Origin of the sequence: Schumannella soli (genome assembly GCF_006517435.1) — a bacterium.
Lineage (GTDB): Bacteria > Actinomycetota > Actinomycetes > Actinomycetales > Microbacteriaceae > Schumannella > Schumannella soli.
Genome location: NZ_VHQG01000002.1, coordinates 471632 through 529096, shown reverse-complemented (window position 1 = coordinate 529096; position 57465 = coordinate 471632). Strand labels below are relative to the sequence as shown.

General features: G+C 70.3%; 52 protein-coding genes and 2 riboswitches (1 of these 54 running past the window's edge). Of the genes, 16 read left to right on the top strand and 36 right to left on the bottom strand.

Features of this window, described 5'->3' with window-relative positions; all coding sequences use genetic code 11:
• The 3 genes from FJ657_RS08165 to FJ657_RS08155 all read right to left on the bottom strand — a co-directional run.
• Positions 1-142, bottom strand: partial view of an ABC transporter substrate-binding protein gene (locus FJ657_RS08165; RefSeq protein WP_181408914.1) — the start only. It extends 1679 nt beyond the left edge of the window; only the first 142 of its 1821 coding nucleotides appear in the window; its start codon is at positions 140-142; its stop codon lies off the left edge, out of view.
• Complete coding sequence (locus FJ657_RS08160) at positions 139-1944, bottom strand: ABC transporter substrate-binding protein (protein ID WP_141163186.1); 1806 nt, start codon at positions 1942-1944, stop codon at positions 139-141. The genes FJ657_RS08165 and FJ657_RS08160 overlap by 4 nt, the downstream gene beginning before the upstream one ends.
• Before the next feature lie 144 nt (positions 1945-2088).
• Positions 2089-3804 (bottom strand): ABC transporter family substrate-binding protein, encoded by a 1716-nt coding sequence (locus FJ657_RS08155; RefSeq protein WP_181408913.1) that lies wholly within the window; start codon positions 3802-3804, stop codon positions 2089-2091.
• Between the two features lie 285 nt (positions 3805-4089).
• Between FJ657_RS08155 and FJ657_RS08150 the strand changes: the two genes are divergently transcribed.
• From FJ657_RS08150 to FJ657_RS08135, 4 genes are read left to right on the top strand one after another with little or no spacing between them, the layout of a single operon-like run.
• On the top strand, positions 4090-5073 hold the full coding sequence (locus FJ657_RS08150) for an ABC transporter permease (RefSeq protein WP_141163184.1): 984 nt from the start codon (positions 4090-4092) through the stop codon (positions 5071-5073).
• Positions 5073-5987: an ABC transporter permease gene (locus tag FJ657_RS08145; RefSeq protein ID WP_141163183.1), complete on the top strand. Its 915-nt coding sequence runs from the start codon at positions 5073-5075 to the stop codon at positions 5985-5987. Before FJ657_RS08150 ends, FJ657_RS08145 begins: the two co-directional genes overlap by 1 nt.
• A complete protein-coding gene (locus FJ657_RS08140) occupies positions 5980-8049 on the top strand; it encodes an ABC transporter ATP-binding protein (RefSeq protein WP_141163182.1) in 2070 nt (689 codons plus the stop codon). Before FJ657_RS08145 ends, FJ657_RS08140 begins: the two co-directional genes overlap by 8 nt.
• 48 nt (positions 8050-8097) lie before the next feature.
• A complete protein-coding gene (locus tag FJ657_RS08135) occupies positions 8098-8745 on the top strand; it encodes a PH domain-containing protein (RefSeq protein ID WP_141163181.1) in 648 nt (215 codons plus the stop codon).
• Positions 8746-8862: 117 nt separating this feature from the next.
• On the opposite strand, the gene FJ657_RS08130 is transcribed toward FJ657_RS08135, so the two are convergent.
• The 4 genes from FJ657_RS08130 to FJ657_RS08115 all read right to left on the bottom strand — a co-directional run bounded on the left by FJ657_RS08130 (position 8863) and on the right by FJ657_RS08115 (position 14217).
• Positions 8863-10587, bottom strand: a complete 1725-nt coding sequence (locus FJ657_RS08130) for a dipeptide ABC transporter ATP-binding protein (RefSeq protein WP_141163180.1) — start codon at positions 10585-10587, stop codon at positions 8863-8865.
• Positions 10584-11543 (bottom strand): ABC transporter permease, encoded by a 960-nt coding sequence (locus FJ657_RS08125; RefSeq protein ID WP_141163179.1) that lies wholly within the window; start codon positions 11541-11543, stop codon positions 10584-10586. Before FJ657_RS08125 ends, FJ657_RS08130 begins: the two co-directional genes overlap by 4 nt.
• Positions 11533-12462, bottom strand: a complete 930-nt coding sequence (locus FJ657_RS08120) for an ABC transporter permease (protein WP_141163178.1) — start codon at positions 12460-12462, stop codon at positions 11533-11535. The genes FJ657_RS08125 and FJ657_RS08120 overlap by 11 nt, the downstream gene beginning before the upstream one ends.
• Positions 12463-12570: 108 nt before the next feature.
• On the bottom strand, positions 12571-14217 hold the full coding sequence (locus FJ657_RS08115; RefSeq protein WP_141163177.1) for a peptide ABC transporter substrate-binding protein: 1647 nt from the start codon (positions 14215-14217) through the stop codon (positions 12571-12573).
• A 423-nt stretch (positions 14218-14640) separates the two neighbouring features.
• Between FJ657_RS08115 and FJ657_RS08110 the strand changes: the two genes are divergently transcribed.
• Positions 14641-15396: a CPBP family intramembrane glutamic endopeptidase gene (locus FJ657_RS08110; protein ID WP_255447216.1), complete on the top strand. Its 756-nt coding sequence runs from the start codon at positions 14641-14643 to the stop codon at positions 15394-15396.
• Between the two features lie 177 nt (positions 15397-15573).
• Here FJ657_RS08110 and gcvP read toward each other — a convergent pair whose 3' ends face one another.
• The 6 genes from gcvP to FJ657_RS08080 all read right to left on the bottom strand — a co-directional run bounded on the left by gcvP (position 15574) and on the right by FJ657_RS08080 (position 22266).
• Positions 15574-18417: an aminomethyl-transferring glycine dehydrogenase gene (gene gcvP / locus FJ657_RS08105; protein ID WP_219995912.1), complete on the bottom strand. Its 2844-nt coding sequence runs from the start codon at positions 18415-18417 to the stop codon at positions 15574-15576.
• 98 nt (positions 18418-18515) lie between these two features.
• The gene (gene gcvH, locus FJ657_RS08100) at positions 18516-18878 is read right to left on the bottom strand and encodes a glycine cleavage system protein GcvH (protein ID WP_141163175.1); all 363 of its coding nucleotides are present in this window, start codon (positions 18876-18878) and stop codon (positions 18516-18518) included.
• Between the two features lie 2 nt (positions 18879-18880).
• Positions 18881-20056, bottom strand: a complete 1176-nt coding sequence (gene gcvT / locus FJ657_RS08095; RefSeq protein ID WP_141163174.1) for a glycine cleavage system aminomethyltransferase GcvT — start codon at positions 20054-20056, stop codon at positions 18881-18883.
• A 40-nt stretch (positions 20057-20096) separates the two neighbouring features.
• A riboswitch (glycine riboswitch) is annotated at positions 20097-20184 on the bottom strand.
• A riboswitch (glycine riboswitch) is annotated at positions 20185-20274 on the bottom strand.
• A 43-nt stretch (positions 20275-20317) separates the two neighbouring features.
• Positions 20318-20929 (bottom strand): hypothetical protein, encoded by a 612-nt coding sequence (locus FJ657_RS08090; RefSeq protein ID WP_141163173.1) that lies wholly within the window; start codon positions 20927-20929, stop codon positions 20318-20320.
• Between the two features lie 143 nt (positions 20930-21072).
• Positions 21073-21600 carry a hypothetical protein gene (locus FJ657_RS08085; RefSeq protein WP_141163172.1) on the bottom strand — a complete coding sequence of 176 codons (528 nt, stop codon included), beginning with the start codon at positions 21598-21600 and terminating at the stop codon, positions 21073-21075.
• Between the two features lie 30 nt (positions 21601-21630).
• Entirely contained in the window at positions 21631-22266 is a 636-nt protein-coding gene (locus FJ657_RS08080; protein ID WP_141163936.1) for a TetR/AcrR family transcriptional regulator, read from the bottom strand.
• 115 nt (positions 22267-22381) lie between these two features.
• Between FJ657_RS08080 and FJ657_RS08075 the strand changes: the two genes are divergently transcribed.
• Positions 22382-23323, top strand: a complete 942-nt coding sequence (locus FJ657_RS08075) for an aldo/keto reductase (RefSeq protein WP_141163171.1) — start codon at positions 22382-22384, stop codon at positions 23321-23323.
• Positions 23324-23353: 30 nt separating this feature from the next.
• Here the strand turns inward: FJ657_RS08075 and FJ657_RS08070 are convergent, their stop codons facing one another.
• From FJ657_RS08070 to FJ657_RS08055, 4 genes are all read right to left on the bottom strand, one after another.
• Positions 23354-24607, bottom strand: a complete 1254-nt coding sequence (locus FJ657_RS08070; RefSeq protein ID WP_141163170.1) for a heparan-alpha-glucosaminide N-acetyltransferase domain-containing protein — start codon at positions 24605-24607, stop codon at positions 23354-23356.
• 98 nt (positions 24608-24705) lie between these two features.
• Positions 24706-25128, bottom strand: a complete 423-nt coding sequence (locus tag FJ657_RS08065) for a hypothetical protein (RefSeq protein WP_141163169.1) — start codon at positions 25126-25128, stop codon at positions 24706-24708.
• Positions 25129-25227: 99 nt separating this feature from the next.
• Entirely contained in the window at positions 25228-25581 is a 354-nt protein-coding gene (locus FJ657_RS08060) for a DUF4190 domain-containing protein (RefSeq protein WP_141163168.1), read from the bottom strand.
• A gap of 51 nt (positions 25582-25632) precedes the next feature.
• On the bottom strand, positions 25633-26196 hold the full coding sequence (locus FJ657_RS08055) for a hypothetical protein (RefSeq protein ID WP_141163167.1): 564 nt from the start codon (positions 26194-26196) through the stop codon (positions 25633-25635).
• 70 nt (positions 26197-26266) lie between these two features.
• Between FJ657_RS08055 and FJ657_RS08050 the strand changes: the two genes are divergently transcribed.
• Both FJ657_RS08050 and FJ657_RS08045 read left to right on the top strand, forming a co-directional pair.
• On the top strand, positions 26267-26593 hold the full coding sequence (locus FJ657_RS08050; RefSeq protein WP_141163166.1) for a hypothetical protein: 327 nt from the start codon (positions 26267-26269) through the stop codon (positions 26591-26593).
• Positions 26594-27161: 568 nt separating this feature from the next.
• Positions 27162-27704, top strand: coding sequence for a dihydrofolate reductase family protein (locus FJ657_RS08045; RefSeq protein ID WP_141163165.1), 543 nt, complete (start codon positions 27162-27164; stop codon positions 27702-27704).
• 17 nt (positions 27705-27721) lie between these two features.
• On the opposite strand, the gene FJ657_RS08040 is transcribed toward FJ657_RS08045, so the two are convergent.
• The 6 genes from FJ657_RS08040 to FJ657_RS08015 all read right to left on the bottom strand — a co-directional run bounded on the left by FJ657_RS08040 (position 27722) and on the right by FJ657_RS08015 (position 32447).
• Complete coding sequence (locus tag FJ657_RS08040; protein ID WP_141163164.1) at positions 27722-28174, bottom strand: DUF1877 family protein; 453 nt, start codon at positions 28172-28174, stop codon at positions 27722-27724.
• Positions 28175-28374: 200 nt separating this feature from the next.
• On the bottom strand, positions 28375-28917 hold the full coding sequence (locus FJ657_RS08035; RefSeq protein WP_141163163.1) for a hypothetical protein: 543 nt from the start codon (positions 28915-28917) through the stop codon (positions 28375-28377).
• Positions 28914-29363, bottom strand: coding sequence for a hypothetical protein (locus tag FJ657_RS08030; protein WP_141163162.1), 450 nt, complete (start codon positions 29361-29363; stop codon positions 28914-28916). Before FJ657_RS08030 ends, FJ657_RS08035 begins: the two co-directional genes overlap by 4 nt.
• Position 29364: 1 nt before the next feature.
• Positions 29365-30459 (bottom strand): hypothetical protein, encoded by a 1095-nt coding sequence (locus tag FJ657_RS08025; protein ID WP_141163161.1) that lies wholly within the window; start codon positions 30457-30459, stop codon positions 29365-29367.
• 91 nt (positions 30460-30550) lie between these two features.
• Entirely contained in the window at positions 30551-31627 is a 1077-nt protein-coding gene (gene ychF / locus FJ657_RS08020; RefSeq protein ID WP_141163160.1) for a redox-regulated ATPase YchF, read from the bottom strand.
• A 70-nt stretch (positions 31628-31697) separates the two neighbouring features.
• On the bottom strand, positions 31698-32447 hold the full coding sequence (locus tag FJ657_RS08015; protein ID WP_141163159.1) for a class I SAM-dependent methyltransferase: 750 nt from the start codon (positions 32445-32447) through the stop codon (positions 31698-31700).
• 125 nt (positions 32448-32572) lie between these two features.
• Between FJ657_RS08015 and FJ657_RS08010 the strand changes: the two genes are divergently transcribed.
• Both FJ657_RS08010 and rmuC read left to right on the top strand, forming a co-directional pair.
• Positions 32573-33259: an exonuclease domain-containing protein gene (locus FJ657_RS08010; RefSeq protein WP_141163158.1), complete on the top strand. Its 687-nt coding sequence runs from the start codon at positions 32573-32575 to the stop codon at positions 33257-33259.
• A 133-nt stretch (positions 33260-33392) separates the two neighbouring features.
• The gene (gene rmuC / locus FJ657_RS08005) at positions 33393-34931 is read left to right on the top strand and encodes a DNA recombination protein RmuC (RefSeq protein ID WP_141163157.1); all 1539 of its coding nucleotides are present in this window, start codon (positions 33393-33395) and stop codon (positions 34929-34931) included.
• Positions 34932-34949: 18 nt separating this feature from the next.
• On the opposite strand, the gene FJ657_RS08000 is transcribed toward rmuC, so the two are convergent.
• The 8 genes from FJ657_RS08000 to FJ657_RS07965 form a co-directional block, all read right to left on the bottom strand.
• The gene (locus tag FJ657_RS08000; RefSeq protein ID WP_181408912.1) at positions 34950-37190 is read right to left on the bottom strand and encodes an ABC transporter ATP-binding protein; all 2241 of its coding nucleotides are present in this window, start codon (positions 37188-37190) and stop codon (positions 34950-34952) included.
• On the bottom strand, positions 37187-38920 hold the full coding sequence (locus tag FJ657_RS07995; RefSeq protein ID WP_141163156.1) for an ABC transporter ATP-binding protein: 1734 nt from the start codon (positions 38918-38920) through the stop codon (positions 37187-37189). Before FJ657_RS07995 ends, FJ657_RS08000 begins: the two co-directional genes overlap by 4 nt.
• 8 nt (positions 38921-38928) lie before the next feature.
• Positions 38929-39561: a TetR/AcrR family transcriptional regulator gene (locus tag FJ657_RS17205; RefSeq protein ID WP_255447215.1), complete on the bottom strand. Its 633-nt coding sequence runs from the start codon at positions 39559-39561 to the stop codon at positions 38929-38931.
• A gap of 135 nt (positions 39562-39696) precedes the next feature.
• Complete coding sequence (gene glpX, locus FJ657_RS07985) at positions 39697-40704, bottom strand: class II fructose-bisphosphatase (RefSeq protein ID WP_141163935.1); 1008 nt, start codon at positions 40702-40704, stop codon at positions 39697-39699.
• 109 nt (positions 40705-40813) lie between these two features.
• On the bottom strand, positions 40814-42076 hold the full coding sequence (locus tag FJ657_RS07980; RefSeq protein ID WP_141163155.1) for a four-carbon acid sugar kinase family protein: 1263 nt from the start codon (positions 42074-42076) through the stop codon (positions 40814-40816).
• Positions 42077-42090: 14 nt separating this feature from the next.
• Complete coding sequence (locus FJ657_RS07975) at positions 42091-43425, bottom strand: MFS transporter (protein WP_141163154.1); 1335 nt, start codon at positions 43423-43425, stop codon at positions 42091-42093.
• 69 nt (positions 43426-43494) lie between these two features.
• A complete protein-coding gene (locus FJ657_RS07970; RefSeq protein ID WP_141163153.1) occupies positions 43495-44238 on the bottom strand; it encodes a FadR/GntR family transcriptional regulator in 744 nt (247 codons plus the stop codon).
• A gap of 105 nt (positions 44239-44343) precedes the next feature.
• Positions 44344-45687, bottom strand: a complete 1344-nt coding sequence (locus tag FJ657_RS07965) for an NAD(P)H-dependent oxidoreductase (RefSeq protein WP_255447213.1) — start codon at positions 45685-45687, stop codon at positions 44344-44346.
• 202 nt (positions 45688-45889) lie between these two features.
• Here FJ657_RS07965 and fbaA point away from each other — a divergent pair, with 202 nt between their 5' ends.
• Positions 45890-46921 (top strand): class II fructose-bisphosphate aldolase, encoded by a 1032-nt coding sequence (gene fbaA, locus FJ657_RS07960; protein WP_141163151.1) that lies wholly within the window; start codon positions 45890-45892, stop codon positions 46919-46921.
• A 90-nt stretch (positions 46922-47011) separates the two neighbouring features.
• Here the strand turns inward: fbaA and FJ657_RS07955 are convergent, their stop codons facing one another.
• Genes FJ657_RS07955 through FJ657_RS07940 form a run of 4 tightly spaced genes read right to left on the bottom strand, consistent with a single transcriptional unit; the run spans position 47012 to position 51268 of the window.
• Complete coding sequence (locus tag FJ657_RS07955; protein WP_141163150.1) at positions 47012-48157, bottom strand: hypothetical protein; 1146 nt, start codon at positions 48155-48157, stop codon at positions 47012-47014.
• Positions 48147-49511, bottom strand: coding sequence for a sensor histidine kinase (locus tag FJ657_RS07950; RefSeq protein WP_141163149.1), 1365 nt, complete (start codon positions 49509-49511; stop codon positions 48147-48149). Before FJ657_RS07950 ends, FJ657_RS07955 begins: the two co-directional genes overlap by 11 nt.
• 60 nt (positions 49512-49571) lie before the next feature.
• The gene (locus FJ657_RS07945) at positions 49572-50204 is read right to left on the bottom strand and encodes a DUF6264 family protein (RefSeq protein ID WP_141163148.1); all 633 of its coding nucleotides are present in this window, start codon (positions 50202-50204) and stop codon (positions 49572-49574) included.
• On the bottom strand, positions 50201-51268 hold the full coding sequence (locus tag FJ657_RS07940; protein ID WP_439653943.1) for a 4-hydroxy-3-methylbut-2-enyl diphosphate reductase: 1068 nt from the start codon (positions 51266-51268) through the stop codon (positions 50201-50203). Before FJ657_RS07940 ends, FJ657_RS07945 begins: the two co-directional genes overlap by 4 nt.
• Before the next feature lie 126 nt (positions 51269-51394).
• Between FJ657_RS07940 and xseA the strand changes: the two genes are divergently transcribed.
• Genes xseA through FJ657_RS07915 form a run of 5 tightly spaced genes read left to right on the top strand, consistent with a single transcriptional unit; the run spans position 51395 to position 55661 of the window.
• Positions 51395-52669, top strand: coding sequence for an exodeoxyribonuclease VII large subunit (gene xseA, locus FJ657_RS07935; RefSeq protein WP_141163146.1), 1275 nt, complete (start codon positions 51395-51397; stop codon positions 52667-52669).
• A 10-nt stretch (positions 52670-52679) separates the two neighbouring features.
• Positions 52680-52922 carry an exodeoxyribonuclease VII small subunit gene (locus FJ657_RS07930; RefSeq protein ID WP_255447212.1) on the top strand — a complete coding sequence of 81 codons (243 nt, stop codon included), beginning with the start codon at positions 52680-52682 and terminating at the stop codon, positions 52920-52922.
• Positions 52919-53587 (top strand): DUF4245 domain-containing protein, encoded by a 669-nt coding sequence (locus FJ657_RS07925; RefSeq protein WP_141163144.1) that lies wholly within the window; start codon positions 52919-52921, stop codon positions 53585-53587. The genes FJ657_RS07930 and FJ657_RS07925 overlap by 4 nt, the downstream gene beginning before the upstream one ends.
• Positions 53584-54213, top strand: coding sequence for a carbonic anhydrase (locus FJ657_RS07920; RefSeq protein ID WP_141163143.1), 630 nt, complete (start codon positions 53584-53586; stop codon positions 54211-54213). The genes FJ657_RS07925 and FJ657_RS07920 overlap by 4 nt, the downstream gene beginning before the upstream one ends.
• A gap of 56 nt (positions 54214-54269) precedes the next feature.
• Positions 54270-55661: a class II fumarate hydratase gene (locus tag FJ657_RS07915; protein WP_141163142.1), complete on the top strand. Its 1392-nt coding sequence runs from the start codon at positions 54270-54272 to the stop codon at positions 55659-55661.
• Between the two features lie 89 nt (positions 55662-55750).
• On the opposite strand, the gene FJ657_RS07910 is transcribed toward FJ657_RS07915, so the two are convergent.
• Positions 55751-57280: an MFS transporter gene (locus FJ657_RS07910; protein WP_369407403.1), complete on the bottom strand. Its 1530-nt coding sequence runs from the start codon at positions 57278-57280 to the stop codon at positions 55751-55753.
• Positions 57281-57465 lie beyond the last annotated feature (185 nt).

Sequence of the window (57465 nt, the reverse complement as noted above, 5' to 3'; positions counted from 1 at the left end):
GGTTCAGCGCGTCGAGCGGCTGATCGACCGCGACGCGCACCACGCTGCCATCGACGAGCTTCGGCTGCGGTCCCGTGCACGCCGACAGCACGAGCGCCGCGCCGACCGCGACCGCGACGGCGAGACGGATGCGGCGGGTCACGACGAGGGGCTGGAGCTCGGAGTCGGGCGGTCGGCCGCGCGCCACGTCCAGGCGTTCCACAGCACCGAACGCGCCGAGGGGCCCGGCTTGATCCCGCCGACGCCCTGACCGTGCGAGATGACCGACGGCAGCCGGTACAGCGGGAGCAGGTGGTCATCGGCCCAGAGCGCATGATCGAGATCGGCCAGCGCCGCCGCCCGGGCAGGATCGGTCGTCGCCCGCTGCAGCGCGGTCAGGGCATCCTCGGCGTCCTGCGTCGGCTTGCGCAGCGGCGACGCGGCGAGCTCGTCGCTCTGCAGCACCTCGAGTGCGCCCGGTCGCGTCGCGCTCGCCGAGTCCCAGGAGAGCAGGGCGACATCCCACGACTGGGGCTCGGCTAGCCGGTTGCGCCAGTCGGCGGTGCCGCAGTCGGTCACCTCGAAGTCGAACTTCTCCGCGGCGGCCTTGATGATCTCGAACGTCGCCGTGCGGCGGGGGTTCGTCGAGTCGTAGAGCACGCACACCGAACGATCGGAGACGCGGGCGCCGTCGAGCACGTCCTGCAGGGTCTTCTTCGCGTCGGCCGAGTACGCGGCCGATCCGTTCGACGTCGCCGCCGTCGCGTAGTCGGCGTCGCCCGGAGCCGCGACCCACGACTGCAGCGGCGAGGCGTCGGTTCCGACGCCGTCGAAGAGCTGATCGACGATCTCCTGACGCGGGATCGAGAGCAGCAGCGCGCGGCGGAACGAGCCGTCGAGCATCGCCCCGTTGCGTGGCGACGTCGTGTTCGCCTCGACGAGGTCGATGCGCGAACTCGCCTCGACCGCGCTCGACGCGGAGGTCACGTCGGAGACGGCCGAGAAGTCGGCGCCGATGCGCAGCCGCGCCACGTCGAGGTCGCCCTTCGCGAGCGCGGCGATCGTGGCGGAGGAATCGGCGCGGTAGTCGAGGCGCAGCGCCGGCACGCGCGCCGCACGGTCCCCGCGGTACTCGGCGTTGCGCACCAGCTCGACGCCCGACTCCCCCGCGGCCTTGATGCGGTAGGGGCCCGAGGAGACCAGAAGCGACGTGTCCTTCGGGGTCGTCGTGAAGTCCCAGCCGCCGTTCCACGCCCGCGCGACCGCCGCGAGGTCGTCGCCCGAGCCGGCTCGGATCGCCGCCGCGACAGCCTTCTTGCCGGCCGTGGCCGACGATGACTTCAGGGCCAGCGCCCCGACGACGTGGGCGGGCAGGCTCGGCTCGAGCGCGAGCTGCCAGCCGGCCACGGGATGCGCGAACTCCACCAGGATCGAACGCCCGGCGTCGGAGATCTTCGGGGTCTTCTGCGCTGCGGTGAGCAGACCGCCCGGAGCGCCGAACCAGACGCTGTCGGCCGGCGCATCCGCTTTCAGCTTCCCGGTCGCCGGGTCGAGCTGCGCCGCGGCGTCGGCGGAGTCGAGACGCTGCGACTCCGCGGCCCAGGTCAGCAGCAGGTCGGTCGCGTCGATCGGCGTCCCGTCGCTCCACTGCACCTGGTCGGCGAGCGTGTAGCGCACGCGGAAGGGCGAGTTCGACACGATCTCGGCCTTGCCGAACGAGGTGTCGAGCACGAGCTGGCCGCTCGGGTCGTAGTAGCCGAAGCCCGACGAGGTGAGGTAGCCGACATCGGCGTTCGCCGCCGCGCGGCCGTGCGCCGTGCGGGCGTTGGCGGAGGTGAACGGCGCCGCGATGCTGACGCTCAGCGACGCGCCCTTCTGCACTTCGGGGGCCGGGGATGTGCACGCGGCGAGCACGAGCGCGGCGGCCACGGCGGCGACGGCGAGAGCGGGGCGGGGGAACCTCATCCCGGTCAGCCTACAAGGGGTCGACCGGGCGTCCTGCTGGGAGACGGCACGCCGCCGCAGCGCGTCATCCGCGGCCCCGCGACGACGATGGCGGCACCCTCTCGACGAGGATGCCGCCATCGCGGATTCAGCCGATCAGTCGGTTCAGCTGGTGTAGCCGACCCGGTTCCACGGCACGTTCTGCACCTCGAACTGCGAGGGACCGTAGTTCACGAGGCCCTTGGTCACTCCGTAGGCGTAGGGCTCCGGGAACAGCGGGACCGTCGTGACGAGCTTCACGAGCTTCTTGTCGATCGCCTGCGCATCGGTGATGCGCTTGTCGGCGTCGAGCTCGCTGTTCGCCTTGTCGAAGGCGGCGCCGAGGCTCTTGTCGGTGACGCCCGGGAAGTTCTGCCCGGCGTTGGCCGGGTAGTAGATCGACTTCACGCTCGACACCGGGAAGGGCGTGCCCTGCCAGGCGAAGTAGGTCGCGTCGAAGTCGCGTCCGTCGGTGGTGATGTACTTCGTGAAGAAGTCGTCAGAGGGCACGACGTCGATGTTCACCTTGAAGCCGGCGGCCTTCGCCTGCTGCTGCACGAGCTGCGCGATGTTGGCCGAGTTCTGGTTCTCCGAAGGGATGACGAAGCGCACGGTGAGCGTCTTGCCGTCCTTCTTCATGTAGGTGCCGTCGAGCTTCCAGCCCTCGCCCTCGAGCAGCTTCTTGGCCGCGTCGACGTCGTAGCCGATGACGCTCGACGCGTCGTCCTCGTAGCCCTTCTGACCGGGCAGGTAGACGAGGTTGCCGAGCACCGTCACGGGGCTGCCGACCGGCTTCAGGATGGCCTGGGCCAGCACGTCGCGCTTGAGCGACTTCGCGAAGGCCTGACGCACCTTGACGTCCTTGAACACCGAGGAGGTGCCGTTGAGCGTCACGTGGCGGAAGGTGGTTCCGAGCGAACGCTGGATCTCAGCGTCCGACCGGCTCTCGGCGGTCTTCAGGTTGTCGGCCGAGCCGTACAGGTTGAAGGCGTCGATCTCCTTGTTGGCGAAGGCCTGCGCGAGACCGTTGCGCGACACCGACTTGAAGATCAGGCTGTCGAGCTTGGCCGGCTGACCCCACCAGGCGGGGTTCTTGGCGAAGGTGACGACCTGCGCGTTCGCGTCGATCGACTTCACGATGAACGGTCCGCCCGAGACGAAGGTGGTGCCGTCGGCGGCGACGGGGCCGTTCTTCCAGAGGTTGTTGAAGTGGTCGGGCGTGTCGACGGCCCACTTCGGGTAGATGCCACCGAGCACCGACGCCCAGTCGGCGTTGGTCTTGGCGAAGGTGATCTTGACGTCCTGCGGGCTCGAGCCGGCCTCGACCGACTTCACGTCCTCCCACACGTTGCTCGACGTCGGTGCGAAGTCCGAGTCGGGGCTCTTCAGGGCGTTCCAGTTCGCGGCGACGTCGTCTGCCGAGATAGCGGTGCCGTCCGACCACTTCGCGGCCGGGTTGATCTTGATCTCGACGACCTGCGGGGAGTCGCTCGTGAGCTCGACCGATTCGGCGTAGTCCTTGTTGACCTCCCAGGTGCCGTCTTCCTTGATCGTGATGAAGCCGGGGAGGTAGACCGTGGAGAGCAGGGCGTCGTCGACGGTGCCCGAGTCGAGGTTGTAGAGCTGCCAGTTCGCCGGGATGGCGTCGACCGGCAGCGTCACCGTGCCGCCGTCCTTGACCTGGTCGTAATCCGCCTTCTGCCAGCCGGTGCTGGGCAGCTTGACGTCGTCGCTGGGCGACGTGCTCGAGGAGGTGCCGCCGCCGGCCGTGCAGCCGGTGAGCGCCACGGCGGCGATCGCGAGCGACGCGATCACCAGCCCCGGCTTGCGCATGGAGACCATGGAAGATCCTTTCGTGAGGGATGCCCCGACCCGGCACTCGGGCGCACGCGATCGGCGCGGCTCCGACGGGTCGTTCCGAACACTATGCACCCCGAGCGGGGGTGGACCCATTCCCGATGACGTTTTGTTATCTTGCTGAACCATCGGGGAAACGGCCTGGAAACACGGGCCGCTGAGACTCGACGATGTCGCGGCCGACCACGCTGTGCCTTCGTTCCCCGAGCAGACGGTAGGTTTTTCCGTGTCGCGACGAAGCGACCGACGTACCGTGCAGGAAGGCGTGACGTGGCGGGATTCCTCCTCAAGAGGCTGCTGAACTATCTGGCGCTCACCTCCGTGGCGACCGTGCTCGGATACCTGCTCGTCAGCAGCACCCTCGACCCCATCGCCCGGTTCCTGGGGCGCAACCCCCCGATCCCTCAGGCGTCGATCGACACGACCCTCAGTCGGCTGGGGGTGAACCCGGACACTCCGCTGCTCGCTCGCCTCGGCAACTGGATCGTGAATCTGGTGACGACGGGATCGCTCGGCACCAGCACGCGGGGCACGGAGGTCACCGCCGACATCTTCGCTCGCTCCGGCACGAGCCTGAGGCTCCTCATCATCGGTACGATCCTCGGCGCGATCATCGGCATCGCGATCGGGGTGTGGGGCGCCGTGCGCCAGTACAAGGCGCCCGACCAGATCACGACATACGCCTCCTTCGTCGTCCTCGCGACACCGGTGTTCGTTCTCGCGGTGCTGCTCATGATCACGGCGACCGCGATCAACCGCACGACCGACTCCCAGATCTTCAACTTCACCGGCGAGTACACACCAGGGCTGTCGGGCGGATTCTTCACCCTGCTGGGCGACCGGATCGTGCACCTGCTCCTTCCGACGATCAGCCTGACGGTCTTCGCCGTGGCGTCGTACTCGCGCTACCAGCGCTCGGCGATGCTCGACGTGATGAGCGCCGACTACATCCGCACCGCGCGCTCGAAGGGCCGCACGCGCGGCTCGGCGATGATCCGCCACGGCGTGCGCGTCGCGCTGATCCCGATGTCGACCTTCTTCGCCTACTCCTTCGGCCTCGTGCTGACGGGCGCCAGCGTGACGGAGCTGGCCTTCAGCTGGCACGGCATGGGCGAGTACCTGATCACCAGCATCCGCAACAACGACATCAACGCGGCAGCCGGCACGATCCTGTTCACCTCGATCCTCGTGCTCATCTCGGGCACGCTCGCCGACTTCCTCTATGCCGCCCTCGATCCGAGAGTGAGGGTCTGATGTCCTCGATCGATCCGACGACGACGACCATCGAGACCGAAGCGGACTCCGCATCCGCTCCGCCCGATGTGCGTCACGGCGTGCTGCGCCGGACCTTCCGCGCCAAGCGGGCATGGATCGGGGCGATCGCGCTCGCGCTGATCACCCTGTGGGCCTTCGTCGGCCCGCTGCTCGCGCCGTACAACGCCACGGACTCCGACGTTCTCGCGTTCGGGGCGGCCCCTGGCGGCGGGCACTGGTTCGGCACCAACGACATCGGTCAGGACGTGTACGCGCAGACCCTGGTCGGACTGCAGAAGTCGATCATCATCGGCCTGATCGCGGGACCCCTCGCGACGCTGATCGCCGGATTCGTCGGCGCGATCGCCGGGTACTTCGGCGGAGTCGCCGACCGCGTGATCGTCTGGGTCATCGATCTGCTGCTGGTGATCCCGTCGTTCTTCATCCTCGTGCTCGTCAGCCCGATCTTCAAACAGCTCAGCTGGGTTGCGCTCGTCGTCCTGATCTCGGTGTTCAGCTGGATGATCATGGCGCGCGTCGTGCGGGGCCAGACCATGTCGCTGCGCGAGCGCGACTTCGTCAAGGCCGCCCGCTACATGGGCGTGAAGCCGCTCACGATCATCCGCCGCCACATCATCCCGAACGTGGCCTCGCTGCTCATCATCGACGCCACCTTGGGCGTCGGCGCGGCGATCATCTTCGAATCGACGCTGAGCTACTTCGGTTTCGGCATCCAGGTGCCCGACGTCTCGCTCGGCTCGCTTCTGGCGAGCTACAGCAACGCCGCCGTCACCCGCCCGTGGCTGTTCGCTCTCCCTGCCGCCACTCTGATCGCGACCGTGCTCGCGACCAGCCTGCTCGGCGACGCCTTCCGCGACGCCATCGACCCGACCTCGGGAGCCAACCGTGACTGAGCCCCTTCTCCGCGTCGACGACCTGCACGTCACCTTCGGCGGTCAGAGCCAGCAGGTGCACGCCGTGCGCGGCGTGAGCTACGAGGTGAACCGCGGCGAGTTCCTCGGCATCGTCGGCGAATCCGGATCCGGCAAGTCGGTGTCGTCGACGGCCGTCATGGGTCTGCTGCCCTCGAGCGCGAAGGTGACCGGCAGCATCCGCTACGACGGACGCGAGCTGCTCGACCTCGACGACAAGCAGCTCTCGCGCATCCGCGGCAGCGAGATCGCGATGATCTTCCAGGACCCGCTGTCGGCGCTGACGCCCGTGTACACGATCGGGCAGCAGATCATCGAGGGTCTCAAGCTGCACGACCGCTCGATCTCGAACCAGGCCGCTCGCGCCCGCGCGGTCGAGCTGCTCGGCGTCGTCGGCATCCCGAACCCGCAGCGGCGCGTCGACAGCTTCCCGCACGAGTTCTCGGGCGGCATGCGTCAGCGCGCGATGATCGCGATCGCCATCGCGAACGACCCGAAGCTGATCATCGCCGACGAGCCGACGACGGCGCTCGACGTGACCATCCAGGCGCAGATCCTCGAGGTGCTGCAGAAGGCCAAGGAGATCACCGGCGCCGCCGTCGTGCTGATCACGCATGACCTCGGCGTCGTCGCCGGCAACGCCGACCGTGTCGCGGTCATGTACGCCGGCCGGATCGTCGAGCAGGCGCCCGTCGACCAGCTGTTCGCGGCGCCGGCCATGCCCTACACGATCGGCCTGCTGCGCTCGATGCCGAACATGGCGGCGCCGCGCGAAGAGCGGCTCGTGCCGCTCGAGGGCCGACCTCCGCTGCTCACCCAGCTGCCGAAGGGATGCCCCTTCGCGGATCGCTGCCCCGCCGCCTTCGCCGCCTGCCGCGGCGAGGAGCCCGCGCTGCTGCCCGTGGCGGGCGACGACGGTCACGTCGCGGCGTGCATCCGCGCCGAGGAGATCGCGGCCGGTCGTCTGCGCCGACCCGACATCTTCCCGCGGCCGGAGGAGGTCGAGGCCGTGCCGGTGGCGCGCGTCGACTCCGCCCCCGTCGTCGAGCTGCGCGATGTCAAGCGCACCTTCCCGGTGATGAAGGGCACGGTCTTCCGTCGTCGCATCGGCACGGTCAAGGCCGTCGACGGCGTGAGCTTCTCGATCGGCCGCGGCACGACCCTCGGGCTCGTCGGCGAGTCGGGCTCGGGCAAGACGACGACGATCCTCGAGCTCATGGAGCTCGCGAAGGCGCAGCACGGCTCGATCTCGATCAACGGGGTCGACACCGCGACGCTCAGCCAGGCCGACCGGCGCAAGCTGCGCAGCGAGATCCAGATCGTCTTCCAGGACCCGATGGCGTCGCTCGACCCGCGCATGTCGATCCAGGACATCATCGCCGAGCCGCTGACCGTGACCGGGGCGCCGAAAGACGAGCAGGTGCGCAAGGTCGCCCGCATGCTCGAGCTCGTCGGCCTCGAGCCGAGCTTCGCGAACCGCTACCCGCACCAGTTCTCGGGCGGTCAGCGCCAGCGGATCGGCATCGCCCGCGCGCTCATCGTCGAGCCGAAGATCCTCGTGCTCGACGAGCCGGTATCGGCGCTGGACGTGTCGGTGCAGGCGGGAGTGCTCAACCTGCTCGAAGACCTCAAGGCGCGGTTGGGGCTGTCGTATCTCTTCGTGGCCCACGACCTCGCGGTCGTGCGCCACATCGCCGACGACGTCGCCGTCATGTACCTCGGCCGCATCGTCGAGTACGGACCCGCCGACCTGATCTTCAGCGACCCGCGGCATCCGTACACGCAGGCCCTGTTCTCGGCCGTGCCCGTGCCCGACCCGCAGGTCGAGCGCACGCGCAGCCGGGTGCTGCTGCAGGGCGACCTGCCGTCGCCGCTCGACGAGATCACGGGATGCCCGTTCCGCAGCCGCTGCCCGCTCTACAAGCTGCTGCCCGAAGATCGTCAGCGGCGCTGCGCCGAAGAGGATCCGGCAGCCCGCACGGTGCACGACCGCGAGGTGCGCTGCCACTGGGCCGAGGAGGAGCGCTTCGACGTCGCCGTCTGATCCCGGGGCGCACCGCTCGCGCAGTCACGGCATGCCAGGGTGGATGCCATGACCGACTCCGCCGCCGTCCGCCGCTCGCGAGAGCGGCTGGTGCTGCGCTCCCCCAGCTCGATCTGGCTCGTCGCCGTCGTCGTCGCCGTCGGAATCTTCCTGCTCGGCGACGCGATCGTGCGCGGGCAGTGGATCGTCGCACTGCGCGCCCTGCCGTGGATCGCGCTCGTCGCGTGGCTGTTCTTCGCGGTGCTCGTGCGGCCGAGCGTCGTCGTCACGCGCGAGCGGCTCGAGATCGTCAACGTGTGGCGTCGCTTCGAGCTGCCGTGGGCGGCGATCGATCACCTCGAGAGCCGCTACCAGCTGCGGGCGCACCTCGTCGACGGCCGTCTCGTGCGCTCGTGGGGCGCTCCGGCGGCCGGACTCGACCGAGCACCCCGGGCGGTCGCCGACGATCAGCGCCTGCGCGCATCCGGCAGCCGGGCGGGCCGCGCGGCGCTGCCCCCGACCCATCTGGTCATCGATCGCTGGCTCGCCGCCGCCGCCGAACGGGATGAGCGCGCCGGGGTGGTCGCGGGCGCTCCGCCCGGCCCGAGCGCCGGCGGCGCCGGCGCGGTCGAGGGCGTCATCGTGCGCATCGACTGGTGGGTTCCGGCGGTCACCGCCGCGCTGCTGCTCTCACTGATCCCGGCGACCCTGGCCTGAGCCGGCGCTGACGCCCGCGTCGGCGTGCACATCCGCGCCCGCACCGTACCCGCACGACGAAGGCCCCGCATCCTCACCGGATGCGGGGCCTTCGCACGATCGGACGTGCCGAGCCGATCAGACGCCGAGCTTGATGCCGGCGCCCGGGATCGCCTCGAGCAGGTCGCGCGTGTACTGCTGCTGCGGCGACTGGAAGACCTCGTCGGTGGACGCCTGCTCGACGATGCGCCCCTTCTGCATGACCGCGACGTTGTCGGCGATCACGCGCACGACGGCGAGGTCGTGCGTGATGAAGAGGTACGTCAGTCCGAGCTCGCTCTGCAGCTCGGCGAGCAGCTGCAGGATCTGCGCCTGCACGAGCACGTCGAGGGCCGAGACGGCCTCGTCGAGCACGATGATCTCCGGTTTGAGCGCCAGGGCACGCGCCACGGCGACGCGCTGCCGCTGGCCGCCCGAGAGCTCGTTCGGGTAGCGGTCGGCCAGCGCCGTGGGCAGCGCGACCTGCTCGAGCAGCTCGGTCACCCGCGCGCGCCGCGAGTCGCGGTCGCCCACCTTGTGGATCTTGAGCGGCTCGGCGATCGTGTTGCCGATGTTGACGAGCGGGTCGAGGGTTCCGTACGGATCCTGGAACACGGGCTGCATCGTGCGGCGCAGGCCGAAGAGCTCACGGCCGCTCAGCGTCGTGATGTCGCGGCCCTTGACCGAGATCGACCCGGAGGTCGCCTTCTCGAGGCCGAGCAGCAGCTTCGCGACGGTCGACTTGCCCGATCCCGACTCCCCCACGAGGGCCGTGGTAGTGCCCTTGGGGATCTCGAGGCTGACCTTGTCGACGGCGGTGAAGTCGACGCTGCGGAAGCCGCCGGTGCGGATCTTGAAGACCTTCGTCAGGTCCCTGATCTCGATGACCGACTCACGCGGGGTGCTCGCGAGGTGCTCCGCGCGCTCCTCGGCCGCCGAGATCAGGTCGACGCTGTCGCCGAGGGACTGATCGGCGTGCGAGAGCTCGCCCAGCTTCTTGTCGCTGGCCTGGATGCGACGCGAGGCGAGACTCGGCGCCGCCGCGATGAGCCGCTGTGTGTAGGGGTGCAGCGGGTTCTGCAGCACCTCGATCGACGGGCCGGCCTCGACGATGTCGCCCTTGTACATGACGATGAGCTTCTCGGCGCGCTCGGCCGCGAGGCCCAGATCGTGAGTGATGAAGAGCACCGCGGTGCCGGCATCGCCCGTGAGGGTGTCCAGGTGGTCGAGGATGCGGCGCTGCACGGTCACGTCAAGCGCCGAGGTGGGCTCGTCGGCGATGAGCAGCTTCGGGTCGCCCGACAGGCCGATGCCGATCAGCACGCGCTGGCGCATCCCGCCCGAGAACTGGTGCGGGAACTGCCGCATGCGCTTGTCGGCGTCGTCGAGACCCGCCTGCTTGAGCACCTCGACGGCCTTCTTCTTGACCTCGCGCGCGCTCGTGGCGACGCCGTTGGCGCGGATCGTCTCCTCGACCTGGAAGCCGACCGACCACACCGGGTTGAGGTTCGACATCGGGTCCTGCGGGACGAAGCCGATCTCCTTGCCGCGCACGTCCTCGAGGTCGGTGCGCGAGGCCTGTGCGAGATCCCTGCCCTCGAACAGCACCTGACCGGCGCTGATCTTGCCGGTGCCCGGCAGCAGATTGATGATCGCGGCCGCGGTCGTCGACTTGCCCGATCCGGACTCGCCGACGATCGCGACGGTCTCGCCGTGCTCGATCGTGAAGTTGACGCCGTTGAGCGCCCGCACCTCACCGCGCTGCGTGCGGAAGGTGACCTCGAGGTCCTTGACCTCGAGCAGAGGGGTTCGCTGGTCGATCATCGCTGTGCACGCGCCTTCGGGTCGAGGGACTCGCGCAGCATCTCTCCGAAGATCACGAAGCTGAGCACGGTGATGGTCAGCGCGATCGACGGGTAGATGAGCGTCGCCGGGTTGGAGCGCAGATCGGTCTGCGCGTCGGAGATGTCGTTGCCCCACGACATGACGCCCGCGGGCAGGCCGACGCCGAGGAACGACAGCGTCGCCTCGGCGGTGATCGCCGCCGCGAGAGACAGGGTGGTGACGACGATGACCGGCGCGATCGCGTTCGGCAGCACGTGCTTGAACATCAGTGCGATGCGGCTCTGGCCGAGGGCGGTGCCGGCCATGACGAAGTCGGAGTTCTTCACGCGCAGCACCTCCGACCTCATGACGCGGGCGGTGGACGGCCACGTGAATGCGCCGATCGCCAAGGCGATCACGAAGACGTTCACGTAGGCGGCGAAGACCGACATGATCACGACGGCGGCGAGGATGTAGGGGATCGAGAAGAAGATGTCGCCGAGGCGCATGAGCACGCTGTCGACCCACCCGCCGAAGAAGCCGGCGATCGATCCGAGCAGCGCGCCGGTGATCCCCGACATCGCGATCACGAGGAAGCCGACCGACAGCGACGCTCCCGCGCCGTGCACGATGCGGGAGAAGACGTCGCATCCCTGCTTCGTGTAGCCGAGGATGTGCTCGGCCGTCGGAGCTCCGTTGCTGTTGCCCAGCACGCACTGGGAGTTGGGCGGCACCTGGGTGAAGAGACCGGGCGCGATGGCGACGACGATGAACAGCAGGATGAACGCGACCGACACCCAGAACAGCGGGCGATGACGCAGGTCGCGCCAGGCGTCCGTCCACAGGTTGCTGCGCTTGTCATCGAGCTTGACCTGATCGATCGCCGCGACCGGGGTCTCGCTGACGGGCGCGACGAAATGCTCCGCGCTGCGGCGCGGCACGGTGTTACTTGACATAGCGGATCCTCGGGTCGAGAACGGCGTAGACCAGGTCGATGACGATGTTCACCACGAGGTAGAACAGCACCATCACGGTGACGAACGACACGACGGTGGGTCGTTCTCCGCGGATGATCGCCTGATACAGGGTCTGACCGACGCCGGGCACGTTGAAGATGCCCTCGGTCACGGTCGCGCCGACCAGCAGGATGCCGAAGTCGGCTCCGAGCTGGGTGGTGACGGGGATGAGCGAGTTGCGCAGCACGTGCACGCGGATGACGCGGCCGCGCGAGAGCCCCTTCGAGAAGGCGGTGCGCACGAAGTCGTTGCCGAGCGTCTCGATCACCGATCCGCGCGTGAGGCGGATGTTGACGGCGACGAGGCTCGCGGCGAGGACGATCGCTGGAAGCAGCAGCCGCGGGATCGACGCGTCGGCGCCGACCGTGGTCGGGAAGAGCCCGAGCTTGAATCCGAGGCCGAACTGGCCGATGAAGGCGATCACGAAGATCGGCACCGAGAGGAAGAGAAGGCTGACCACGAGCGAGCTGAGGTCGAAGAGCTTGCCCTTGCGCAGGCCGGCGACGAGGCCGATGGCGACGCCGACGATCATCTCGATGATGACGGCCATGAGCGCGAGTCGCGCGGTCACCGGGATCGTGTCGGCGAGCACGGCGTTGACGGACTGCCCCGAGAAGGAGGTGCCGAAGTTTCCGGTGACGACATCGCGCAGGTAGTAGAGGTATTGCACGATGAACGGCTCGTTGAGGTGGTACTGCTCCCGCAGCGCCTTGAGCAATTCGGCGTTCGGCTGCTTGTCGCCGAACAGCGCGGCGACCGGGTCGCCGGGCATCGCGAAGACGAGGAAGTAGATGAGGAACGTGGTGCCGATGAGTACAGGGATCGCCTGCAGGATTCGGCGGATGACGTAGAAGACCATGGGATCAACCGGCCAGACGTCGGGTCATGAGGAAGGTTTCTTTCGTGGTGGTGTCACGGGTGTGGGGCGGCAGCTGACGCTGCCGCCCCACAGGTGAAGCAAGAGTGCTTACTTCTTGGTGATCTGGTAGTAGATCGGCACGCTGTTCCAGCCCACCTTGACGTTCTCCACCTTGGTGCTGAATCCACCGACGGTGTTCTGGTACCAGAGCGGGATCGCCGGAAGGTCCTTGAAGAGGACTTCCTCGGCCTGCGTGAACTTCGCGTTGGCCTTGTCGATGTCGGGCTCGCTCGAGCCCTCCTTCAGCAGGTTGTCGAAGTCGGCGTTGGAGTAGTCACCGTCGTTCGAGCTCGCGTTGGTGGCGTACAACGGTCCCAGGAAGTTGAAGAGACCCGGGTAGTCGGCCTGCCATCCGCTGCGGAACGCGGTGGTGATGTCGCGCTTGCCGGCGTCGTTCTTCGAGATGAGCTGACGCGCCTGCTGGAAGGTCGGGTACGCCTTGCCGGAGCAGTCCATGCCCTTGAGGTTGTTGTTCAGACCGTTGCAGACAGCGTCGACCCAGCCCTTGTGGCCGCCGTCGGTGTTGTACGCGATCGAGAACGAGCCCGACCACGGCGAGATGGCGTCGGCCTCAGCCCACAGCTTCTTGGCCTCGTCGGGGTCGTACTTCAGCACGTCCGAACCGGGGATGTCCTTGTTGAAGCCCGAGATCGTCGGCGACGTGAAGTCGACCGCCGGGGTGCGGGTTCCGTCGAAGATCTTCTCCGTGATGGTGTCGCGGTCGATCGCGTGCGAGATCGCGGCGCGACGCAGCTTGCCCTCGTCGCCCTGGAAGTGCGCGAACGCGGTCTGGTCGGTGTAGTTCGCCGTGTTCGACGGGATCGTGAACGACTGGAAGACGGCGCCGGGGGTGTTGATGGCGCGGTCGCCGAGGTCGCTCTTGAAGTTCGCGAAGGCCGAGTCGGGCAGCGCGTCGAGCACGTCGAGGTTGTCGCTCAGCAGGTCCTGGTAGGCCGCGCCGAGGTCGGAGTAGAAGACGATCGACAGGCCCTTGTTGTCGGCCTTGCGACCACCCGTGTACGACGAGTTGGTCGTCAGGTCGATCTTCTTGTTGTGCTGCCAGGCGGTCTTGCTCGCCAGCTTGTACGGGCCGTTGCCGACCGGGTTCTCACCGAAGGCCTTGGTGACCTGGCCGTTGCTGTCGAAGGCCTCCTTCGGCAGCGGGTAGAACGCCGAGTAGCCGAGGCGCAGCGGGAAGTCCGCGAGCTTCGAGTTCAGCGCGATCGTGAAGGTCTGGTCGTCGACCTTCTTCAGACCGGTGAGGTCGCTGTCCGCGTCGTAGCTGAAGCCCTGGATGTCTTCGAAGAAGTAGGAGTTGAGGCGCTTGTTCGAGAGGAGCGCGCCGTCCTTCCAGGCGTTGATGAAGGAGTCGGAGGTGACGGCCTCGCCGTTGGAGAACTTCTCACCCGACTTGATCTTCACCGTGTAGTTCTGCTGGTCGGTCGAGGTGATCGACTCTGCGAGGTCGTTGACCGGGGTGCCGTCCGCCTCGTAGTAGACGAGTCCCGCGAAGATGGCGTCGAGGATCTTTCCTCCGCCGACCTCGTTGGTGTTCGTCGGGATCAGCGGGTTCTGGGGCTCCGAGCCGTTGGTCGAGATGACACCCGAGTCGGCGCCGTTGGAGCCGCCCCCCGTGGCGCATCCGGCCAGGGCGACGGTGGTCGCCAGGGCGATGCCGCCGACGATCGCCCCCATCCGAGAGATTCGCAATGTTCCTCCTGTGCAGAAAGCTTCACGACGATGCGCATGCAGAAACACACCGCCGTGTCCTGGGGAAACGATAGGTCGCGGGTGTACCCCGGCCAAATCCCCGAGGGAAACGTTACCTCTCGGAAATGATCGGCGCGATATGTTGCGCTATCTGCACATCTGCGCCGATATGTACCCCGATTCGGTGGATTCGTGCGCCCCGCCCAGGCTAGCCCGGGTGCTGGGACCGGGGACGGCGGGGGCAGAGGTGTCCTCCGAACGCCCCACCGGATGTGCGGATGCGCCGTCGGGCCTCGGGCCCTCGCGCTGTCAGCGTCGTCGGCGTCGGCGTCGGCGTCGGCGTCGGCGTCGTCAGCGTCGCAATGGTCTGCACGGGCCGCGAGGTCGTCGCGCGCCTACGATCGTGGCGTGAGCCGCGCCCGCATCCACGCCGAGGTCCTGATCGTGCTCGGGCTGTCGCTCGGACTCTCCGCCCTCTACGCGATCGTGCAGCTGATCGACGCGAGCACGCGCGGCCCGCTCAGCGGACAGACCACGACCCTCAACCCCTCGCGCAGCGATCGCGAGATCTTCGACCTGCTCTACCAGCTGCTGTCGCTGCTGGGCGACCTCGTGCCCGTCGCGCTCGTCTGCTATCTGCTCTGGAGCGCGACACGGCCGCGGCTCGACCGGCTCGGAATCGACTTCACCCGGCCGGGGCGGGATGCGCTGCAGGGGCTCGGACTGGCGATCGTGATCGGCGCGGGCGGGATCGGGATCTATCTCGGGGCTCGGGCGCTCGGACTCGCGGTCGGCGTGCAGGCCAATGGACTCACCGAGCACTGGTGGACGATCCCGGTGCTTCTCCTCTCGGCCTTCCGCGCCGGCGCGAGCGAGGAGGTCATCGTGATCGGCTACCTCTTCGCGCGGCTGCGCGAGGCCGGCTGGAAGGACTGGACGATCATCGTCGGCGCCGCCGTGCTGCGGGGCAGCTACCACCTGTACCAGGGCTGGGGCGGCTTCGTGGGCAACCTGATCATGGGGCTGATCTTCGGCTGGCTGTACTCGCGCACCCGGCGGGTGCTGCCGCTCGTCATCGCGCACACGATCATCGACGCTGTCGTCTTCGTCGGGTACCCGTGGGCCGCATCCACGTTCCCGGCGCTCTTCGGCGTCGGCCGCTGAGCCTCTTGCCCGGCCAGATACGCCAAATGCCCGCTTCCGCGGCATGCCGGGCTCGACACGCCGCGGAAGCGGGCAACTCAGGATCAGATCAGGCGAAGGCTTCGATCGGCCGCGCTCCGCAGGAGCGATGACCAGCACAGCCAGGCGCAGCCGGCCCGCCGATCGGAGCCTGAGCCGCTAGGCGAAGGCTTCGATCGGCGGGCAGGCGCAGACGAGGTTGCGGTCTCCGTACGCCTGGTCGATGCGGCGCACGGGCGGCCAGTACTTGCCGGCGACGACCGCGCGCACCGGGTAGACAGCGCGCTCGCGGTCGTAGGGGTGCGTCCATTCGCCGACGATGACGCTCTCGGCCGTGTGCGGTGCGTTCACGAGCGGGTTGTCGTCGTGGGCCCACTCCCCCGCGCCGACGGCGTCGGCTTCGGCGCGGATGGCGATCATCGCCTCGACGAAGCGGTCGAGCTCGGCGAGGTCTTCGCTCTCGGTCGGCTCGACCATGAGCGTGCCCGCGACGGGGAACGACATCGTCGGGGCGTGGAAGCCGTAGTCGATGAGGCGCTTCGCCACGTCGTCGACGGTCACGCCGGTCGCCTCGCGCAGCGGCCGCAGGTCGAGGATGCACTCGTGCGCGACGAGTCCGTTGTCGCCGGAGTAGAGCACCGGGAACGCCTCGCGCAGGCGCACGGCGAGGTAGTTCGCCGCGAGCACGGCGGCGCCGGTGGCGCGCTTGAGTCCGTCGGCGCCCATCATGCGCACGTACGACCACGAGATCGGCAGGATGCTGGGGCTGCCGTACGGCGCCGCGCTGACGATGTTGTGGTGCTCGGGCACGGATGCGCCGCCGCGGTCGATCGTGTCGCGCTGCTGCAGCGGGTGGCCGGGCAGGAATGGCGCGAGGTGCGCCTTCGCCGCGACCGGTCCGACGCCGGGGCCGCCGCCGCCGTGCGGGATGCAGAACGTCTTGTGCAGGTTGAGGTGCGAGACGTCGCCGCCGAAGTCGCCGAAGCGGGCGTAGCCGAGCAAGGCGTTGAGGTTCGCGCCGTCGACGTAGACCTGGCCGCCGGCCTCATGCACCGCATCCGCGATCGCCCGCACCTCGTGCTCGTAGACGCCGTGCGTCGACGGGTAGGTGATCATGAGCGCGGCGATCTCGTCGGCGTGCTGGGCGATCTTCGCGCGCAGGTCGTCGAGGTCGACGTCGCCGGTCTCGGTGCAGGCGACGACGACGACGCGCATGCCGGCGAGCACGGCGCTGGCCGCGTTGGTGCCGTGCGCGCTCGACGGGATGAGGCAGATCATGCGGGCGGCGTCGCCGCGGCTGAGGTGGTAGCCGCGGATCGCGAGCAGTCCGGCGAGCTCGCCCTGGCTGCCGGCGTTCGGCTGCAGCGAGACGCGGTCGTAGCCGGTGACGGTCGCGAGCCACGACTGCAGCTGCTCGATCAGCTCGAGCGAGCCCTCGACATCCGCCTCGGGAGCGAAGGGATGCAGGTCGGCGAACTCGGGCCAGGTCACGGCGGCCATCTCGGTCGCCGCGTTGAGCTTCATGGTGCACGAGCCGAGCGGGATCATGCCGCGGTCGAGCGCGTAGTCCTTGTCGGCGAGGTGCTTGAGGTAGCGCATCATGCCGGTCTCGGAATGGTGCGTGTCGAACACCGGGTGCGTGAGGTAGTCGCTCTGGCGCACGAGCGGCGGCTGGATGCTGACGAGCGCCGCCTTGACCGGCAGGGCGACGTCGGGCGTGCCGAGCGCGGCGCCGAGGAGGCGGGCGACGGTCGTCGCCTCCTCGTCGGTCGTCGTCTCGTCGACGCTGAACTGCAGGTGGTCGTCGTCGACGACATGGAGAAGCAGGTCGAGGTCGCGCGCGTCGGCGGCGACCCGGTGCGCGGTGCCCGGAACGCGCACGAGTACGGTGTCGAAGAACGCGCGGTGCACGGCGGCGTCGCCGAGGGCGTCGGCGATGCGCGTGGCGGTGCGGTTGACCCGGTGGGCGATCCGCTTGAGGCCCGCGGGGCCGTGGTAGACGGCGTACATCGAGGCCATCACGGCGAGCAGCACCTGCGCGGTGCAGATGTTGCTCGTCGCCTTCTCGCGGCGGATGTGCTGCTCGCGCGTCTGCAGCGAGAGCCGGTAGGCGGGGTGGCCGGCGGCATCCTGCGAGACGCCCACGAGGCGGCCGGGCAGCTGACGTTCGAGTCCGGCGCGAACGGCCATGAATCCGGCGTGCGGCCCGCCGAAGCCCATCGGCACGCCGAAGCGCTGCGAGCTGCCGACGGCCACGTCGGCGCCGAGCTCGCCGGGAGCGGAGATGAGCGTGAGGGCGAGCAGGTCGGTCGCGGCGACGGCGACGCCGCCGCCCGCCTTCACCGCGGCGAAGACGGCGCTCGGGTCGGCGAGGCGGCCGGAGGCGCCGGGGTACTGCACGACGACGCCGAACACGTCAGCGGCGACATCGGCGATCGCCGCGTCGCCCGACGCGGCGGCGCCCGCCAGGTCGGCGAAGCGCAGCTCGATGCCGACGGCCTCGGCACGGTGCTGCAGCAGAGCGCGGGTCTGCGGCAGCACGTCCTCGTCGACCAGGAACACGTTCGACGTCGACTTCGCGGCGCGGCGCGCGAGCAGCATCCCCTCGACCACCGCGGTGCCCTCGTCGAGCATCGACGCGTTCGCCGTGGTCAGGCCGGTCAGGTCGGCGACCATCGTCTGGAAGTTGATGAGCGCCTCGAGACGCCCCTGCGAGATCTCGGGCTGGTACGGCGTGTAGGCCGTGTACCAGCTCGGGTTCTCGAGCACGTTGCGCTGGATCACCGCCGGCGTGATCGTGCCGTAGTAGCCGAGGCCGATCATCGACCGGCGCACCGTATTGCGACCGGCGAGCGCCCGCAGCTCGGCGAGGGCTTCGCGCTCGCTCGCCGCGGGCGGCAGCGCGGCGGTGCCGTCGGTCTCGCCCGGCTGCAGGCGGATGCCGGCCGGCACCGCCGCATCCATCAGCGCGTCGACGGAGTCGTAGCCGACGGCCTCGAGCATGTGCGCCTCGGCGGCGCGATCGAGGCCGATGTGACGGTCGGCGAAGACCTCGCCGAGACGTCCGGCGCCGGCGCTCAGCCCGGAGGCTCCCTGCCCGCTCACTCGGCGGTGAGCGCGGCGTACTCCTCCGCGCTGAGCAGGGTCGGCAGCGCGGTGAAGCGCACACGGATCATCCAGCCGTCGCCGGTCGGGTCCGAGTTCACGAGCGAGGGATCGTCGATCACGGCCTGATTGGCTTCGACGACCTCGCCGTCGCTGGGCGCGAACAGCTCGCCGACCGACTTGGTCGACTCGATCTCGCCGACGACCGCACCGGCGGTCAGCGCCGAGCCGGCTGCGGGCAGGTCGACGTAGACGACGTCGCCGAGCTTGTCGGCGGCGTAGGCGGTGATGCCGATCGTGGCGACATCGCCGTCGACGGCGATCCACTCGTGCTCGGCGGTGTACTGAAGCTCGGACATGATCACTTCTTCCGTGTGTAGAAGGGCAGGGCGACGACGCGGGCCGGGATGCGGCTGCCGCGCACGTCGAGGTCGAGCGCCTGGCCGACGGCCGCGACGGCCGGGTCGACGAAGGCGAGGGCGATGGGGTGGCCGAGGGTCGGCGACAGCGCGCCCGAGGTGATCTCGCCGACGGGGGCGCCGCCGTCGCTCTCGGGGGCGAGCACGGCGTAGCCGGCGCGACCGGCGCGACGCCCCTCGGCGGCGAGTCCGACCAGCACGCGGGCGCCCTCGGCGGGCCCGGACTCGACGGCGGCGCGGCCGACGAAGTCGGCGGTCTTAGACGCGGGCGGGGCGATGCGGCCGAGCCCCGCCTGAGCGGGCTGGATATCGCGGCTCAGCTCGTGGCCGTAGAGCGGCATCCCCGCCTCGAGGCGGAGGGTGTCGCGCGCGGCGAGTCCCGCGGGCAGCAGACCGAGCGGCGTGCCGGCCTCGAGCAGCGCCGACCACAGCAGCGGCGCGGTCGCGGCGTCGACGTAGAGCTCGAAGCCGTCTTCGCCGGTGTAGCCGGTGCGGGCGATCAGCAGCGGACGGCCCGCGAACACGGCGCCCATGATCGCGTAGTACGGGAGCGAGTCGAGCGTGTGCCCCATGGCCTTGGCGTCGTCGTGCTCGAGGCCGGGCGTCGCGTGCAGGATCTGCCGGGCGAGCGGCCCCTGCACGGCGACGAGGGCGAGGGCGTCGGTCGCGTCGGCGAGGGTCGCGTCGAAGCCCTGCAGCCGCTGCAGCAGGGCCTGCGCGACGGCGTCGTGATTGCCGGCGTTGGCGACGACGAGGTACTCCGACTCGGCGTTGCGGTAGACGATCAGGTCGTCGATCACGCCGCCGTCCTCGGCGAGGATCATCGTGTACTTCGCCCGCGACACCGCGATCGCGCTGACGTCGGCCGCGAGGGCCGCATCCAGGAACTCGGCCGCCTGCGGGCCGCTCACCCCGAACTCGGCCATGTGCGAGATGTCGAAGAGGCCGGCCGCCTGGCGCACGGCGTGATGCTCAGCAAGGTCGGAGCCGTAGCGCAGCGGCATGTCCCATCCGCCGAAATCGGTGAAGGCGGCGCCGGCCGTCGACGTCGCGTCATGCAACGGCGATCGGCGCAGCGGCGCGGGCGCGCCGTCGGCGGGGATGGCGGGATCGGTCATCGAGGAGTCCTCCGTGAAGCACGCGGGCCGTGGACGGGACTCCCCCTCTGTCATGGTGCCTGAGAGTTTCGCGCCGGGCGGGCGCTTTCACCGTGGGCGGCCCGCGATGCGGACGCTTTTCAGAGTGGCCTCGCGCAGCGGTGCTGTGACCTGAGAGATTGGCGGGGAGGCTTGCTCCTTCGGTGTCTGGTCGAACCAGACTCTCCCGCTGCGCGTGCGGCCGATATTCGATTGCGGCGTCAGCCTAGCAAGCGCGAGCGCTCAGCCCGCGACCCCCGCCGCGAACAGGATCGAGAACCCGACGGCGGGCGCCATGAGCAGCACGCCGCCGCCGATCGCCAGGCCGGAGAAGAGGCGGTTGCGGGCGCTCTCGGCGCGGTGGAAGCCGAGCGCGCCCAGGCAGGTGCCCAGAACCCAGGTGAGGCCGAACAGCGCGAGGGGTCCGGCGGCCGACTGGTAGCTCAGCGGGTGGCCGATGATCGCCCCGACGACGAGGGGGACGCCGCCGAGGATGATCCACGCGGCGATCGTCACCCCGGTGAGAACGGTTCCGACGATCGACATGACCGGGATCGGCACACGGTCGACGACGGGGGCGCCCGAGCGGTCGATCACGACGGTCTCGATGACCCCGTCCTCCCCGCGGTTGGCTTTCACCAGCAGCACGATCGCCGAACCGCCGAGCACGACGGCGATGACGACGAGGTCGATCGTCACGAGGGCGTTGAGCAGACCGCTGAGCGGCGAGTACGGGAATCCGGCGGCCGAGCCGGCGTTCACGAGAGCCGCGGCGAAGGCGATGATCGCGACCAGTCCAAGCAGGAGCGGACTCCGACGCACGCGCGGGCGAGCGATCGGGAAGGGCACGGACACCCGGGAATCCTAGGCCGGGCTGCCTGGATGCGCGCCGCACGCGGCCCGTGCGCGACCGGGGCGCGGCCGAGGCGCGGCAGCGATGCTGCGCGATGCGAAGCGCCGCGAAGGGCCGCCGATCGCGGACCCGCCAAGATCGGGCGTCAGTCGACCGAGCCGCGCGGCGGATGCGCGAGCAGCTCGACGCGCTCCTCCAGGTACGCGGCGAGCGGCACGGCCGCCGCACCCGGCGCCCAGACGACCCGCACCCCGTCGTCGGCGAGCACGAGCGGCCCCTGCGCCGCACCCGGGGCGAGCTCATCGAGGTGCAGCGGCAGCGCATCCAGGTCGACGGTCTCGCCGTCGGGGATGCCGGCCGCGCGGGCCAGCACCTTGACCTCGCGCCGGTCGTGCGCGACCGACGACTGCAGGGCCGAGTGCTTCGGGTCGGCCGCCCGCACACTCGCGCCGGTGGCGAAGAGCCCGCCGTGCTCGTCGAGCAGCAGCGCGCCGAGGCGCCAGACTCGTCCGCGCTCCTGCAGCTGCGGGGCGCGTCGCACACCGAGCACCCGGCGCGGCTCGACGATCTCGGCGCGCAGCTCGGTGCGGGCGCCGGCGGCGGCGAGGCGTTCGACCGCCAGCGCGAGGGCCGCACGAGCGTCGGAGATCGCGGTGCTCACGCTGTCATCCACGCGGGCCAGTATCCCGCGCGGCGACGAGGCTCAGGCGCGGATGCCGGCGAGCACCAGCTCGATCAGGCGGGCGGGCTGGTCACGGTCGGCCGCGTCGCGCGTGGTCAGGAAGATGCCGACCAGGCTCGCCGCCACGTCGTCGGCGCGCACGTCGTCGCGCACCTCCCCCGCATCCTTCGCCGCGCTCAGCAGCTGATCGACGGCGGCGGTTACCCGCTCGCGCGTGCCCGACTTCGAGACGGTGCCCGATTCGGCGGCCTCGCGCAGCGCTTCGGCCATACCGCGCTTGGTGAGCGAGAACTCGCTGTACGCCTCGATCCAGCGGCGCAGCGCCTCGAAGGGCGTGAACTGCTCCTGCAGCGGCGCGACCAGAGCGGTCACCTCGTCGAGACCCGCGGCGTGCACGGCGGCGATCAGGTCGGAGCGCGTCGGGAAGTGACGGTAGAGCGTGCCGATCCCGACGCCCGCGCGACGGGCGATCGCTTCGAGGGATGCCTCCTGCCCGCGCTCGTCGTGTCCTCCCGCGAGGAAGGCGGCGCGCGCCGCGTCGACCAGCGCGTCGCGGTTGCGCTGCGCATCGGCGCGCAGGCGCGGCGGCGCGCTCGGGGATGCGCCCGGCGTCGCGCGCTCAGAAGCGCTGTCGAGGGATGCGGTCGAGGCGACCATAAGCGGAGGCACCTCCGATTGTGTTAGCGTGCCGAAAGCGGAGGAACCTCCGCCTAGTGATCATCTCACGGCATCGCCGACCCCGCCGACCCCGCCGATTCTCGAAAGGCCGATCGTGACCGACACCACCGCATCCACCCCCTCAGGCGCTCGTCCGGCCCCGGGCGGCACGTTCCCGCTCGGACCGCGTGCCGTCGCGCGCATCGGCTTCGGCGCGATGCAGCTCGGCGAACTGCCCGGCCGCACCCTGCCGACCGACGACGACGCCACAGCCGTCCTCCGCCGCGCCGTCGAACTCGGCGTCGACCACATCGACACCTCCCACTTCTACGGCGACGACACCGCCAACCGCCGCATCCACGCCGCGCTCGGCAGCGCCGACGACATCGCCATCGCGAGCAAGGTCGGCGCCGTGCGCGCCGCCGACCCCGCCGCGCCGGTGCCACTCGTGGTCGCGCAGAAGCCGGCCGAGCTGCGCGCCCAGGTGGAGCAGAACCTGCGCACCCTCGGCCGCGACCACCTCGACCTGGTGAACCTGCGCCGCACCGACGCCGGCCACGGCATCATCGCGACCGGCGACCAGATCGTGCCGCTCGACGACCAGCTCGCGGAGATGATCGCGATGCGCGACGAGGGTCTGATCCGCTCGATCGGACTCAGCAACGTGGATGCGGCGCAGCTGCGTCAGGCGCTGCCGGCCGGGATCGGCGAGATCCAGAACGCGTACAGCCTGGTCGCGCGCGACGACGAGGATCTGCTCGCGCTCGCCGTCGAGCACGGCATCGCGTGGGTGCCGTTCTTCCCGCTCGGCTCGGCCTTCCCGAACGCGCCCAAGGTCGCCGACCAGCCGGCCGTGCAGCGCGTCGCCGCCGCGGTGGGCGCGACATCGGCGCAGGTCGGACTCGCCTGGCTGCTCGCGCACGCGCCGAACGTGCTGCTCATCCCGGGTACCGGCTCGGTCGAGCACCTCGAGCAGAACGTCGCGTCGGGCTCGGTCGAGCTCACGCCCGGGCAGATCGCCGAGCTCGACGCGGTCGCGGCAGGCGTGCTGGCCTGATCCCGACCGGCGGCCCGACGCGCGCTGCATTCAGCCGAGCCGGGCCGCCGCCCTGGCCACCAGACTCGCAAGAGCCTCCAGTGGACCGCGGCGGCGCACGATCGCGAGCACGACGCCGAAGGCGAGAGCCGCTGCGACGTGGATGCCCCAGGCGCCTGGTCCCATCAGCCACCACGGCGCCTGGCCGGTTCCGTCGACGACGTCGAAGCCGAGGTCCTGGGTGATCAGGATCGTGATGGCCGCGGTCGCCAGCACGTGCAGCGTGTAGAGCGTGAGCGGGGCGGATCCGGCCGCCGCGATCGGGCGCAGCAGCAGCGGCATCCGGCGAGCGCGCTCCGCCTCCGCGTTGAGCGAGGTCGCCGCTACCCGGCGCCGCCAGAGCTCGCCGATCGCGACGAGCACGCCGATCAGCAGCAGCGCGGCGCCGACCGTTCGCACGATGTCGCCGGTCGAGCCCGTGTGCGGGGCCGCGTTGACGAGGGCGACCCATCCCGAGTCGATCGGCGCGCCGAAGCCGTCACCGGTCGCGAGGTACTCGGCCTCGGTGCGGTCCATTCCCTTCGCGACGATGAGATCGAGTACCGCGGGCCGGCTGATCAGGTCGGCCGCGACGGCGACCGCCAGCATCCCCGCGCCCACGACAGCGAGGCGCACGGCGGCGCGCAGCCGCTCCGCGCGCAGCAGCACCCGCGCCGCGAGCACGCCCGCCAGCATGTAGGCGAGCCACGTGATGACCGGGTAGGTGCCCGTGAACACGACGGAGCGCAGGAACTGGAACGGATCCGCGTAGCTCAGCTCACCGAGCGTCTGGAGCTGCGCGGAATCGTGCACGAGCAGGTTCAGGTGCGGTCCGCCCACGGCGAGCGCCGCCGCGATCGCCAGCAGCACGGGACTCGGCAGGTGCAGCAGCACCGCGGTGACGATCATCCCGACCCCGTAATAGACGAGCACCACGGCGACGAACGTGGGCGTCAGCCCGAGAGCGACCCCGATGAGCGCGACGACCACCCCGCGCGCCGCGAGCGAGAGGGATGCCGCGAGCCGCTGCCCGTTCTCGACGTACTTGCGCGTCGACAGCACCGCGCTCACTCCCCCGAGCACCGCGAAGAGCGTCGACGGGAATCCGCTCACCGCCACGGTCAACGGCTCGACGTAGCCGAGCGCCAGGTGGTTGCCCATCATCCCGACGATCGCGAGGAAGCGGGCCACGTCGATCGCGACGAGACGGGCGGTGGATGCAGGGGCGGCGGTTGCGGTGACGGCGGGGGCCGGCGCGTCGGTCATGGTCCTCCTCGAGCGCCCGCGCAGCTCGCGGGCCGCATCCCAGCCTGGCGGTGACGGATGCGCGTTCCGTCATCCTCGAGCATGACGTCGGTCGGCGGTCAGGACGAGATGCGGGAGTGCTCGCTCCGTGTACGCACGAAGTCGATCGTGCGCGCGACGCCCGAGCCCAGCGAGAGCAGCGCGAACACGCCCGCGACGATCAGCATCGGGTTGCCGGAGTCCTCGGCATGCACGACCACCGCGCCGTCCAGAACGCCTGCGGGTCGGATGTAGGCGCGAGCGGTGCGGTCGTGCCCGGGCTCGCCGTCGAGTTCGGTGTCGTCGAGGTCTCTCGCGCCGTCATCGCTGACCCAACGCCCGAAGCTCACCGTGGGGGTGGATCCTCTGTGCCCCACCCGGAACTCGGTGCGTGTCTCGGTGAATGTGCCCCAGATGACGGGCTTGCCCGTATCCACCAGCGCCACTGCCCCGACGCCGATCGAGGCCATGAAGCCGAAGCCGCACAGCACGATCACGAACACCTTCCATCCGCGCCGTGCGCGGACCAACCCGTCTCCGGCGCCGACGCCGACGCCGGGCTGCATCGCCGCGGGATCGCTTCAGCGTCTCGTCGACGTCCGTCACGGCCCCGTCGACGCCATCGACGTGAACTGGAGGAACAGCGCGATCCAGACCACGAAGAAGATCCCCTGCAGGATCGTGCCGAGCACTCCGAGGATGTACGCCCACTTCGCGAGCCCCTCGCCCGCTTCGCCGGTCACGGCGATCTGCCGCTTGGCCATGATGCCGAGCACGATGCCGATGACGGGCATGAGGAAGACGCCGACGAAGCCGATTATCGCGAGGAGGTTGGTGCGGATCGGCTGGCCCGGGTACGCCGGGTGAGTCGGCTGCGGCCATTGCGCAGGCGGCTGCGGCGCGGCCTCATCTCCCGGAGCTGCCGGAGTAGGGTCGCCCGGCTCGGTAGAGGTCATCGCGTCAGCATGCCAGCGCATCCGGCACGAGCGCGCACCCGCGTCAGGGTGTCAGACCTCAACGGCCCGCGGCGGGGTCTCCCCCGCGATGACGGCCAGCGCCGACAGGTAGACGCCGCCCGCGTGCACGGAGGTGATCCGCTTCAGCTTGTACCCGAGCGGGCCCGACCAGGTCGCCGCGGGTGTCACCTCATCGAGCCAGACGTTCTTGCGATCGATCGACTCGATGGCGCCGATCCAGAGCGCGCTCCGCTCGGTCTCCTTCTCGATGCCGATCAGCGCGTGATGATCGCCGAGGTACGCGAGCACCTCCGTCGTGGAGTCGAGGCGCGGCTCGCCCGGTGCGGTCAGAGGCCAGCTCGGCAGAGTCCGTGCGAACCGCGACTCGAAGCTGTCGTCCCAGCTGACGCTCGAGATATCTCGGACGCGCACCGCCGCGAGGCCGTCGGGGTGTCCACCATCGCCGGTCGCGGCCAGCAGAGCCCACTCGCTGCCGACCGCGAGCACGAATCCGTCGATCCGATCCGCGTGACGCAGGTCGCGCTCGACGCGGACGAATCGATCGGCGCCGATGCCGGCCTCGAGCTTGCGGCGGATGTTCTTCGCGCTGGTCACGTCCACAGCATCGCAGGGCGCGGCCGCGGACCCGGGAACGGAGATATCTTCGCCTCGCTACTCTGACGACATGAGCGACGACGAGGTCACGAGCCGCGATGAGAACGGCCCCGAGATGCGCGAGGTTCACGAGCCGGGCGCAGCGCCGTCCCGGACGAACCCCTACCTGGACTGGTCGACCGTGCTCGGCGCGACCCTCTTCATCGTGGGCCTGATCGTGCACGGTGTCGGCTCCGCGAACGCCGCGCAGTTCGGCGACGGCCTGCACCAGGATCCGGGCACGCTCGAGCTCGCCTGGGGATCCGTGCTGCTCGACCTCGGCGGCATGCTGATCGTCGGCGCCATCGTCATCGCCGGGGTCGGCTGGTCGCTACAGCATCGCTCCGATCGGGACTAGAGCCGGCCGCTCTTCCGGCCCAGCCTCGGCGGTGTCTGCAGCGGGCGCGCGAGGAGCCTCCGGGCGACGCCGACCGACGGGGTGGCCGGGCGAACGGATCCGAGTTCGAGCAGCATGACCCTCGCGACATCCTCTTCGTCCTCGACCTGTCGCACCGGCCCCGGCACGTCGACGAGCGCGATGAGCCCGCGGTGACGGAAGTCGATCGCGCTCCCGTTGCGAGATCGACCCGGAACTCGAAGGGGTGCCACTCGAGCACGGAGCGCACCGCGGCGGCGCACTCCTCATCCAGTTCGCACGCCAGCGTCTGCTCGCGGGTCTCACCCGCTGCGGGCGTCCCTCCCGGAAGATCGAGCCAGCCGGTGTACGGGCCGCGCGCCTTCTCGACCGTGACGAGCCGCCCGTCCTGCAGCCACGCCCCGTAGACGCCGAAGTGCTCCTGCGGTTCGGAGAACGACATCACGGCAGGATCGCACGTCCGGGTGATCTCCAGGCCCCGCTCCGGCCGGATCGCGGCTACCGTCAGAAGACCCGTGTTAACGACTCAGCGCTCGCAGGGGAGAACTGCATGGCCACGGTGATCATCCACGCCACCGTCACGCTCGACGGCTTCCTCGCCGAGGAAGACGGCGGGGTCGATTGGATGTTCGGTCGACCGTCTGCCCCCGACGACGACCTGGTCGTGCAGCGGGTCATGGACCGGATCGGCGCCGTGGTCGGCGGCGCGAACAAGACCCGCACGATCGAGGACGGCGAGATCCCCTACGGCGGGATGCTGAAGGTGCCGGTCTTCCTCATGACGCACGACGCCCACGACCCGATCGAACGCGACGGGATCACCTACACCTTCGTGGTCGACGATATCGCCGACGCCGTCGACCGGGCGTCGCAGGCGGCCGGGGATGGATGGGTCAGTCTGCTCGGCGGCAGCATCTCGCGTCAGTGCCTTCAGCTCCGCCTCGTCGACGAGATCCACCTCGACGTCGCTCCGGTGCTGCTCGGCGGCGGCATCTCGCTCTTCGACGGTCTCCGCGAGCGCATCGAGCTGGAGCGCCTCGAGACCTCCGCTTTCGCGAGCGAGACGCACCTGCGCTACCGCGTTATCCGCTGATCTGTGCCGACTGCGGCTCAGCCGATCAGGTAGACGAGGCCGCGGCCGTCCTCTTCGAGGTGGTCCATGAATAGGCGGGCGCGATGCAGGTATTCGGCGACGTAGCGATCGTCCTCGCTCTGCTCGGGCATCACCGCGTGTTCGAGTCGAACAGCTTCATCGAGGTCGACGAGGTCCTCCTGGATCGCCGGAACCTCGTCGGGTGCGATCACGCTGACCCAGCTCTCCCACCCGTATCCCCGCATCGTGACCTGACCAGCGAAGAGGCGATGCGATGGTCGCGCGGTGCCGCCTTCGACCCCCGCTGATGTCAGTCTCTGGAGCCCGCCCCAGGCCTTGTCGAGGTAGAGCAGATCGCGCTCGGACGAACGCTGCTCGAAAGTGGCGGTTCCCATCGAGACGTGCGGCTCCGTCCCCCACGCGTCCGCGAGCGGGTCGCTGGACAGATACCGGCGTGGTTCGGCGAACACCTGCTCGGTCTGATCGGCATCGAATGCGTACGCGTAATAGCGGATTCCATGAGGCGAGCGTGCCCGCGAGACGCGCCTCAGCTGGGGCGATCTGCCATATAAGCGGACAGTCGACCAGACCTCTTCTTGTGGAGGGATGCCGGGCGGCGCGGCGAACGCGTGGAAGCCGACGCGAAGGCCACATCGGACGCCGGCAGCGGCTACGACGTCGGCGCGCTTCTCAGCGCGTCGACGATGACGCGGGGATCGACGTCGATGGTGTCGGCGGCGATGCTGCGGCGTCGAGACCTTCCGCTATCCAGCCGGGTGAACTCGACGCGCGCTGCCTGCAGACCAGAAGCAGAGACGATCTCGGCGCTCGTTCCTTCCCGTTCCCATTCCTCCGCGCGGATCCGAGGCAGGAACGCCGACGGCCGATCGAGAGCGGGAAAACGCACCGCGCCAGGGGCGATGACCACCGCGAACTCGGGCGTCCGCAGTCGCCGCCGAAGCTGCCGCACTCCCAGCACTCCGAGCGCGACGGGAACCACCAACAGCGAGATCACGCCGACGAAGAGCCGCACGTCGATGTCGCCCGCCGCAATAGACAACGCGCCGAACGGCACGGCACCCAGAAGCCCGACGACGACCGCGAGCGCGATAAGCAGGATGCCCTGCTTGCGCATGAGACGTCTCAGCGTCTGTTCGACCGCGGCCTGCTGTGCTTCGTCGTAGCGCACCACGAAGTCCGAGTCGGAGGTCATCGCTCGCCCGGGGCGGGATCTTCGTCGTGGTCGGCATCGCCGTGGACATGCGCCCAGCCGTTGAGCTCGTCCTCGCGGATGGCTGCCTCAGTGAGCGCCGCGCGACGCATGACATCTTCGAGGTCGGATGCGATCTCGACTTCCGACGGGAGCACGACACGCTGGCCTGCCCGCGCGACCGCGTCGTCGAGAGCGCGTCGTCGATCCTCGTCGAGTTCGGGTGGCGTCGCGAGGATCTGGATCTGGGGCGCGAACGCCTCGCTCCACTTCGGATCCGAGAGCAAGGTGCGCAGCGGCCGCCTCCCGCTCGCGACCAGGCGCAGCCGACTGGCGTAGGCCTCGTCATCCGTCGCGTCAGCGAGCTCGATGAGTCTCGCCTGCAGCTTCTGGGCGAAGCCGTCTCCCGTGGCGCGCAGCAACGCGGGAGAGATGTCAGGCAGATCCACGTCAGGCCTCCGGAATCGGGACGAACTCGATGGTGGTGGTCGCGGCGCCGAGGGTCGCTCCCGCCGCGATGGCCGCAGTCGTCGCGGTCATCATGGCCCCCCATGCGGACGAGAACGCCTCCGCAGCAGCGATGACAGCTGAGACCGCAGCGGCCGGGGCCATCCCGCCGAGGGTGAAGATCGCAGCGATCGCCTCGGCGACCGACTCCACGCCCATCACCGCGGCGATCACCGCATCGACGAGGGTATCGATCGCCGAGAGCATGGCCTGGCACGCGCCCCACGCCGCCCACGCCGCGTCGGTGTACTTCGTCTTGAGGTCGCCGTAGACCTCGGGCTGCGCAGCGAACGCCGCCACCAGCTCGGCGAAGTACTCTCCCGCACGGTCGGCGCCGTTCCCGCTCGGCCATCCGGCGAAGAGGTCGACCGCGAGATTCTGGACCGTCGCGGCGAGATCCTCGAAGAACTGCCCGACGTGGCCGAAGGCGCTGCCGGCCAAGGCCACCTTGTCCCAGTCCCCGCTGAGCTTCTGAGCGAGGAACTCGAACAGATCCTGACCACCAGTCAGATCCGGTCGGATCAACTGGACCGCCGCATTGATGAGCTGGCGCCCCCAATAGGAGAGGGAGAGGTAGTCGGGCCAGTTGAGGATGTTCCACACGACTTCGAAGGCCGGGTCGGAGAGCGAGGACTCCGGCTCCACCAGCGCGGCGACCGGGGAATCCAACGTGAGGCCTTGACGAGCCGTGCTGGAGGTGATCGGCGTGGTCGCCGCCGTAGGATCGAGGTCGCTGAAGAGATCCCGGACATCGACCTGGGCGTCGTATTCGGTGTCATCGAAACGCTGCGCGACGCCCTCCAGCGCACCCTGCGTGGCGACCATCAACGTCTTGGAGCGTTTGATCCCCGATTCGACATTCGACGCGAAGGTGCTGTGCTCCGCGAGAAGCCAGTCCATCAGCGCGCCAGTCACCCACGACTGGGATGTGTCGATGTGGCCGTCGAAATACGCCAGCGCTCCGTTGACCTGGGAGGCGAGCTCTCCGGATGCGTCGGCACCGCCCCGGACGATGGACGTGTCTACCTGAATCGTCACGCGGTCCTCTTTCCGGATCGAACGCCACGATACACGACGAAAACTAGGCTACCGGGCTCGATATCGCCTCGCGCGAGGCAGCATCGGCGCCTCAAACGTTGAAGCGGAACTCCACCACGTCGCCGTCCTGCATGACGTAGTCCTTGCCCTCGATGCGGGCCTTGCCGGCCGAGCGGGCATCCGCGACCGAACCGGCGGCGACGAGGTCGTCGAAGCCGATCACCTCGGCCTTGATGAAGCCCTTCTCGAAGTCGGTGTGGATGACGCCGGCGGCCTGCGGGGCCTTCCAGCCCTTGCCGATGGTCCACGCACGCGACTCCTTGGGGCCGGCGGTGAGGTACGTCTGCAGGCCGAGCGTGTCGAAGCCGATGCGCGCCAGCTGGTCGAGGCCCGACTCGGTCTGACCGGTGGAGGCGAGCAGCTCGGCGGCGTCCTCGGGGTCGAGGTCGATGAGCTCCGACTCGATCTTCGCGTCGAGGAACACGGCCTGGGCGGGCGCGACGATCGCGGCCAGCGCATCCGTCTTCGCCGTGTCGGTGAGGATGCCCTCGTCGACGTTGAAGACGTAGATGACCGGCTTCGCGGTGAGCAGGCCGAGCTCCTTGAGCAGGCCGAGCTCGAGGCCCTTCACCTGCGACAGCGGGGTGCCCTCGCCGAGCGCCTTCTGCGCCTCGACGGCGGCGGCGAGCACGGCTGGGTCGGCCTTCTTGCCGCGCACCTCCTTCTCGAGGCGCGTCACCGCCTTCTCGAGGGTCTGCAGGTCGGCGAGCATCAGCTCGGTGTTGATCGTCTCGAGGTCACCCGAGGGGTCGACGGCTCCGGCGACGTGCACGACGTCGTCGTCGGTGAAGGCGCGCACGACCTGCGCGATCGCGTCCGCCTCGCGGATATTGGCGAGGAACTGGTTGCCGAGGCCCTCGCCCTCGCTCGCGCCCTTCACGATGCCGGCGATGTCGACGAACGACACCGTCGCGGGCACGATTCGCTCGCTCGAGAAGACCCCGGCAAGCACGTTCAGGCGCTCATCGGGCAGGTTGACGATCCCGACGTTCGGCTCGATCGTCGCGAACGGGTAGTTCGCCGCGAGCACGGTGTTCTTGGTGAGGGCGTTGAAGAGGGTCGACTTGCCCACGTTGGGGAGTCCGACGATGCCGATGGTGAGAGCCACGGGAGGTCAGCCTACCGGCGGCGTCGGGGCGCGGCCGACGGCGGGTGGATGCGCGACGCGCTGCGGCGCCTCAGTCGCGTCGCGCGACGAACGCGACCGTGCGCATCGGCATGACCCAGCGGTCGACGGCGGAGCTCACCGCATCACGGCTCTCGACGCGCTCATCGAGCAGCTCGCCGATCCCCCGCTCCATCTCCGCGCGGCCGTCCGCGTCGCGCACAAGCCAGGCGCTGCGCGAGCGCACCAGGTCGAGCAGCTGCTCGAGGGAGAGCTCGCGCGTCCAGTCCACCCAGGTCGTGACCGGATCGGCGAACGGCACCGCGAACTCGACCGGCGCATCGAGGTACACCTCGGCGCCCGAGCGCTCCGCGATCTCGCCGAAGCGGCGGTTCCACTCGTCGCGCTCGTCGCGCTCGTTCCAGACGAGGGCGAGCGCGCCGCCGGGGCGGAGCACGCGCGCCACCTCGGCGAAGGCGCGCGGCGCATCCACCCAGTGCCAGGCCTGCGCGACCGTCACCAGGTCGAACGACGCGTCGGGGAACGGGATGCTCTCGGCCGTGCCCTCGGCGACGGGGATGTCGGGCGAGCGCTCGGCGAGCGCGGCGAGCATCGCCGGGTCGGGGTCGACGGCGCTGACCCGCAGACCGCGTGCGGCGAGCGCGCGGGTCAGTTTGCCCGTGCCGGCGCCGAGATCGAGCACGTCGCTCGGGCCTCCCGCGAGCACGGCGTCGACGATCTCGTCGGGGTAGCCGGGCCGCGCCCGCTCGTACTCCCCCGTGGCCGCTCCGAAGGACATGGCCCGCGCATCCCGCTCGCTCATGCGGCCACGCTACGCCGGACGGCGGCGGCCCGGCGCCCGGCGCGTCGCCCGCGGAACGGGGCGCAACGAGCGCGTGAACGGCGTGTGTTCCCGCGAGCGTCGGTGCTCCGTGTGACCATCGGGGCGTGCCAGTGGACTTCACCGCGATCGACTTCGAGACCGCCAACTCGTCGTCGGCGAGCGCCTGCTCGGTCGGTCTGGTGAAGGTGCGCGACGGCCGTGTCGTCGACAAGGCCGGGTGGCTCATCCGCCCGCCGGCCGGGCACGACCACTTCGTGGAGTGGAACGTGCGCATCCACGGCATCATGCAGGCGGATGTCGTCGACGCCCCGCTGTGGATCGAGCAGCTGCCCGAGCTCATGGCCTTCGCCGGCGACGACATGATGGTCGCCCACAACGCCGGATTCGACATGGGCGTGATCAAGGGCGCCTGCGCCGCGAGCCTGGTCGAGCATCCCGCGATCGACTACGTCTGCAGCCTGCAGGTCGCCCGCAAGAGCTACGACCTCGACAGCTACCGGCTGCCCTCGGCAGCCCGAGCCGCGGGCTTCGACGACTTCCGCCACCACGACGCGATCGCCGACTCGGAGGCGTGCGCGGCGATCATGATCGACGCCGCCCGCCGCTGGGGCGCCGACGATCTGCGCGCCCTCGCCGCCGCGGCCGGGGTGCGGGTGTCGTCGACGGCCCCGAAGCAGACCGTCGACGTGGCGGCGGCACGCGCGTCCGGTGCGCGCAGCGCCGCATCCCAGGCTCTCCGCGTCGCGCCGCTCTCGGCCGGCGGATGGGCGCCGCCGCCGCTCTCGGTCTGACGGGCAGGACGCGCGACACGAGGTCATCGGCGCCGGCTCGACGAGCGACGTCCGGCGCCGCGGCGGCGTGCCGGGTCGGCCGCGCGAGGCGCGCCTCGGCGGCGATGTCGGAGGTCGCCGCGACACTGTCGGCATGGAACTCCTTCTCGTCGCGCTGCTGATCGTGAATCTCGCGATCAGCGCGATCGCTCTCGTCGTCGCGCTCCGCTCCCGTGCGACGAGCGGCCCCGCCGTCGCCGCCGACACGCAGCAGAACGCCGAGGTGCGCCGCGATCTCGCCGAGCAGCGCCAGGAGCTCATGGGGCTGCTGCGGCAGGACCGCGACGAGCGCGGTCAGGCGCACCGCGAGCTGCAGCGCGACCTCGCCGAGCAGGCGAAGCAGGCGCGCGACGCCGCCGCGCTGCTGACCGAGTCGGTCGGGCAGCAGATGACCGCGCTGCGCCAGGAGAGCGAGAGCAAGCTCGAGAAGGTGCGCGAGACCGTCGACGAGAAGCTGCGCACGACCCTGACGACCTCGCTCAAGGAGAACGCCGACAAGGTCGAGGCCCTCACGGCCGCGAACACGACCAAGCACGACGAGCTGCAGACCCTGCTGCGCGGCCAGATGGAGAAGCTGCAGACGAGCAACGAGGCGAAGCTCGAGAAGATGCGCGAGACCGTCGACGAGAAGCTCCAGGGAACCCTCGAGAAGCGGCTCGGCGAGTCGTTCGCCCTCGTCAGCAAGCGACTCGAGGAGGTTCAGAAGGGTCTCGGCGAGATGCAGAACCTCGCCTCCGACGTGGGCGGCCTCAAGCGCGTGCTCACCAACGTCAAGAACCGCGGCGGCTGGGGCGAGGTTCAGCTCTCCCGCCAGCTCGAGGACATCCTCACCCCCGACCAGTACGACGAGAACGTCGCCGTACGGCCCGGCAGCAGCGAGCGCGTCGAGTTCGCGGTGAAGCTCCCGGGCAAGGACGAGAACGGCACCGTGATCTACCTGCCGATCGACTCGAAGTTCCCGCAGGAGGACTACGAGCGTCTGCTGGATGCGCAGGAGCTGGGCGAGAAGTCGGCGATCGACGACGCCGCGAAGCGCCTCGAGCGGGCGATCCTCGAGCAGGCGAAGACGATCCAGAGCAAGTACATCGACCCGCCGAACACCACCGACTTCGCGATCCTCTACCTCCCGACCGAAGGCCTGTTCGCCGAGGTCGTGCGCCGCGCCGGACTGGCGAGCCGGCTGCAGTCGGAGCACCGCATCCTCATCACCGGCCCGACCACCCTGATGTCGCTGCTGAACAGCCTGCAGATGGGCTTCCGCACCCTCGCGATCGAGAAGCGCAGCTCGGAGGTGTGGCAGATCCTCGCCGCCGCCAAGGCCGAGTTCCAGAAGTACGGACAGGTGTGGTCGAAGCTCGAGAAGCAGCTGCAGACCGCGCAGAACACCGTGCAGGAGGCCGGGCGTCGCACTCGCGCCGTCGAGCGCAAACTGCGCGTCGTCGAGTCGCTGCCGCTCGAGTCGGGGATGTCGGGGCTCGATGAGCTGGTCGACTCGCCGGCCGTCGAGGCCGACCCGGTCGCCGAGCGCGACGCCGCTCTGGACGGGCTCGGACACGACGCGATCGACCCCCTTCTCGCGGGGCTCGACGCGCTCTCGGGCGACGACGACGGGGCGGGCCGGCAGAGCGCCTGACCCTCCCCGCCGCCGCGGTCAGGACCGTGTCGGGCCCTGACCGTCGACCTCGCTGCCCTGCGACGCGGACGCCGACTCGGACGTCGACACCGGACCTTCGGCGCCGTCGAGGGTGTCCGGGATGACCGGGGCTCCGAGCGCGCTCGAGGCGACGGGAGCCCCCTCGGCACCCGGTCCGCCGAGCGGGATCGCCCCGCTCTCGGCGCCGAGCGACGCCGGTGCGCCGACCGCGGCGCCGACCAGCGCATCCGCCCCCGGCTCGTCCTGGCTCTCGTCCACCGGCGCCGCGAACTGCGCCTGGTAGAGCCGCGCGTAGGCGCCGCCCTGCTCGAGAAGCTGGGAGTGCGTGCCCTGCTCGACGATCGAGCCCTTCTCCATCACCAGGATGAGATCGGCGTCCCGGATCGTCGACAGCCGGTGCGCGATCACGAAGCTCGTGCGGTCGCGCCGCAGCTCCGCCATCGCCCGCTGCACGAGCAGCTCGGTGCGCGTGTCGACCGAGCTCGTCGCCTCGTCGAGGATCAGCACGCTCGGACGGGCGAGGAACGCGCGCGCGATCGTGAGCAGCTGCTTCTCGCCCGCGCTGATGTTCGACGCCTCGTCGTCGAGCACCGTGTCATAGCCCTCGGGCAGCGAGTGCACGAAGCGATCGACGAAGCTCGCCTGCGCGGCGTCGAGGATCTCCTCCTCCGAGGCGCCCGGCAGACCGTAGGCGATGTTGTCGCGGATCGTGCCGGCGAACAGCCAGGTGTCCTGCAGCACCATTCCCGTGCGCGAGCGCAGGTCGGCCCGCGACATCGCCGCGATGTCGACGCCGTCGAGCGTGATGCGACCCGACTGCGGCTCGTAGAAGCGCATGATCAGGTTCACCAGCGTCGTCTTGCCGGCGCCGGTCGGTCCGACGATCGCGATCGTCTGGCCGGGCTCGGCGACAAGCGTGAGGTCGCGGATCAGCGGCTTTTCGGGCACGTAGTCGAAGTCGACGCGCTCGAAGGCGAGACGTCCGCCGCGGCCGGCCGGGCGCTCCGGCGAGACCGGGTCGGCGCTCTGCTCGTCGGCATCCAGCAGCTCGAAGACGCGCTCGGCGCTCGCGACCCCCGACTGCAGCACGTTGACCATCGACCCCAGCTGCGACAGCGGCTGGGTGAACTGGCGGGCGTACTGGATGAACGCCTGCACGTCGCCGAGCCGCATGGAGCCGTTGGCGACGAGCAGCCCGCCGACCACCGCGATGGCGACGTAGACGAGGTTCCCGATGAACATCATCGCCGGCATGATGATGCCGCTCACGAACTGGGCCCCGAAGCTGGCCTTGAACAGCTCCTCGTTCTTCTCGCCGAAACGCTGCTCGACCTCGCGGTGACGGCCGAAGACCTTCACCAGCGCGTGGCCGCTGTAGCCCTCCTCGATCTGCGCGTTGAGCTCGCCGGTGTGCTTCCACTGCGCGACGAAGAGCTTCTGCGAGCGCTTCGCGATGAGCGTCGTCACGACCAGGGTGAGCGGGATGGTGACCAGCGCGATGAGCGCGAGCCACGGCGAGATCACGAACATCATGACGACGACGCCGACGACGGTGAGCAGCGAGGTGATCGCCTGGCTGATCGTCTGCGACAGGGTCTGCGAGATGTTGTCGATGTCGTTCGTGACGCGGCTGAGCAGCTCGCCGCGCGGCTGCTTGTCGAAGTAGGAGAGCGGCAGGCGGTGGATCTTCTGCTCGATCTGCTCGCGCAGGCGGTAGACGGTGCGCTGGATGATGCCGTTGAGCACGAAGCTCTGCAGCCAGCCGAACACCGACGAGAGCACGTAGAGCGCGAGCACGATGCCGAGCACGAGCTGCAGGGCCGGGAAGTCGATGCCCTGGCCGGGAACGACATCCAGACCGCGGATCATGTCGGCGCGGGCGGTGTCGCCCTGCTGCACGAGGCCGTCGACGACCTGCTGCTTCGTCAGGCCGTCGGGCAGCCCTTTGCCGATGACGCCGGCGAAGATGACGTTCGTCGCCTCGCCGAGCACCTTCGGGCCGAGCACCGAGAGCAGGACGCTGACGATGCCGAGCAGCAGCACCCCGATGAGGCCGGCCCGGTCGGGGCGCAGGGTGCCGAGCAGGCGCTTCGCGGATCCGCGGAAGTCGGCGCTCTTCTCGGCCGGCAGCCCGGGGCCGCCGAAGGGACCTCCCCCGCCGCCGGGTCCGCGACGCGGCGGCGCGGCCGCGGGACGCGAGGGCTCGTCGTCGCCGACGGACTTCGTCGCGTCGCTCATGCCGCCTCCTCCGCCGTGAGCTGGCTGGCGACGATCTCGGCATACTCCTCCGAGGTCTGCAGCAGCTCTTCATGGGTACCGCGCCCGACGATCTCTCCGTCGTCGAGCACGAGGATCTGGTCGGCGTCGACGATCGTCGACACCCGCTGCGCGACCACGATGCGGGTCGCGTCGCCGACGCTGCGGTCGAGCGCAGCGCGCAGCCGGGCATCCGTCGCCGTGTCGAGCGCTGAGAAGGAGTCGTCGAAGACGTAGACCTCCGGTCGCTTCACGAGCGCTCGCGCGATCGCGAGGCGCTGGCGCTGACCGCCCGAGACGTTCGTGCCGCCCTGGGCGATGGGCGCATCCAGCCCCTCGGGCAGCTCCTCGACGAAGTCGCGGGCCTGCGCGATGTCGAGCGCGGTCCACAGCTCCTCGTCGCTCGCCTCGGGGTTGCCGTAGCGCAGGTTCGAGGCGATGGTGCCGCTGAACAGGTACGCCTTCTGCGGAACGAGTCCGATGCGGCCCCACAGCAGGTCGGGGTCGAGGCGGCGCACATCCACGCCGTCGACGAGCACTTCGCCGCCGGTCACGTCGAAGAGCCGCGGCAGCAGGCCGATCAGGGTCGTCTTGCCCGAGCCGGTGGAGCCGATGATCGCGGTGGTCTCGCCGCGCCGTGCGGTGAATGACACGGAACGCAGCACCGGCTGATCGGCGCCGGGGTAGGCGAAGGTCGCGCCCCTCAGCTCGACGTCGCCCGATCCGCTCGTCTCACGCACCGGGTCGGCCGGCGGCGCGACCGAGGGCTGGGTTTCGAGCACCTCGCCGATGCGATCGGCCGAGACCGTCGCCCGCGGCAGCAGGAATCCGAGCATCGTCGCCATCATCACGGCGCCGAGGATCTGCAGCAGGTACTGCAGGAACGCGGTGAGCGATCCGACCTGCAGGCTGCCGTCGTCGATGCGGTATGCGCCGAACCAGAGCACGGCGACGCTGGAGACGTTGAGCACGAGCATCACGACCGGGAACATCAGCGCGAAGTAGCGCCCGGCCATGAGCGCCGCCTGCGTGACGGCCGCGTTCGCGTCCTTGAAGCGGTCGACCTCGACCGGCTCGCGCACGAAGGCGCGCACGACGCGGATGCCGGTGAGCTGCTCGCGCAGCACGCGGTTGATGCCGTCGAGCCGATCCTGCTGACGACGGAACCAGGGCACCATGCGCGACACGATGAGACTGACGGCGATGAGCAGCACGGGCACGGCGACGACCATGATCCAGCTGAGCTGCACATCCTCGCGCAGTGCCATGATCACGCCGCCGATCGCGAGGATCGGCGCCGACACCAGCAGAGTCGCGCTCATGAGCACGAGCATCTGCACCTGCTGCACGTCGTTCGTTGTGCGGGTGATGAGCGACGGGGCGCCGAAGTGGGCGACCTCCCGTTCGGAGAACACGCCGACGCGCTCGAAGACGGCGCCGCGCAGGTCGCGGCCGACCGCCATCGCGGCGCGGGCGCCGAAGTAGACGACCGCGATCGAGCAGGCGACCTGCACGAGCGTGATGAGCAGCATGATCGCGCCGGTCGAGAGGATGAAGCCGGTGTCGTTCTTGGCGACGCCCTCGTCGATGATCTCGGCGTTGAGGCTCGGCAGGTACAGCGAGGCGATGGACTGCCCGAACTGGAACACGATCACCGCGATGAGCAGAGGCCAGTAGGGCTTGAGGAAGCGGGCGAGGAGCCGGAGGAGCACGACGTTCCCTATCCGTGGGTGCGGGGGTCTCCCGCGGGACTGTGGTGGAGGACGCCGCCGATGACGAAGGCGGCGAGCTCGGCGGGGCCGAACTCGTGAGGCGCGTTGAACTGCGGCACGGCCGCGCCGAAGGCGACGAGGCGGAGGTAGAAGGCGAGCTCGGGGATGCCGACGGCGAGCCGCTCGCGGTCGCGCTCGACGAGCTCGTCGAGGATGTCGATCCAGTCGGCGTCGGGTCCGCGTTCGTCGGCGCGGGGGTCGGGCGCGCCGGGCGCGTCGCCGCCGAGGGCGGCCATGAGCCGGATGACGCCCGAGAGCCGGTCGCGGAGGGCGGTGATGATCTCGGCGATCTTCTGCTCGAGCGGCAGATCGTGGTCGATGCCGCTCAGCCGGGTTCGCAGTGGCAGCGGATCGAAGTGCCGGGCGACGGCGGCGCGGATGAGGCTCTCCTTGTCGCCGAAGGCCCGGAACACGGTCCCCTCGGCGATGCCGGCGGCCTGCGCGATGCGCTTCGTGCTGACGTCGCGTCCGTGCTCGAGCAGCAGCGGGATGACGGCTTCGATGATCGCGTCGCGCCGGTCGTCGGGCGCCATCGGGCGGGCGCGCACGCGCACCTCGACGAACTCCTCCGGCAGCACCACGCGAGAACTCTAAGTGAGTGAGTACTCACTCACAAGTCTCGATGCGAAGTCATCGATGGAAGCGACCGCGCACGGAGAAGGGGCCGCGCGCCGCAGCGCACAGCCCCTTCCTGCCCGCGACGGGCGGATCCGGTCTCAGAGCCCGGCGAGCTCGTTGTCGTCGAGCCACTTCTCGACCAGGTGGTCGGCCGTGATGCGGCGGATGGTGCCCGAGCGGGCGCGCAGCACGATCGACTCGGTGCGGATGATCGGCCCCTTCCGGCGGACGCCGCCGACGAGGTTGCCGTCGGTCACGCCGGTCGCGACGAAGAAGGTGTTGTCGCCCTTCACGAGCTCATCGGCGCTGTAGACGTGGTCGAACTTCAGGCCCGCATCCAGGCCCTTCTGCTTCTCCTCGTCGGTCTTCGGCGCGAGACGGGTCTGGATGAGACCGCCGAGCGCCTTGATCGCGCACGCGGTCGCGACGCCCTCGGGGCTGCCGCCGATGCCGATGCACATGTCGAGGCGGCCCTCGTAGCTGGCCGCGTCGATGCCGCCCGCGACGTCGCCGTCGAGCAGCAGACGCGTGCCGGCCCCGGCAGCGCGGATCTCCTCGATCAGGCCCTCGTGGCGCGGACGGTCGAGGATGCCGATCGACATCTCGCTGACCGGCTTGCCCTTCGCCTTCGCGAGCTTCTGGATGTTCTCGGCGACTGACTGGCGCAGGTCGACGACGCCGATCCCCTCCGGCCCGGTGACGATCTTCTCCATGTAGAACACGGTGTGCGCATCCAGCATCGCGCCGCGGTCGGCGGCCGCGATCATCGAGATCGCATTGCGTCGACCGGATGCGGTGAGCGAGGTGCCGTCGATTGGATCGACGGCGATGTCGCAGGCGGGGCCGCGGCCGTTGCCGACGTGCTCGCCGTTGAAGAGCATCGGCGCCTCGTCCTTCTCGCCCTCGCCGATGACGACGACGCCGTCGAAGTTGACGGTGCCGAGGAACTTGCGCATCGCATCCACGGCCGCGCCGTCGGCGCCGTTCTTGTCGCCGCGCCCGATGAACGGCACGGCGCGGATGGCGGCGGCCTCGGTCGCGCGGACGAGCTCGAGTGCCAGGTTGCGGTCAGGGTGCAGGAACAGGGTTCCCGTCTCGGTGGTCACCACGTGGGCATCCTCCGTTTCGTGGTTGGTGGACCAATAGGGGATGCGCCCGAGGTGGCGTCGGCGCGACAGCCAGCCTAGCGAAGGCGGCTGTCGCGCCGGCCGCTCCTCACGCGGTCTGGACGGACGTGCGCAGTCCGAGTGACTGAACGACGCGCTCGAGCGTATCGGGGCCGCCGACGTTGCCCGGCACGACGACGTAGAGCAGCTCGCGTCCGTCGTGGGCGGTGAGCCGCCACACCGACACGCCGGGCAGCACCTGCCCGAGCACGACGGCGCGGGTGGCGCCGATCCCGGTCGAGGCGACCTCGGCGCTCGTGATGCCACCCTTCGAGATCACGACCTCGACCTGCGGCAGCAGCTGCCGCACGGCGGTCGTGAGCGCCGCCATGACCTTCTCGCCGTGGTCGAGCGTGCCGTGCTCGCTCGAGCGGATGCGCGCGGTCGTGACGATCGCGAGGCCGCGGTCGGCGACGTGGTCGGCCGCCTCATCGGCGGCGGCGCGCCCGGCAGCGGCGGGGTCGTCGAGCGCGAGCGCGGTGTCGACGACCGCCGGCTCACCCCAGTCGGCGACGATCGGCGCGAGCTGCGCCGTGGCGCCGGCGGTGTGCGAGCCGCAGACCAGCAGGGTCGGGGCGGGCGACGGGATGAGCGGCGTCGCCAGCAGGCCCGAGCTCGCGACCCCGGCCAGCTCGGCCGCGAGCGGCGAGGCCGAGCGCACGACGACACGCACGCCCTGCGCCTCGGCCGCGGCGATCGCGGCGGCGACGTGGCGGACGTCATCCGCGTCGACCGCATCCGGCACCACGACCTCGCCCGGCTTCGCCGCGACGAGGACGTCGACGACGCCGCCGGCGCGCACGGTGTCCAAGGACACCGGATGCGCGATCCGCCCCGACTTCGCCGCGACGTAGTCGACCAGGGCCGAATCGGCGAAGGGGAACACCGGATCGTCGGCGTACTCGGTCTCGGCCGCCGGCAGGTCCTCGTCGCCGATGCGCACGAAGTGCACTCCCCCGCGGGTCGTGCGCCCGCCGTCGGGGAAGGCCGGGAGGAAGACCATCACCGCGTCGCCGTCGAGGAACTGCTCCGTCTCGGCGAAAACGTGGCCGCGCAGGGTCGAGTCGCCGCGCAGCACGAACCGCACCTCGGCGCCGAGACGGCGGGCCGCCTCCTCGCCGTCGGCGCGGATGCCGCGCACCAGCTCGACCGCATCCGCCTCGTGCAGGGCGCGGCTGTTGGTCTGCACGTAGACGCTGTCGCGCTCGCGCAGCACCTGCTCGAGGGCGTCGACTCCGCCGCGCAGCAGCACCACCGCATCGGTGGCCGACTGCGTGCCGGTGGGATCGTCGTCGAGCACGATGGTCTTCATCCCGGCCGCCATGCCTACTCGACCTCGGCGATCGCGCGGTCGACGTCGGCGCGCTCGCGCTTGCCCCACGTCTCGCGGGTCAGCAGGGCGCCGAGCAGGCCCAGCACACCGCAGGCCGCGTAGACGATGGCCACGCCGCCCCAGCCGAGCACGACGGCGACCGCGGTCGCGATGAGCGGGATGAAGCCCGAGATCGCGGCCGAGAACTGGTAGCCGATCGAGGCGCCCGACGCGCGGGTGTTGGTGCTGAACAGCTCCGAGAACCAGGCGCCCTGGGTGCCGGCGAGCATGTCATGGATGACCGACATCGCGACGATGTAGACGAACACGATGAGGTACGGCGCCGAGGTGTTCACGAGCAGGAACATCGGGAACGCGAAGGCGATCAGCAGCAGCGTGCCGACGATGTAGACCGGGCGGCGTCCGATCCGGTCGGTGAGCGTGCCCCAGAGGATCGTCGTGATCACGCCGAGCGCGGCCGCCGCGATGAGACCGGTGAGCGCGACCGAGCGCTCGGTGATCGGGTCGTCGCCGCTGGTGAGGTAGCTGAGCATGTAGGTGACGATCACGTAGAAGCCGCCCGACTCGGCGAGGCGCAGCGCGATGACGCGCAGCACGGTGCGCCAGTCGTTCTTGATGACCTGCCAGAGCGGGTTCTTGACGACGAGGCCCATCTCCTTGGTGTGCTCGAACTCGGGGCTCTCCGACACCTTGAGGCGGATGATCATGCCGGCGATGATCAGCACGGCGCTGAGCAGGAACGGCAGACGCCAGGCGAGCTCGCTGTCGAGCTGCGAGGAGAGCAGGAACACGACGTTGGCGAGCAGCACGCCGAAGGGCACGCCGGCCTGCGGGATCGCGGTGTAGCGACCGCGCTTCTTCCACGGCGCGTGCTCGAAGGTCATGAGGATGGCGCCACCCCACTCGGCGCCGAAGGCGAGGCCCTGCACGACGCGGATGAAGCCGAGCAGCAGCGGGGCGAGCAGGCCGACCTGGGCGTAGGTCGGCAGCACGCCGATCAGCACGGTCGAGATGCCCATGACCATGAGGGCGCCGACGAGCACGGGCTTGCGGCCGATCTTGTCGCCGAGGTAGCCGCCGATGAGCCCGCCGATGGGGCGCACGGCGAAGCCGATGCCGAAGGTCAGGAAGCCGAGCAGCACGCCGACGACGGGGTCGCTCGACGGGAAGAAGTCGGTTCCGAAGTACAGCGCGGCGGCGGTGCCGTACGCCAGGAAGTCGTAATTCTCGATCGTGGTGCCGACGGCGCTGCCGATCGCGGTGCGCAGCTTGTCGGGCGACCCGTCACGGGCCTGGGAGGTGCCCTCGGGGGCGGTGGTGGTGGTCATCGGTCGTCCATATCTCCTTCGATATGGGAGCGAGAGGATCGCGCTCCCCCGGCGGGAGCGCGAACCGGGTCATTCCGGTCTCGGCGCTCCGCCGATCTGTCCGTTCGTGTAGAAGCTGTTGATGTGGTCCTGCACCAGGCGACCCGCGCCCGCGCCGTCCTGGGCGACGATCGCCGCGAGGATCTCGCGGTGCTCGGCCCGCACGGTGGTGGCGGTGGTCTTCCAGTCGGCGAGGCGCGCGTATGCCTCGATCATCTGGCGGTGGATGGTGGTGCGCAGGCTGCCCATCACCTGGGCGGTGAGGGCGTTCCCGGTCGAGTCGGCGATCCGCTGGTGGAAGGCCGCGTCGAGCTGGTTGAACTCGGCCGTCGTGATCTGGGGGTCGTCCATGCGGTCGAGGATCGCGGCGAGTTCGCGGTGGTCGGCGTCAGTCGATCGATAGGCGGCCTCCGTGCACGACCAGGTCTCGAGCGCCACGCGCGTCTCGACCACGTCGGTCGCGGTGAAGTGCCCGAGCGCGAACTGCAGCTTGAGCAGGTTCACCAGGCCTTCGCCGGGGGTGGAGAGCAGCACGGCTCCGCCGTCCGCTCCCCCGCCCCGACGCACATCCACCACACCCAGGGCCTCGAGCACCCGCAGCGATTCCCGCAGCGAGGGCCGGGAGACCCCGAGGGCGACGGCGAGCTCGCGCTCGCTCGGCAGGTGATCCCCCGGCTTCAGTCGGCCGTCGAGGATGCGCTCCTCGATCTGCGCCATGACCTGCTCGTAGGTGCGCATGCGCTGCACCGGCTCCCAGGCATCGGAGGTCGCCATCGCTCATCACCCTTCCGGTGTCCGCTGCGGACGCCCGATCGACGTCCGCAGCGTTCATCGTAAGCGTCATGGTGTGTCCTGTAGACGGTCAGACCGCGGTCGGCGTCAGACGGCGAGCGCCGCGTGCTCGGCGCGGAACTCCGCCTCGAGCTGGCGGCGGATCTGCACGGCGAACTGGGTCTCGTCGAGCTCGACGTCGTCCCACGAGACCGTGCGGTCCTTCGGCACGTCGCGGATCAGCTTGGCGCCGTGGGCGAGGCCGAGCGGCAGCGCGTTGACGGCGAGCGAGGTCGCGGCGGGCGCGAGCTTGCCGAAGACGGTGTAGCCGCCCTCGCCGTCGAGGGTCTCGCCGGCCTTGAGGTCCTTCTTGGCGGTCGTGACGACATCCCCGCGGAAGCCCGTCGGCGCCCCCGTCGCCTCGTTGCGGAGCACCGCGGCCGCGATCGACACCCCGAGCTCGAGCCCGATCATGTGGTACGGGCGGTAGAGCTCGCCGAAGCGGCCGGAGGGGTCGGTCTTGACGCCGTATTCGGCGAAGCACTGAACGGCGTAGTCGGTCTGCGCCTCGAAGGTGACGTAGACGCCCCAGCGCAGGTCGCGGAAGACGTCGCTGCCATCGCGGTTGAGGCTCGAGACGATCTCGACGGTGCCCGAGCGCGACAGGGTGCCGCCACTGGCCTTCGGGATGATCAGGGTCGACAGGTCGTCGACGCCGGCCGGGGTGAAGTTCAGACCCTCGTCCTGCGGGATGAGCCCGGTGCCGTTCGCCACGGCGGCCATCTCGATCGCCGACTTCGTGCCGTCGAGGAAGGAGTTGAACATCTTCGGGTTGTAGTCGCCCGAGGCCAGCTGCTCGTCGCTGAAGCCGTAGTAGTTCCAGACCGTGTCGGGCGTGGAGTAGTTGTACTCGGGCAGGTACTTCGTGCCCTTGCCAGCGGCGACCGGGGTGAAGCCGACGGTGCGGCACCAGTCGACCATCTCGCAGATCAGGGCGGGCTGGTCGCCGTAGGCCATCGTGTAGATCACGCCGGCGGCCTGCGCGCGACGCTGCAGGATCGGCCCGACCATGCAGTCGGCCTCGACGTTGACCATGACGACGTGCTTGCCGTTGTCGATCGCGGTGACCGCGTGGTACGTGCCGACGAGGGGGTTGCCGGTGATCTCGAGGATGACCTCGATCGCCGGGTGGGTGATCAAGGCATCCGAGCTGTCGATGACGGCGGTGCCGCCGGTGCGCACGGCCTCGTCGAGGGTCGCGGCGGAGTAGCGCTCGGCCGGCCATCCGGTGCGCTCGAGGGCTCCCTTGGCCTTGGGCACGTTGATGTCGGCGACGCCGACGACGTGGATGTTGTCGCTGTTCACGGCCTGCGTCAGGAACATCGACGCGAACTTGCCCGCGCCGATCACGCCGACCCGGATGGGACCGGATTCGGCGGTGCGCTTCTGCATCAGCGGGAAGAGATTCATTCCGAGCTACCCCTTTGTCGACGGCTGCGCCGCCTGAGTGATCTTCGTGGCTTGATGGTCTGACCATCTGCTGGTCACACATATTGCGCGTCGGGGATGCGCCTGTCAACCCGGACGCGCGGAACGACCGGTCCGCCTGGCTAGAGTTGGCGAGAACCCGCCTGCGTTTCGAAGGAGATCCCCCATGCCCGTGGCAACCCCGGACCAGTACGCCGAGATGCTCGCGAAGGCCAAGACCGGCGCCTACGCCTTCCCCGCGATCAACGTGTCGTCGTCGTCGACGATCAACTCCGTGCTCCAGGGCCTGAGCGACGCCGGCAGCGACGGCATCATCCAGGTCACCACCGGCGGCGCCGACTACTTCGCCGGCCAGACCGTCAAGGCCCGCGCCTCGGGCGCCCTCGCCTTCGCGAAGTACGTCACCGAGGTCGCCAAGAACTACCCCGTGACCGTCGCGCTGCACACCGACCACTGCCCCAAGGACGCCCTCGACGGCTTCGTGCTGCCGCTCCTCGCCGCCAGCGAGGAGGAGGTCAAGGCCGGTCGCAACCCGATCTTCCAGTCCCACATGTGGGATGGCTCGGCCGTGCCGCTGCAGGAGAACATCGAGATCGCCCAGCAACTGCTGCCCCGCATGAAGGCGATCAACGCGATCCTCGAGGTCGAGATCGGCGTCGTCGGCGGCGAAGAGGACGGCGTGCAGCACGAGGGCAGCAACGAGGCCCTCTACACGACTCTCGGCGACGTCACCGCCGCGGTCGAGGCCCTCGGCCTCGGCGACCAGGGCAAGTGGATCGCCGCGCTCACCTTCGGCAACGTGCACGGCGTCTACAAGCCCGGCAACGTGAAGCTGCGCCCCGAGCTGCTCGGCGAGATCCAGGCCGGCATCGCCGCCAAGTACGGCACCGCCGAGAAGCCGCTCGACCTCGTCTTCCACGGCGGATCGGGCTCGACCGACGCCGAGATCGCCGAGGCCGTGCGCAACGGCGTCATCAAGATGAACATCGACACCGACACGCAGTACGCCTACAGCCGCTCGATCGCCGACACCGTGCTGAAGAACTACGACGGCTTCCTCAAGGTCGACGGCGAGGTCGGCAACAAGAAGATCTACGACCCGCGCGCCTGGGGCAAGATCGCCGAGACCGCCATGGCCGCCCGCGTCGTCGAGGCGACCACGCAGCTCGGCTCGAAGGGCAACTCGATCTCGGCCTGACCAGGCTGGCCGGGCTCGCTCCCACCCCACCGGAACCCCGTCGTCACCTCGCGTGGCGGCGGGGTTCCGTCGTCGCGGCCGACGACCGGATCAGGATTCCGCGGGAGCGTCGAAGGTCAGGTCGAGCCGGTCGCGGTGCCACGTCACATCCGTGGCCGTCATCTGCAGCGTCAGGTAGTACGGCGCCAGATGCATGATGCGGCGGCCGTCGGGCAGCTCGACGTCGAGGCTGACGCCGACCGCCGTCGACCCGTCGTCGCGCCCCCGCAGCTCGACGAGCAGCGAGCCGTGGTCGACCTCGGGCGCGGCCAGGAGCGCGTGGATGAGCGCCCGCAGAGCCGTGCGCTGCGATGGCCGCAGCCGGTCCGCCCGGCGCTCGGGATCGATCACGACGAGGCGCGACGAGGCCTCCAGGTCGTCGAGCCAGCTCGCGTTCGCCTGCGTCACCAGATCGTCGCGCAGCCGCCGTGCGAGCTGCCCCGCGAGCGCACGGTCGGAGGCGTCGATGGTTCCGCGGGAGACCACCTGCTCGAGGAAGGGCACGGCACGCGAGGTGAGACGGGCGAGCCGCTCGCGCTCGGCATCCTGCATGCGCTGATCGAGCGCCGCGCCGGCGACGACGAGCGTGCGCGAGCGCGCCTCGAGCAGGCGCCGCATGTTGCGCACCACGCGGTGCGAGAACGTCGCCGTCAGCACCGTCGACACCGTGATCGGCGTGGCGATGATGATCGTGCTGGCGATGACGCCCCAGTTGCCCTCCGAGCGCACGAGCACCGCCGAGAGCGGCACGGTCGTCACGCCGATCCCGACCCCGAGCACCACGAGCCGCCGCGCCGGGAGGTACGGCGCGAGCGAGCCCAGGATCATGCAGCTCGCCAGCGATCCCCACCAGACCTCGACCGGCAGGGCGACGCCCTGGAACCCGACGGCCGAGAGCAGCATCGCCGAGCCGCTGAGAGCGCACGCCGTCACCGCCGCGCCGAGGCTGATGGGGGCGCCGCTGCGGTCGCCGCGGCGCCCCCGGCTCGCGGCGAAGTGCACGACGAGGTGAGCCGACACGGCGATCGCGACGGCGAAGAGCTGCAGTCCGGGAAGCGTGCGGGTGTTCAGCCCGGTCGCCACGACGAGCGCCCCGCTCACCGCCTGGAACACGGCGAACGCCGCGGGGATGTAGGGCCCGGTCACCCAGCTCAGCGGATCGAGCTGCTGAGGTGAGATCGGCACCTCACCGCGCATCGTCGCCTCCTCGCGTCAGGTCGGGCGCCTCTCGCCGCTCGCGGTCGAGCCGAGGCCCGAAGGGATCGCCGAGTGCCTCGCGCGGGTGTTCGCCGACGGGCTCCTCGCCGTCACTCAGCGCCGATTGCCCGATGAGGCGGTGGTGAGACGGCTCGTTCGGCACCACGACGTCGAGCACGGGCACCGTGAGCACGACCGAGGTGCCGGCGCCCCGCGTCGACCACACGTCGAGGCGGCCGCCGACGCGCTCGAGGCGTCCCGACATCGACTCGCGGATGCCGAGACGGTCGTCGGCCACCGCCGAGGCATCGAATCCGACACCCTGATCGATGACCATGACCGAGATCATCTCCTCGGTGCTGCTCGAGACGATCTCCGCGTCGGTCGTGCCGGAGTGCTTGAGCACGTTCTCGAGCGCGGCGCGCGTGGCGTCGAGCAGCGCATCCGCCGCCTCGGGGTCGAGCCGGTAGATGCCGGTGCCGCCGCCGGTGACCCGCACGCTCAGTCCGCGCCACTGGAAGTCGGTGACCATGCGGGTGATGCGGTTGCGCAGCACCGCATCGGCGTCGTCGGCCGGCACGTGGTGCGACGTCGTCAGCCAGTCGGCGCTGGTCAGCGTGTCGAGATCGTCGCGAAGCCGAGCCCGCGTGCGCTCATCGAGCACGTCGGAGCCGTTCATGACGATCGCGAGGTCGTTGAGCACGGTGTCGTGCACGACCGCCGTCGTGCGCCGCGCCAGGTCGGCGCCCGTCGTGAGCGCCTGCGTCTCGGCCTCGAGCTCGTCGAAGTTGGGCACGCGACTGCGGGCACGACGCTGGATCGCGGCCAGCACCGCGCAGAGGCCGGTGCCGATGATCATCATCATGGTGGGGCCGAAGCCCGGGCTGAAGGGATGATCGCCGACCGCCGCGACGACGGCCGAGATCCCGCTCGTGGTGGCCCAGCCCGCAAGCAGCCACGAGCTCACGATCAAGGGCGTCGTGGGCGCGATCGCGACCAGGCCGAGCGCGACGGCGGGGCGGTTGAGCAGGAAGTTGTAGTGCGCTGCGGCGTCGGGCAGGTCGCGCAGCACGACGAGCTGGAAGGCGGCGACCGCGACCGCTCCGACGATGAGGAACAGCAGCGAGGTCAGCGGGCGACTGCGCCACGCGGCGAGCAGCAGCAGCGCGAGCACCAGCGCGAGCAGCACGAGCGGCGGGCCGACCTCGTGGCCGATGCCGAGGCGCATATACGCCTCGATGACGATCGGCACGTCGAGCAGCAGGTTGACGGCGCCGGTCGCCCAGACCATCCGCGAGATCGTGTCGGTGATGACCCCGGCCGCGACCTCGCGCGGAAGCACCGCGACGCGCATGATCGCCCCCTTCTCCCGTCAGGGTCGATCATCTCAGTTCAGCGCGCTCAGCCCAGCAGCTCAGCCCTGCAGCATCTGCAGGTAGGCGGGATCCTGCAGCATGACGCTGAACGCCACGATCATCGAGGCGATCGACGCGAGCGCTCCGCCGACGAGGGGGATCCAGAACACGATGCGCAGGCGGCGCACGACCAGAGCCACCACCGCGATCGTGACGACCAGGATCGCGAGCTGCAGCCCGGCATCCCAGTTCGCCCCCGCCACAGCTGCGCCGGTGGCCGTGAAATCGCCGACGCCCATGATCTGGAACACCTGCTCGAAGCGCTGCGGGTACAGATCGCGGCTGGTGAGCGCCGAGACCACGTTGAAGGCGCCGAAGACGAGCAGTCCGACCGTGATCGGCAGATCCCAGCGCGGGCGCGGCTTCGCGGCGGGCTTCGCCCCCGGCTGCGGCGAGGCGGTCGAGTACGCCGGAGCGCCCGTTGCGGCGCCGGATGGGGTCCAGTCCGGTGTCGGCGCGGCGGTCGCCGACGCGGCCGGGGCGGCAGCCGGCGGCGTCAGAGCATCCGTCACGTCCCGCAGCAGCGGATGGTCGGGTCCGAGGATCTCGCGCAACTCCTCCGGTGAGGCGTACTCGCCGTAGGCCGGGCGCGGGGCCCCGGCGGCGGGCATCGTGTCGCGGGCGTCGCTCATGCGCGGCCCCGTCCGCCGAGCGCCCGCGCATCCGCGTTGCCGTCGACGTCGCGGCGCAGCTCCTTCGGCAGCGAGAACATGAGGTCCTCCTCCGCCGTGCGCACCTCCTCGACCTCGCCGTAGCCCGCCTGCGCGAGATCGCTCAGCAGCTCCTGCACCAGCACCTCCGGAACCGAGGCGCCGCTCGTGACGCCGATCGTCTGCACGCCCTCGAGCCAGGCCTGCTGCACCTCGTCGGCGTAGTCGACCCGGTACGCGGCCTTCGCGCCGTACTCGAGCGCCACCTCGACGAGGCGCACGCTGTTCGAGCTGTTGGCCGAGCCGACCACGATCACCAGGTCGGCATCCTTGGCGACCTTCTTGATCGCGACCTGGCGGTTCTGGGTCGCGTAGCAGATGTCGTCGCTGGGCGGGTCCTGCAGGTGCGGGAAGCGCACGCGGAGGCGCCGCACCGTCTCCATGGTCTCGTCGACGCTGAGGGTGGTCTGCGAGATCCAGACCAGGTTGTCGGTCTCGGGCACCTCGACCGTGTCGGCCGACTCGGGGCTGTCGATGAGGATCGTGCGCTCGGGGGCGTGGCCCATCGTGCCCTCCACCTCCTCGTGGCCGGCGTGGCCGACGAGCAGGATGCGCGCATCCTGCTTCGCGAAGCGCAGCGCCTCGCGGTGCACCTTCGTGACGAGCGGGCAGGTCGCGTCGATCGCCTGCAGCTCGCGCTCGGTCGCCTCGGCCTTGACCATCGGCGAGACTCCGTGCGCGCTGAACACGACGTGCGATCCCATCGGCACCTCGTCGAGCTGGTCGACGAAGATCGCACCGCGCTTCTCGAGCTCGCGCACGACGTGCACGTTGTGCACGATCTGCTTGCGCACGTAGACGGGGGCGCCGTAGTGGTCGAGCGCCTTCTCGACGGCGATCACGGCGCGGTCGACGCCGGCGCAGTAGCCGCGGGGCGCGGCGAGCAGCACGCGCTTGGGCCCGGCGACGGGGAGGTCGAGGAGCGCCTCGCGCTGCGACGGCAGGCGCGGCGGAGCGAGATCGACGCCGGGGGCGCCGTTGGTGATGCCGGACACCCCCCGATTCTACGAGTGACGGCCGTGCGCCACCTGTCCGCCCGGTGTGGGCCGGGCGCCGGCGTCGGTGTGGACGAGCGCGGCCGCGTGTCCGCCCCCTCCCGTAGCCTGACGAGCATGACGGACGCCCCCGCCGCCGCGAACGACGCCGCCCCCGCATCCTCGGCTCCCTCGGCCGAGTCGCCGTGGCCGGTCTCGGTGCTCTCGAGCAAGATCAAGGACTACATCGCCCGCCTCGGCGCCGTATGGGTCGAGGGCGAGCTGACCCAGTGGAACGTGCGCGGCGGTGCCGTCTACGCGAAGCTCAAAGACCTCGAGCAGGATGCGACGGTCTCCCTGCAGATGTGGGCCAGCACCCGCGCCAAGCTCGACGCCGACTTCAAGCAGGGCGACCGCGTCGTCGCTCTCGTCAAGCCCGACTGGTGGTTGCGCGGCGGCACGCTCACGATGAACGTGCTGCAGCTCAAGCACGTCGGTCTCGGCGACCTGCTCGAGCGCCTCGAGCGGCTGCGGCGCCAGCTCATCGACGAGGGGCTCTTCGACGCGACGCGCAAGAAGCGGCTCCCGTTCCTGCCGAACTGCATCGGACTCGTCACCGGCAAGGACTCCGACGCCGAGAAGGACGTGCTGCGCAACGCGCAGCTGCGCTGGCCGAGCGTGAGCTTCCGGGTGAAGCACTCCGCCGTGCAGGGCGAGCGCGCGGCGAGCGAGGTCGCGGCGCGCATCCGCGAGCTGGATGCCGATCCCGAGGTCGACGTCATCATCGTCGCGCGCGGCGGCGGCGACTTCCAGAACCTGCTCGTGTTCAGCGACGAGGCGCTGGTGCGCACCGCGGCGGCGGCGCAGACGCCGATCGTCAGCGCGATCGGCCACGAGAACGACCGTCCGCTGCTCGACGAGGTCGCCGATCTGCGCGCCTCCACGCCGACGGATGCCGCGAAGCGGGTCGTGCCCGACGTCGGCGAGGAGCTGGCGCGGGTGCAGCAGGCGCGCGGCCGCATCCAGCTGCGGGTGAGCGGCTTCATCGGCCACGAGATCGACCGCCTCGGGCAGCTGCGCAGCCGCCCGGTCATGTCGGATCCGACCTGGCTCATCGACAGCCGTGCCGAGGAGCTCGTGCGCTGGGTGGCCCGCGGCAGCGAGCTCATGGATCACCGGCTCGAGCGCGCGAACGCCCGCATCGGCGAGCTGACCGGCCATCTGCGCGCGCTGAGCCCGAAGCGGACGCTCGAGCGCGGCTACGCGATCGCGCAGCTGCCCGACGGCCGCGCCCTGCGCTCGATCGAGGATGCGCCGCTCGGCTCGGCGCTGCGGGTCACGGTCGCCGACGGCGCCGTCGCAGCCACCGTGGACGGGGTCGAGGCGGCCGAGCGCGCCGGGGGTCGCGGGTAGGATCGTGGCCGTGACCGACTCCCCCGCCAGCGGTTCCGCGACCGCCGCCGACATCGCCGAGCTGAGCTACGAAGAGGCGCGCGACGAGCTCGTGCGGGTCGTGACCGAGCTCGAGCAGGGCGCCGCGACGCTCGAGCAGTCGCTCGTACTCTGGGAGCGCGGCGAGGCGCTCGCGCAGCGCTGCGAGGAGTGGCTGCTCGGCGCCCGCGCCCGCCTGGACGCCGCCCGCGCCGCGGCCGACGACGCCTCGTGAGCCCGCAGCCGCGCGTCGTCGCCGAGCTCGGTCGCCCCGAGACGCCGCAGGAGACGGCGGACCGCAAGGCGGAATCGCGCCGCAAGCACTTCGCGAACCAGACGACCTTCAACCTCGTCATCGCCCTGATCGCCTCGCTCGCCGTCGTCCTCTTCCTCGTGATCGTCGTCGTGCGACCCGACCAGCAGAGCGCGCGCGAGCCCGTCGACTACGCCGCCGCGGCCGCCGACGTGCAGGACCAGGCGGATGCCCACCTCGTGGTTCCCGCGCTCGGCGAGGACTGGAGCGCGAACCGCGCCGACTACTCCGCCCCGAAGGGCAAGCCCGCCGTCTGGCGCATCGGCTTCATCACCCCCGGCGACCAGTACATCGGCCTCACCCAGGGCATCGGCGCCGACGATGGCTGGGTCTCCGACCGCCTCGACGACCACAACCCGACCGGCAGCGTGAAGATCGACGGCGTCGCCTGGACGGTCTACGACCGCCGCGACGCCGACAACCCCGGCAATCTCGCCTACTCGCTCGCGGCGACCGTCGGCGGCTCGCGCCTCGTGCTCAGCGGCAGCGCGACCCCGGCCGAGTTCCGCGAGCTCGCGACGGCCGCGCTGGCCGACGCCGCCGCATCCTCCCCCGCCACGACCGCCCCGACAGGAGACGCCGGATGACGACCACCAGCCCCCAGCAGGCCTGGGACGAGATGCGCCACGGCAACGACAACTTCGTCGCCGGAACGCCCGAGCACCCGCACCAGGACGTCGACACCCGCGCCGGCCTCGCCGGAGGGCAGGCCCCCCACGCGGCGCTGTTCGGCTGCGCCGACTCGCGCCTCGCGGCCGAGATCATCTTCGACCGCGGCCTCGGCGACCTCTTCGTGGTGCGCAACGCCGGTCAGGTCGTGTCCGACTCCGTCATCGGCTCGCTCGAGTACGCCGTCGCCGTGCTGAAGGTTCCGCTTATCGTCGTGCTCGGCCACGACGCCTGCGGCGCCGTCAAGGCCGCGATCGACGCCGAGACCAAGAACCCGCCCGCGCTGCCGGCCCACATCGCCCAGCTCATCGCGCCCATCCGCCCCTCCGTGCGCCGCGCGCGCGTCATCGGACAGAACGACCCCGAGACCATCGGACGCCTGCACCTGCGCGAGACGATCGCCGATCTGCTGGCCGGATCCGAGCTCATCAGCGACGCCGTGGCCGACGGTACGCTGGGCATCGTCGGCGCGAACTACCGCCTCGCCGAGGGGCGGGTCGTGCCGGACGCCGCCCTCGGCGTGATCGACGTCGACGCGGCCTGAACACCCTTCACGACACCCCGTCTGAACATCCCGACCGAGGAAAGGCCTGCGCCGCAGTGAGCACCGAAGAGTTCCGGATCGAGCACGACACGATGGGCGAGGTGCGGGTTCCCGCGTCGGCGCTCTACCGGGCGCAGACGCAGCGCGCCGTCGAGAACTTCCCGATCTCGGGCACCGGCCTCGAGGCCGGTCAGATCGTCGCGCTGGCTCGCATCAAGCGCGCCGCCGCGATCGTCAACGCGCAGATCGGCATCCTCGACCAGGGCATCGCCGACGCGATCGTCGCCGCGGCGGATGAGATCGTCGCCGGCCAGCACCACGGGCACTTCCCGGTCGACACCTACCAGACCGGCTCGGGCACCTCGTCGAACATGAACATGAACGAGGTGCTCGCCACCCTCGCGACCGAGAAGCTCGGCGCGCCGGTGCACCCCAACGACCACGTCAACATGTCGCAGTCGTCGAACGACGTCTTCCCGACCTCGGTGCACCTCGCCGTGACCGGCGCGCTCATCCACGACCTGGTGCCCGCGCTCGACCACCTGGCCCTCGCGCTGGAGAAGAAGGCCGAGCTGTGGAAGGACGCCGTCAAGGCCGGCCGCACCCACCTCATGGACGCCACCCCGGTCACTCTCGGCCAGGAGTTCGGCGGCTACGCCCGCCAGATCCGCCTCGGCATCGAGCGTGTGCAGTCGGCGCTCCCCCGCGTCGCCGAGGTCCCGCTCGGCGGCACCGCCACCGGCACCGGCATCAACACTCCGCTCGGCTTCCCGCAGAAGGTCATCGCCGAGCTCGCCGAGAACTCGGGGCTGCCGATCACCGAGGCGCTCGACCACTTCGAGGCGCAGGGTGCGCGCGACGGACTCGTCGACGCCTCCGGCGCGCTGCGCGTCATCGCCGTGTCGCTGACCAAGATCAGCAACGACCTGCGCTGGATGGGCTCCGGTCCCAACACGGGTCTCGGCGAGCTGCACATCCCCGACCTGCAGCCCGGCTCGTCGATCATGCCCGGCAAGGTCAACCCGGTCATCCCCGAGGCGGTCATCATGGTCGGTGCGCGCGTGATCGGCAACGATGCGACGATCGCCTGGGCCGGCGCGACCGGCGCCTTCGAGCTCAACGTGGCGATCCCCGTCATGGGCACCGCCCTGCTCGAGTCGATCCGCCTGCTCGCGAACTCGACTCGCGTGCTGGCCGACAAGACCATCGACGGCCTGCAGGCGAATCTCGAGCGCGCCCGCGCGCTGGCCGAGTCGTCGCCGTCGATCGTCACGCCGCTCAACAAGCTGATCGGCTACGAGGCCGCGGCGAAGATCGCGAAGCACTCGGTCGCCGCTGGTCTCACGGTGCGCGAGGCCGTCGTCGACCTCGGCTTCGTCGAGCGCGGCGAGGTCACCGAGGCGCAGCTCGACGAGGCGCTCGACGTCACCACGATGACGCACCCGTGAGTTCACGCCGCTGAGTCGATCGCGTTCGCGATCGCCCGTGGCGTTGCGAAGCCCGCCGCATCCTCCGGTGGATGCGGCGGGCTTCGTCGTCAGCGCTGTGCCCCGGGTGGCGCGGTGCGCGCCGCGACCGGCTGCGCGAGCACGATGACGACGACGCTCAGAGCGAAGGCCGCCGCATAGGCGAACGGGCTGTCCGTGCCGCCGACGAGCGCGAACAGCAGTCCGGCGATCGCGATCGATGTCGCGCTGCTCGCCGCATCGAAGATCGACAGGGCCGCGCTGTTGAAGCCCTGGTTGCGCGGCGTCGAGTAGGCGAGCGCGAGTGTCGCCACACGCGGGAACACGGTGCCCATCCCGGCGCCCGCGACGAGCCACCCGGCCGCCGCGACGATCGGGCCGAGGGCGAGCAGCGCATCCAGCAGCTGCACGACGATGCCCACCGCGATGAGCGCGGTGCCGACGCGGGCGATCGCCGTCGAGCCGAATCGTTCGCCCAGGCGCCCCTGCAGATGCGAGCCGGCGGCCCACGAGATCGCGCCGACCGTCAGGATCAGGCCCGACACCGAGAGAGCGAGGCCGTCGCGCTCGTGCAGCATGAGCGGCATGTAGATCTCGGCGGCGAAGAACGAGGCAGCGACGAGCCCGCGCAGCAGCACGGTCGCGGGCAGGCCGCGCCCGGCCAGCAGGGTTCGGCGCGGCAGCAGCGGACGGGCCGCGACGCCGGCCACGATCAGTGCGACGACCGCGACGGTCCAGTCGAGCGGCGACGGCAGCTGCTGCGCCAGCGAGATAGCGAGCACGGCGCCGGCGACCACGAGCGCCAGCAGGATCGAGACGAGCGATCCGGGTCCGGTCTGCTCGGGCTGCGCCTGCGCGGCGGAGCCGGTGGCCCCAGCGGATTCGGCGGACTCACTCGACTCGGGCGCCTCGGCGGACTCGGCGGATGCGATCGATGTGGCTGGTCCAGACCGCTCGGCCGACTCGGCGGGCTCGGTCGCCGCCGGCGCGGTCCCCGCTGCCGCTGCGCCGCTGCCCGTGATCTGCCGGATCGCCGGCAGCATGAGCGCCGCGGCGATCAGCACCAGCACCGCGACGCCGAGGAACACCCAGTGCCAGCTGATCTGCTCGGCGACCCATCCGGCGACGGGCGGGCCGATCATCGACGGCAGCACCCAGGCCGCCGCGAAGGCGCCGAAGATGCGCGGGTGCAGCACCGCGGGATACAGCCGCGCGACGACGACGTAGAGCGCGACGTTGATCGCCCCGGATCCGAAGCCCTGCAGCAGCCGACCGACCACGAAGACCTCGATCGTCGACGCCGAGCCGGCGACGATCAGCCCGACGAGGAAGATCGCGGTCGCGGCGAGCAGCGGGGCGACCGGCCCGCGCCGATCCGACCAGCGACCCGCCACGACGACGCCGACGACCGAGGCCGCGAGGGTGCCCGAGAACGCGAGGGCGTAGTAGGCGGCGCCGTCGAGGTCGGCGCTGACGGCCGGCATCACGGTCGTGACGGCGAGCGCCTCGAAGGCGCCGAGGAACACGAGGGCGAAGGAGCCGATCGTCGTGGCGCGCAGGTGCGGCGCCATCAGGCTGACGGGGCGGGCGGTGAGGTTCACGTGGTGCCTTGCATCGGTGCTGATCGCGGCGCGGCGCGAGCGCGACGCGATCGGTGGAGACGGTGATGGTATGCCCGCCCGAGAGCGGGACGGCGGTCGTGCAGAACCGAGCGGCCCGGTGACCGCAGCCTTCCAGGCTAGGTCATCGCCGCCGTCGACCGACAGTGTCTGTCGCCGACGCGACG

Excerpts from the sequence above, each read along its gene's own strand:
- FJ657_RS08130 (WP_141163180.1), bottom strand. The coding sequence starts at position 10,587 with ATGATCGACCAGCGAACCCCTCTGCTCGAGGTCAAGGACCTCGAGGTC.
- FJ657_RS08160 (WP_141163186.1), bottom strand. The coding sequence starts at position 1,944 with ATGAGGTTCCCCCGCCCCGCTCTCGCCGTCGCCGCCGTGGCCGCCGCG.
- FJ657_RS07980 (WP_141163155.1), bottom strand. The coding sequence starts at position 42,076 with ATGAAGACCATCGTGCTCGACGACGATCCCACCGGCACGCAGTCGGCC.
- FJ657_RS08045 (WP_141163165.1), top strand. The coding sequence starts at position 27,162 with ATGGCCACGGTGATCATCCACGCCACCGTCACGCTCGACGGCTTCCTC.
- FJ657_RS07920 (WP_141163143.1), top strand. The coding sequence starts at position 53,584 with ATGACGACCACCAGCCCCCAGCAGGCCTGGGACGAGATGCGCCACGGC.
- gcvP (WP_219995912.1), bottom strand. The coding sequence starts at position 18,417 with ATGCTCGAGGCCGTCGGCTACGACTCCGTCGACGCGCTGATGGATGCG.
- FJ657_RS08050 (WP_141163166.1), top strand. The coding sequence starts at position 26,267 with ATGAGCGACGACGAGGTCACGAGCCGCGATGAGAACGGCCCCGAGATG.
- FJ657_RS07950 (WP_141163149.1), bottom strand. The coding sequence starts at position 49,511 with ATGCGCGTCGCGGTGCTTCCGCGCGAGGTCGCGGCCGGGGTCATCACC.
- gcvH (WP_141163175.1), bottom strand. The coding sequence starts at position 18,878 with ATGTCCGAGCTTCAGTACACCGCCGAGCACGAGTGGATCGCCGTCGAC.
- xseA (WP_141163146.1), top strand. The coding sequence starts at position 51,395 with ATGACGGACGCCCCCGCCGCCGCGAACGACGCCGCCCCCGCATCCTCG.
- FJ657_RS08125 (WP_141163179.1), bottom strand. The coding sequence starts at position 11,543 with ATGTCAAGTAACACCGTGCCGCGCCGCAGCGCGGAGCATTTCGTCGCG.
- FJ657_RS07945 (WP_141163148.1), bottom strand. The coding sequence starts at position 50,204 with ATGAGCGACGCCCGCGACACGATGCCCGCCGCCGGGGCCCCGCGCCCG.
- FJ657_RS08155 (WP_181408913.1), bottom strand. The coding sequence starts at position 3,804 with ATGGTCTCCATGCGCAAGCCGGGGCTGGTGATCGCGTCGCTCGCGATC.
- FJ657_RS07955 (WP_141163150.1), bottom strand. The coding sequence starts at position 48,157 with ATGCGCGGTGAGGTGCCGATCTCACCTCAGCAGCTCGATCCGCTGAGC.
- FJ657_RS08035 (WP_141163163.1), bottom strand. The coding sequence starts at position 28,917 with ATGACCTCCGACTCGGACTTCGTGGTGCGCTACGACGAAGCACAGCAG.
- FJ657_RS08120 (WP_141163178.1), bottom strand. The coding sequence starts at position 12,462 with ATGGTCTTCTACGTCATCCGCCGAATCCTGCAGGCGATCCCTGTACTC.
- FJ657_RS08115 (WP_141163177.1), bottom strand. The coding sequence starts at position 14,217 with ATGGGGGCGATCGTCGGCGGCATCGCCCTGGCGACCACCGTCGCCCTG.
- gcvT (WP_141163174.1), bottom strand. The coding sequence starts at position 20,056 with ATGACCGATCCCGCCATCCCCGCCGACGGCGCGCCCGCGCCGCTGCGC.
- rmuC (WP_141163157.1), top strand. The coding sequence starts at position 33,393 with ATGGAACTCCTTCTCGTCGCGCTGCTGATCGTGAATCTCGCGATCAGC.
- FJ657_RS07965 (WP_255447213.1), bottom strand. The coding sequence starts at position 45,687 with ATGCAGAAGCGCACCGCCGAATCCGGTCCCATCCGGGTCGGCGTGATC.
- FJ657_RS08080 (WP_141163936.1), bottom strand. The coding sequence starts at position 22,266 with ATGGTCGCCTCGACCGCATCCCTCGACAGCGCTTCTGAGCGCGCGACG.
- FJ657_RS08145 (WP_141163183.1), top strand. The coding sequence starts at position 5,073 with ATGTCCTCGATCGATCCGACGACGACGACCATCGAGACCGAAGCGGAC.
- FJ657_RS07970 (WP_141163153.1), bottom strand. The coding sequence starts at position 44,238 with ATGGCGACCTCCGATGCCTGGGAGCCGGTGCAGCGCATGCGCACCTAC.
- FJ657_RS08000 (WP_181408912.1), bottom strand. The coding sequence starts at position 37,190 with ATGAGCGACGCGACGAAGTCCGTCGGCGACGACGAGCCCTCGCGTCCC.
- FJ657_RS07975 (WP_141163154.1), bottom strand. The coding sequence starts at position 43,425 with ATGACCACCACCACCGCCCCCGAGGGCACCTCCCAGGCCCGTGACGGG.
- FJ657_RS08060 (WP_141163168.1), bottom strand. The coding sequence starts at position 25,581 with ATGACCTCTACCGAGCCGGGCGACCCTACTCCGGCAGCTCCGGGAGAT.
- fbaA (WP_141163151.1), top strand. The coding sequence starts at position 45,890 with ATGCCCGTGGCAACCCCGGACCAGTACGCCGAGATGCTCGCGAAGGCC.
- FJ657_RS08070 (WP_141163170.1), bottom strand. The coding sequence starts at position 24,607 with ATGACCGACGCGCCGGCCCCCGCCGTCACCGCAACCGCCGCCCCTGCA.
- FJ657_RS08015 (WP_141163159.1), bottom strand. The coding sequence starts at position 32,447 with ATGAGCGAGCGGGATGCGCGGGCCATGTCCTTCGGAGCGGCCACGGGG.
- FJ657_RS08135 (WP_141163181.1), top strand. The coding sequence starts at position 8,098 with ATGACCGACTCCGCCGCCGTCCGCCGCTCGCGAGAGCGGCTGGTGCTG.